This is a genomic window from Hymenobacter mellowenesis (assembly GCF_030581005.1).
Lineage (GTDB): Bacteria > Bacteroidota > Bacteroidia > Cytophagales > Hymenobacteraceae > Hymenobacter > Hymenobacter mellowenesis.
The window spans coordinates 1-57,671 of record NZ_JAUQSX010000017.1 but is presented as its reverse complement, the minus strand read 5'-3'; the positions used below and the strand labels follow the sequence as shown (position 1 = coordinate 57,671).

At 63.8% G+C, this 57,671-nt stretch carries 45 protein-coding genes (1 of these 45 running past the window's edge); 31 read left to right on the top strand and 14 right to left on the bottom strand.

The window, feature by feature from the left end; translation table 11 throughout:
- A protein-coding gene (locus Q5H92_RS23980) for a hypothetical protein (RefSeq protein ID WP_305014112.1) crosses the window boundary here: on the bottom strand, positions 1–315 show its 5' portion. It extends 150 nt beyond the left edge of the window; 315 of the gene's 465 nt are visible here — the first part of the coding sequence; it begins with the start codon at positions 313–315; its stop codon lies beyond the left edge, outside the window.
- A gap of 307 nt (positions 316–622) precedes the next feature.
- On the opposite strand from Q5H92_RS23980, the gene Q5H92_RS23975 reads away from it, so the two are divergent.
- The 3 genes from Q5H92_RS23975 to Q5H92_RS23965 all read left to right on the top strand — a co-directional run bounded on the left by Q5H92_RS23975 (position 623) and on the right by Q5H92_RS23965 (position 3,661).
- Entirely contained in the window at positions 623–1,813 is a 1,191-nt protein-coding gene (locus tag Q5H92_RS23975; RefSeq protein WP_305014111.1) for an acetyltransferase domain-containing protein, read from the top strand.
- Between the two features lie 217 nt (positions 1,814–2,030).
- Positions 2,031–3,119: a WD40/YVTN/BNR-like repeat-containing protein gene (locus tag Q5H92_RS23970; protein ID WP_305014110.1), complete on the top strand. Its 1,089-nt coding sequence runs from the start codon at positions 2,031–2,033 to the stop codon at positions 3,117–3,119.
- 68 nt (positions 3,120–3,187) lie between these two features.
- Positions 3,188–3,661, top strand: a complete 474-nt coding sequence (locus tag Q5H92_RS23965; RefSeq protein WP_305014109.1) for a hypothetical protein — start codon at positions 3,188–3,190, stop codon at positions 3,659–3,661.
- A gap of 809 nt (positions 3,662–4,470) precedes the next feature.
- Here the strand turns inward: Q5H92_RS23965 and Q5H92_RS23960 are convergent.
- Positions 4,471–6,954, bottom strand: coding sequence for a glycoside hydrolase family 31 protein (locus Q5H92_RS23960; RefSeq protein ID WP_305014108.1), 2,484 nt, complete (start codon positions 6,952–6,954; stop codon positions 4,471–4,473).
- Positions 6,955–7,198: 244 nt separating this feature from the next.
- Here Q5H92_RS23960 and Q5H92_RS23955 point away from each other — a divergent pair, with 244 nt between their 5' ends.
- The 7 genes from Q5H92_RS23955 to Q5H92_RS23930 all read left to right on the top strand — a co-directional run bounded on the left by Q5H92_RS23955 (position 7,199) and on the right by Q5H92_RS23930 (position 16,522).
- Positions 7,199–8,668: a glycosyltransferase family 4 protein gene (locus tag Q5H92_RS23955; RefSeq protein WP_305014107.1), complete on the top strand. Its 1,470-nt coding sequence runs from the start codon at positions 7,199–7,201 to the stop codon at positions 8,666–8,668.
- Positions 8,669–9,373: 705 nt separating this feature from the next.
- Positions 9,374–9,694: a T9SS type A sorting domain-containing protein gene (locus tag Q5H92_RS26790; RefSeq protein WP_501991719.1), complete on the top strand. Its 321-nt coding sequence runs from the start codon at positions 9,374–9,376 to the stop codon at positions 9,692–9,694.
- Between the two features lie 14 nt (positions 9,695–9,708).
- Complete coding sequence (locus tag Q5H92_RS23950) at positions 9,709–12,339, top strand: T9SS type A sorting domain-containing protein (protein ID WP_305014106.1); 2,631 nt, start codon at positions 9,709–9,711, stop codon at positions 12,337–12,339.
- 115 nt (positions 12,340–12,454) lie between these two features.
- Positions 12,455–12,928: a YdeI/OmpD-associated family protein gene (locus Q5H92_RS23945; protein ID WP_305014105.1), complete on the top strand. Its 474-nt coding sequence runs from the start codon at positions 12,455–12,457 to the stop codon at positions 12,926–12,928.
- 187 nt (positions 12,929–13,115) lie between these two features.
- Positions 13,116–14,996, top strand: a complete 1,881-nt coding sequence (locus Q5H92_RS23940) for an alpha-amylase family glycosyl hydrolase (RefSeq protein ID WP_305014104.1) — start codon at positions 13,116–13,118, stop codon at positions 14,994–14,996.
- Between the two features lie 141 nt (positions 14,997–15,137).
- Complete coding sequence (locus tag Q5H92_RS23935; protein WP_305014103.1) at positions 15,138–15,512, top strand: hypothetical protein; 375 nt, start codon at positions 15,138–15,140, stop codon at positions 15,510–15,512.
- 83 nt (positions 15,513–15,595) lie between these two features.
- Positions 15,596–16,522, top strand: a complete 927-nt coding sequence (locus tag Q5H92_RS23930) for a hypothetical protein (protein WP_305014102.1) — start codon at positions 15,596–15,598, stop codon at positions 16,520–16,522.
- 185 nt (positions 16,523–16,707) lie between these two features.
- Here Q5H92_RS23930 and Q5H92_RS23925 read toward each other — a convergent pair whose 3' ends face one another.
- Positions 16,708–18,690: a sensor histidine kinase gene (locus tag Q5H92_RS23925; RefSeq protein ID WP_305014101.1), complete on the bottom strand. Its 1,983-nt coding sequence runs from the start codon at positions 18,688–18,690 to the stop codon at positions 16,708–16,710.
- A 454-nt stretch (positions 18,691–19,144) separates the two neighbouring features.
- Here Q5H92_RS23925 and Q5H92_RS23920 point away from each other — a divergent pair, with 454 nt between their 5' ends.
- Together Q5H92_RS23920 and Q5H92_RS23915 are read left to right on the top strand one after the other, a co-directional pair.
- Entirely contained in the window at positions 19,145–19,447 is a 303-nt protein-coding gene (locus Q5H92_RS23920) for a hypothetical protein (protein WP_305014100.1), read from the top strand.
- A 73-nt stretch (positions 19,448–19,520) separates the two neighbouring features.
- Positions 19,521–19,715: a hypothetical protein gene (locus Q5H92_RS23915; protein ID WP_305014099.1), complete on the top strand. Its 195-nt coding sequence runs from the start codon at positions 19,521–19,523 to the stop codon at positions 19,713–19,715.
- A 309-nt stretch (positions 19,716–20,024) separates the two neighbouring features.
- On the opposite strand, the gene Q5H92_RS23910 is transcribed toward Q5H92_RS23915, so the two are convergent.
- Entirely contained in the window at positions 20,025–22,073 is a 2,049-nt protein-coding gene (locus Q5H92_RS23910; protein ID WP_305014098.1) for an alpha amylase C-terminal domain-containing protein, read from the bottom strand.
- A 223-nt stretch (positions 22,074–22,296) separates the two neighbouring features.
- On the opposite strand from Q5H92_RS23910, the gene ggt reads away from it, so the two are divergent.
- Entirely contained in the window at positions 22,297–24,048 is a 1,752-nt protein-coding gene (gene ggt, locus Q5H92_RS23905; protein WP_305014097.1) for a gamma-glutamyltransferase, read from the top strand.
- A 158-nt stretch (positions 24,049–24,206) separates the two neighbouring features.
- Here ggt and Q5H92_RS23900 read toward each other — a convergent pair whose 3' ends face one another.
- Both Q5H92_RS23900 and Q5H92_RS23895 read right to left on the bottom strand, forming a co-directional pair.
- Positions 24,207–24,581 (bottom strand): hypothetical protein, encoded by a 375-nt coding sequence (locus Q5H92_RS23900; protein WP_305014096.1) that lies wholly within the window; start codon positions 24,579–24,581, stop codon positions 24,207–24,209.
- A gap of 126 nt (positions 24,582–24,707) precedes the next feature.
- Entirely contained in the window at positions 24,708–25,775 is a 1,068-nt protein-coding gene (locus Q5H92_RS23895) for an NYN domain-containing protein (RefSeq protein WP_305014095.1), read from the bottom strand.
- A 171-nt stretch (positions 25,776–25,946) separates the two neighbouring features.
- Here Q5H92_RS23895 and Q5H92_RS23890 point away from each other — a divergent pair, with 171 nt between their 5' ends.
- Genes Q5H92_RS23890 through Q5H92_RS23880 form a run of 3 tightly spaced genes read left to right on the top strand, consistent with a single transcriptional unit; the run spans position 25,947 to position 31,121 of the window.
- A complete protein-coding gene (locus Q5H92_RS23890; RefSeq protein ID WP_305014094.1) occupies positions 25,947–28,970 on the top strand; it encodes a TIM-barrel domain-containing protein in 3,024 nt (1,007 codons plus the stop codon).
- 21 nt (positions 28,971–28,991) lie between these two features.
- Positions 28,992–30,485, top strand: coding sequence for a TlpA family protein disulfide reductase (locus Q5H92_RS23885; RefSeq protein WP_305014093.1), 1,494 nt, complete (start codon positions 28,992–28,994; stop codon positions 30,483–30,485).
- 39 nt (positions 30,486–30,524) lie between these two features.
- The gene (locus Q5H92_RS23880; RefSeq protein ID WP_305014092.1) at positions 30,525–31,121 is read left to right on the top strand and encodes a GNAT family N-acetyltransferase; all 597 of its coding nucleotides are present in this window, start codon (positions 30,525–30,527) and stop codon (positions 31,119–31,121) included.
- Here the strand turns inward: Q5H92_RS23880 and Q5H92_RS23875 are convergent.
- Entirely contained in the window at positions 31,103–32,230 is a 1,128-nt protein-coding gene (locus Q5H92_RS23875) for a phosphatase PAP2 family protein (RefSeq protein WP_305014091.1), read from the bottom strand. The genes Q5H92_RS23880 and Q5H92_RS23875 overlap by 19 nt on opposite strands.
- A 191-nt stretch (positions 32,231–32,421) precedes the next feature.
- Here Q5H92_RS23875 and Q5H92_RS23870 point away from each other — a divergent pair, with 191 nt between their 5' ends.
- The 9 genes from Q5H92_RS23870 to Q5H92_RS23830 all read left to right on the top strand — a co-directional run bounded on the left by Q5H92_RS23870 (position 32,422) and on the right by Q5H92_RS23830 (position 40,867).
- A complete protein-coding gene (locus Q5H92_RS23870; RefSeq protein WP_305014090.1) occupies positions 32,422–32,889 on the top strand; it encodes a DUF4844 domain-containing protein in 468 nt (155 codons plus the stop codon).
- 61 nt (positions 32,890–32,950) lie between these two features.
- Positions 32,951–34,429 carry an alpha-amylase family glycosyl hydrolase gene (locus Q5H92_RS23865; protein ID WP_305014089.1) on the top strand — a complete coding sequence of 493 codons (1,479 nt, stop codon included), beginning with the start codon at positions 32,951–32,953 and terminating at the stop codon, positions 34,427–34,429.
- 34 nt (positions 34,430–34,463) lie between these two features.
- Positions 34,464–35,180, top strand: a complete 717-nt coding sequence (locus Q5H92_RS23860; RefSeq protein ID WP_305014088.1) for a DUF421 domain-containing protein — start codon at positions 34,464–34,466, stop codon at positions 35,178–35,180.
- 180 nt (positions 35,181–35,360) lie between these two features.
- A complete protein-coding gene (locus tag Q5H92_RS23855; protein ID WP_305014087.1) occupies positions 35,361–35,951 on the top strand; it encodes a nitroreductase family protein in 591 nt (196 codons plus the stop codon).
- 117 nt (positions 35,952–36,068) lie between these two features.
- Positions 36,069–37,214 carry a TlpA disulfide reductase family protein gene (locus Q5H92_RS23850; RefSeq protein WP_305014086.1) on the top strand — a complete coding sequence of 382 codons (1,146 nt, stop codon included), beginning with the start codon at positions 36,069–36,071 and terminating at the stop codon, positions 37,212–37,214.
- 211 nt (positions 37,215–37,425) lie between these two features.
- The gene (locus Q5H92_RS23845) at positions 37,426–37,905 is read left to right on the top strand and encodes a DinB family protein (RefSeq protein WP_305014085.1); all 480 of its coding nucleotides are present in this window, start codon (positions 37,426–37,428) and stop codon (positions 37,903–37,905) included.
- Positions 37,906–37,952: 47 nt separating this feature from the next.
- The gene (gloA2, locus tag Q5H92_RS23840) at positions 37,953–38,342 is read left to right on the top strand and encodes an SMU1112c/YaeR family gloxylase I-like metalloprotein (RefSeq protein ID WP_305014084.1); all 390 of its coding nucleotides are present in this window, start codon (positions 37,953–37,955) and stop codon (positions 38,340–38,342) included.
- Between the two features lie 167 nt (positions 38,343–38,509).
- Positions 38,510–39,850 (top strand): alpha-amylase family glycosyl hydrolase, encoded by a 1,341-nt coding sequence (locus Q5H92_RS23835; RefSeq protein ID WP_305014083.1) that lies wholly within the window; start codon positions 38,510–38,512, stop codon positions 39,848–39,850.
- A 54-nt stretch (positions 39,851–39,904) separates the two neighbouring features.
- Positions 39,905–40,867 (top strand): aldo/keto reductase, encoded by a 963-nt coding sequence (locus Q5H92_RS23830; protein ID WP_305014082.1) that lies wholly within the window; start codon positions 39,905–39,907, stop codon positions 40,865–40,867.
- A 125-nt stretch (positions 40,868–40,992) separates the two neighbouring features.
- Here the strand turns inward: Q5H92_RS23830 and Q5H92_RS23825 are convergent, their stop codons facing one another.
- On the bottom strand, positions 40,993–42,039 hold the full coding sequence (locus Q5H92_RS23825) for a transglutaminase-like domain-containing protein (protein ID WP_305014081.1): 1,047 nt from the start codon (positions 42,037–42,039) through the stop codon (positions 40,993–40,995).
- A gap of 215 nt (positions 42,040–42,254) precedes the next feature.
- Between Q5H92_RS23825 and Q5H92_RS23820 the strand changes: the two genes are divergently transcribed.
- On the top strand, positions 42,255–43,115 hold the full coding sequence (locus Q5H92_RS23820; RefSeq protein WP_305014080.1) for a helix-turn-helix domain-containing protein: 861 nt from the start codon (positions 42,255–42,257) through the stop codon (positions 43,113–43,115).
- Positions 43,116–43,283: 168 nt separating this feature from the next.
- Complete coding sequence (locus tag Q5H92_RS23815) at positions 43,284–43,694, top strand: DUF983 domain-containing protein (protein ID WP_305014079.1); 411 nt, start codon at positions 43,284–43,286, stop codon at positions 43,692–43,694.
- A gap of 198 nt (positions 43,695–43,892) precedes the next feature.
- Here Q5H92_RS23815 and Q5H92_RS23810 read toward each other — a convergent pair whose 3' ends face one another.
- The 4 genes from Q5H92_RS23810 to Q5H92_RS23795 all read right to left on the bottom strand — a co-directional run bounded on the left by Q5H92_RS23810 (position 43,893) and on the right by Q5H92_RS23795 (position 48,180).
- Positions 43,893–45,884, bottom strand: coding sequence for a M1 family metallopeptidase (locus tag Q5H92_RS23810; RefSeq protein ID WP_305014078.1), 1,992 nt, complete (start codon positions 45,882–45,884; stop codon positions 43,893–43,895).
- 77 nt (positions 45,885–45,961) lie between these two features.
- Positions 45,962–46,324: a hypothetical protein gene (locus tag Q5H92_RS23805; protein ID WP_305014077.1), complete on the bottom strand. Its 363-nt coding sequence runs from the start codon at positions 46,322–46,324 to the stop codon at positions 45,962–45,964.
- A gap of 36 nt (positions 46,325–46,360) precedes the next feature.
- Complete coding sequence (locus tag Q5H92_RS23800) at positions 46,361–47,530, bottom strand: serine hydrolase domain-containing protein (RefSeq protein ID WP_305014076.1); 1,170 nt, start codon at positions 47,528–47,530, stop codon at positions 46,361–46,363.
- Between the two features lie 8 nt (positions 47,531–47,538).
- Positions 47,539–48,180 carry a hypothetical protein gene (locus Q5H92_RS23795; protein WP_305014075.1) on the bottom strand — a complete coding sequence of 214 codons (642 nt, stop codon included), beginning with the start codon at positions 48,178–48,180 and terminating at the stop codon, positions 47,539–47,541.
- A 57-nt stretch (positions 48,181–48,237) separates the two neighbouring features.
- Here Q5H92_RS23795 and serA point away from each other — a divergent pair, with 57 nt between their 5' ends.
- The 3 genes from serA to Q5H92_RS23780 all read left to right on the top strand — a co-directional run bounded on the left by serA (position 48,238) and on the right by Q5H92_RS23780 (position 53,438).
- Positions 48,238–50,139 (top strand): phosphoglycerate dehydrogenase, encoded by a 1,902-nt coding sequence (gene serA, locus Q5H92_RS23790; protein WP_305014074.1) that lies wholly within the window; start codon positions 48,238–48,240, stop codon positions 50,137–50,139.
- Positions 50,140–50,306: 167 nt separating this feature from the next.
- Positions 50,307–52,214, top strand: coding sequence for a hypothetical protein (locus Q5H92_RS23785; RefSeq protein ID WP_305014073.1), 1,908 nt, complete (start codon positions 50,307–50,309; stop codon positions 52,212–52,214).
- A gap of 69 nt (positions 52,215–52,283) precedes the next feature.
- Positions 52,284–53,438 carry a TlpA disulfide reductase family protein gene (locus Q5H92_RS23780; protein WP_305014072.1) on the top strand — a complete coding sequence of 385 codons (1,155 nt, stop codon included), beginning with the start codon at positions 52,284–52,286 and terminating at the stop codon, positions 53,436–53,438.
- Positions 53,439–53,543: 105 nt separating this feature from the next.
- Here Q5H92_RS23780 and Q5H92_RS23775 read toward each other — a convergent pair whose 3' ends face one another.
- Positions 53,544–55,406: an FG-GAP-like repeat-containing protein gene (locus Q5H92_RS23775; RefSeq protein ID WP_305014071.1), complete on the bottom strand. Its 1,863-nt coding sequence runs from the start codon at positions 55,404–55,406 to the stop codon at positions 53,544–53,546.
- Positions 55,407–55,792: 386 nt separating this feature from the next.
- Between Q5H92_RS23775 and Q5H92_RS23770 the strand changes: the two genes are divergently transcribed.
- Positions 55,793–57,031, top strand: a complete 1,239-nt coding sequence (locus Q5H92_RS23770; RefSeq protein ID WP_305014070.1) for a T9SS type A sorting domain-containing protein — start codon at positions 55,793–55,795, stop codon at positions 57,029–57,031.
- Positions 57,032–57,045: 14 nt separating this feature from the next.
- On the opposite strand, the gene Q5H92_RS23765 is transcribed toward Q5H92_RS23770, so the two are convergent.
- A partial coding sequence (locus Q5H92_RS23765; RefSeq protein ID WP_305014069.1) for a D-alanyl-D-alanine carboxypeptidase occupies positions 57,046–57,671 on the bottom strand: 626 nt, incomplete at its 5' end.

Here is a 57,671-nt window from a genome sequence, read left to right as displayed (position 1 = left end):
GTAATGGCCCGCAACGCCTGATAGCAAGGCGGCATGCCCCATCACCGTCACCTCAAATGAAGCGTAGCAACTACACCCGTGCAGGGGTTGGGGCTCGGTTGTCAGCTGTAGGGTCGTTTCGTTGCGGGAGCCAAGTACGTAGCCCTGCACCTGCAACACGCGGGCCACACGCTCCAGCAGCACGGCGCCGCTGTCGGGCAGTAGCACGCCGATGACATTGACGCCCTCTTCGTGGGCCGGGGTTTTGTGCGGGGCAAGGTGCTGGGCCCGCGCAGGCAGATACAGGAGAAGCAGAATTACCAACAGCCGTTTCATAGCGGCTAAAGTACCTGCCGGCTGCCGTTTGCAATGCCGCCCGGCGGGGTCGGCAAGCAGCCGCTTTCCTTTGTGAGCAAAGCGGCTGCTGTATCAGCGGGCCAAATTAGTCGGGCAGTAGGCCTCTCGACTGCATTTTGAGCGGAGGTGGTTGCATTGGGTCGGTCCCGGCTTCGCAGTGTACAGGAGATTAATGGCGGACCAAATCAGGGCAACTATTTTCACGCTGAAGCAAACCCGCGCGCCCTTATTTTCGCAGTTGCCGCTGGCCCAACGCGCTCTATTCCACCCCTTCCCAATCCCGCCCATGAATCCTAATCTTACTCCTACGGCGCCGGCCCGGCTGCCCCGCGCCGCCACACCCCGCGTGCAGGCCCTCGATGTGGTGCGGGGCCTGGTGATGGTCATCATGGCCCTCGACCACACCCGCGACTTCTGGAGCCCCTTCCCGGTGCGGCCCGAAGACGTGGCCCACGCCCCGGCGCTGCTGTTTCTCACGCGCTGGGTCACGCACTTTTGCGCGCCCACGTTCGTGTTTTTGTCGGGCTGCAGCGTGTATCTGTACGAGCAGAAACGGCAGGACGGGGCGGCCGTCAGCCGGTTTCTGCTCACGCGGGGGCTGTGGCTCATTTTCATGGAAGTGGTGCTGCTGACTTTCGTGCTCAGCTGGAGCCACGACCTGATTTTGCTCCTAGTGATTTACGTCATCGGGGCGGGCATGGTGCTGCTGGCGGGGCTGCGCTGGCTACCACGCTGGGCGCTGGTGGGCCTCACAGTGGCCATTGTGTTCGGCCACAATCTGATACCCAACATCGCGCCCGTCACGCCGGCCAACGCCGGGTGGGCACTGCTCTGCAACGGGCCATTCGTGCTGCCGATGCTGGGCAAGCCGGCGCTGGTGGGCTATTCGCTGGGGCCGTGGCTGGGGGTGCTGCTGGCCGGCTACCTGCTGGGACCGTGGTTCCGGCTGCCGCTGGCCCAGCGCAACCGGCGCCTGCGCTGGGTCGGAGCCGGGCTGCTGGCCCTGTTCCTGGTGCTGCGGGCCACCAACTGGTACGGCGACCCGCAGCCCTGGAGCGCGCAGCCCCAAGGCCCGTTGCACACGGCGCTCTCGTTTCTCAACGTCACGAAGTCGCCCCCGTCGCTGCTGTTTGTGAGTCTCACGCTGGGCGTGGCGCTGCTGCTGCTCAGCTGGGCCGAAACCGCCACCGGCCGGCTGGTGCAAGTGCTGCGCACATTCGGGCAGGTGCCGTTTTTCTACTACATCGGGCACTTTGCGCTGCTCAGCTTCGCGGCCTGGGTGTGGACGACGGTGGCCTTCGGCCACGCCGTGAACCTGGCTTTTGCCGACGTGAAGGCCTGGCCCGCCGGCTACGTGCCCAGCCTGGGGCGCGCCTACCTGGTGTGGGCCGCCGTGGTGCTGCTGATGTACGGGCCGTGCCGCCGGTACCAGCGTTTCAAGCAAAACCACACGTATTGGTGGCTGTCGTATTTGTAGGCAAGGTGGCGTGGGCGACGGTTGCACGCTTTGGCAGCAACTACTGCAGCTGGCACAGGTTCCTCGCAACGAAACTCATGCCGGGAATGGGCTGCTAAGTAGGGGCTTTTGCAGTTGGTAGGCTACCCGGGCAGCGCACAAGCCTACGCCACGCAACGAACAGCGCCCGAGGCCGGTCAACGCCCTACCACGGCCGGCCGGCCATTTTCCCACTGCTATGCGCGCCTCCTTCTTATCCGTTTCGCTCCTGTTGCTGCTCGGCCTGGCCGCTGGCTGTGGCTCCGATGCCGACTCCGCTACCTCGGGGCTGCTGCTGCCCATCACGCGCTGGCAAACCCTGTCCTACAGTGCGCCGCAGCTCCAAGGCTTCGCCGATGTACGTTTCGCCTCGGCCCAGGTGGGCTGGGCGATTGGCGGCTACGCCTCGGACGCCGCCAGCGTGTACCAGCCCACCCTGCTCAGCACCCGCAACGGCGGCGACACCTGGCAGCAGCTGCCCCTGCGCCCCCTGAGCCCGAACGGCGTCCGGGCCATTTCGCCGGTCAGCGAGCAACTGGTGTATGCGGTGGGTTCCGACCCGGCGGCCTTGGCGGTGGGTGCCCCGCCCACCCCCTCCGGTGGGCAGGTGGTATTCAAGAGCACCAACGGCGGCGGCAGCTGGCAGCCCCTGCCCGGGGCGGGCTACGCGGGCAGTTTCCACCTGCATTTCAGCAGTGAGCAAACGGGCCTGTCCTTTAAAAACAACATCATCCAGCGCACCACCGACGGCGGGGCGTCGTGGACCACCGTGTCGGCCCCAGCCGTGGGCGACTGGCGGCTGGTGGAGTTTCCGGCGGCGGCCGTGGGCTACGTGGGCGGCGGCAGCCTGTCGAGCGGGGTGGCGGGCGGCATATTCAGCCGGGGCGCGCTGGCCAAAACCACCGACCAGGGCGCCAACTGGCAGGTGCTGCCCTGGCCGCATCAGTACATCCAGTCGCTCTCGTTTGTGAGTCCGGCGGTGGGCTTTGCGGCCACCGTCCCCGAGCGCCACCTCTACAAAACCCGGGACGGCGGCAGCACCTGGACCCTCATCAACGACCACCTGCCGGCGGCCAGCAACGGCCACTTCGTCGACGAGCAGCAGGCTTATTTCACCGAGGGCACTGCCATTTACTACACCCGCGACGGCGGCCTTACCTGGCAGCAGCAGTTTCGGGCCACGCCCAACTCGCAATTCCCGGCCACCATCAACAGCCTGGCGGTGCCGGCTGGCCCGGTGGGCTTTGCTGTCACTTCCGACGGGCAGGTTATCCGGGGCACGCGCTAAAGGGCCTCGCGCAGCGCACCCAAAACGCACGCCAGCCGAGGATGGGGCTGATTTCGTAGTTTCGGGGCATGAAAAACCAATTACTTCAGCAATGCATGCTGCTTTGTCTCGTATTAATAAGTCTGCTAGCGCCTGGTCGGAGCAGTGCGGCAGATGTTAAAGACGGTTTTCGGGATGCCCGGCTAGGCGCAAAGCTGACATCCTTCAAAGGAATGATTCTGACGTCGACCTCCGATGGCCAGCAGCTTTACGAACGGGCTTCTGATAACCTGACGATGGGAAAGGGAACGTTGAAAAGCATTATTTACTGCTTTGAGAAGGGCGTGTTGGTAGATATTCACCTGAAGGCGGCCGCCGGCGCGAACGGGAAGGCTATTTCGGAAGAAATAACTTCGGTGCAGGGCGCTCCAACGCAGCAAACTACCATCATGGGTTCCCCCGTGAGATATTGGCGCACGCCTGCCATGCTGCTCACGTATGTAGAAGGCCCACAAATACGCGTTTCTTACGCCCTTTTCTCCAGCCTGAAAAAAGGCAGCTAGCATAGGCCATTAAGAAGTTCAATCGGCTCTTTCTTGAGTGATTCATATTCCTTCCATAATCGCTGATTATTCACGGTCAACACCAGAAAAGGCGTTCATTGAACGCCTTTTCTGGTGTTGACCGTCAGGGGAATTCAACCAGTCCCCGCGCCAGCCCCGTTTCCGGCGTGGCTTTGGTTACTGGGGCGGCGGAGGGAATGCGACCCCAAGGGAGCACCAGCAGCGGCCAGCCCTGCTAGTCCGCAGCCTATGAGTGGTCAGACGCACCTGCCCTGCGCCGCCAAATGGCGCGGCTGGATGGCCGAGGATGAAACAAGGCACCTTATGGGATGACCTGTTATGGTTTTTAGGTGGCTGTATATAGAATGCTGGTTCCTATTTGTGTAGGGTTGCTACCGGAACGTTTGTAATTCTCCCGCCCTTACTGATGGCTTGTTTCTGATAGGTTTTGATAAATTCTTTTGCCTCTGGCATTGTGGTTGGGTAATTCATGTACTGGCCTCCCCACAAGTTTTCGTAAGTATGCTGGTAATAAAATCCATGGTCCACCAGATACTTCGCTACTTCCCACTTGGCGGTTTCACGTTTTTTTGGTGGTCGAAACCGATGTGCCATTATTACCATAGCTTCTCCACAGGAAGGACACTTTGTTGGGCCTATCGACCCATAAGGTGCATTAAAAGCTTGGCGACAGGCAAAGCAAACGTGTTTAGCGCCCATGCGAATCATACTTAAACGGTGACTCTAAATCGTGTTAAACGGGAAAGACATGCAAAAAAGATTGTTCCTGTTTAACGACTTTAAGAAAGTTAAGCAACTGGCGCAACCGCCACTCCTACCTTCTCCGCCACCGGCGGCACCACGCGCACCCGCACCTCACCGAAGCCCACTGGCACCACCAGACTCGGCAGCGTCAAACCAGTTTCCAAAGCAGCTTCCGACACTTCGGCGGTCTGGCCGTCGGTGGTGACTTCGATGGGGCCGGCCACGCCGTGCAGCACCACGCGGTAGGTGGCGTAGCTGGGCGCGTAGTCGCCTTCGATGGCCTGGGTGATGAGCAAATCCGTAGGTGAACCCGCTACGGTGAAGCGGCGCAGGGTGCGCTGGCCTTCCTGGTAGCCGTAGCCTTCGCCGCCGTCGTCGTAGAGCAGGCTTTCGAGGGTGCCGTTTTTGTAGTAGACGTGCAGGGTGAGTTCTTCAATCACCTTTTCGCCCACGTATTGCAGCACGGGCTGCATGGGTAGCACGGCGCCGGCCTTCACGAAGAGCGGGATGCGGGTGAGGTCGGCGGTGGCCCAGACTTCGGCGCCGCCGCTGGTGGGCGCGTCGGTCCAGTAGTAGAACCAGTCGCCGCGGGGCAGGTACATCCAGCGGCCGTCGGCGCCGGGCTGGGTGATGGGGCAGACCAGCAGGTTGTCACCGAGGCCGAATTCGGCCATGCGCAGGTAGGTTTCGGTGTCGTGCTGGTCGAGGAAGGTGAGTGGGCGCAGCATGGGCGTGCCCGCCGTGGCGTACTGCCAGAACGTGGTGTACATGTAGGGCAGCAGGCGGTAGCGCAGCTCGATGAAGTGTCGGGCCAAATCCGTCACCTCGTCGCCGAAGCTCCAGGGCTCCTGGTCGCCGTGGTCGCCGGAGCTGTGGGTGCGGAAGAACGGGTGGAAGGCGCCCAGCGCAATCCAGCGGGCGTAGAGCTCGCCGGTGGGCGAATCGATGAAGCCGCCGATGTCTGAGCCGATGAAGCTGAAGCCCGAGATGCTCAGGCGCTGGCACTGAATGTTGGCCAACCAGAGGTGCTCCCAGGAGGCGATGTTGTCGCCGGTCCAGCCCGAGGAGTAGCGCTGGCCGCCCGAGTAGGTGCTGCGCGTGATGGTGAAGGGCCGGTTGGGGTAGCAGAACTGCTTCACGCCGTCGTTGGTGGCGCGGGCCATCTGCATGCCGTAGATGTTGTGGGCCTTGGCGTGCGAGGCCGGGTGGCCGTCGTAGTCGAAGCGCACGTCGGGCGGAAAGGTGCCCTTCTCGAACACAGCCGGCTCGTTCATGTCGTTCCACACGCCCTTCACGCCGATGTCCTGAATCAATTCCTTGAACAGGCCGGCCCACCATTCCCGCACGCGCGGCGCGGTGAAATCGGGGAAGTTGCACAGGCCGGGCCAGACGGAGCCCTTCATCAGCGGGCCGTCGCCCCGGCGGCAGAAATAGTCGTTTTTGAGGCCTTCCTGGTACACCGGATAGTCCGGGTCAATCTTGATGCCGGGGTCGATGATGACCACCAGTTTGAAGCCGTCCTCGGCCAGCTCCTGCACCAGGCGCTTGGGCTCGGGGAAATGGGCTTTGCTCCAGGTGAAGCAGCGGTAGCCCTCCATGTAGTCGATATCCAGATAGATAGCATCACAGGGAATCTGGCGGTCGCGCAGGCCGCTCGTGATTTCCTTCACGTTGCTTTCCGGGAAGTAGCTCCACTTGCACTGGTGGTAGCCCAGCGTCCAGAGGGGCGGCAGCTCGGGCGGGCAGGTAAGCAGGGTGTACTCCTGGGTCACCTCCATCAGCGTGGGGCCGTAGATGAAGTAGTAGTTCAGCTCGCCGCCCTGGGCCCAGAAGCTGGTCACATCGGCGCGCTCGGCCGCGAAGTCAAAGCTGGCCCGGAAGGTGTTGTCGAAGAAGATGCCGTGCCCGATTTTCTGGTGCAGCACGTGGTAGAACGGGATGTTCTTGTACAGCGGGTCGGAGCCCTTGGTGTAGCCGTAGGTGTCGGAGCCCCAGTTGGTGAAGCGCTTGCCGCGCAGGTTCATGTTGTCGGGCTTATCGCCGAGGCCGTAGTAGTGCACGCCGGGCGGCACCTGCTTGCTCATCTTCACGATGTCGTTGCCCGAGTCGTAGTCGTACTCCCAGTGGAAGCCCTTTTCGTCATCTGAAAGGATGGTGCCGGAGCGGTCGAGCACGCGGGTTTTCAGCGTTTCCTTCTGAATAATGCAGATGAGGCGGGCCGTGGTGAGGCGGTAGTGGTCGGGCTTCTCGCGGAACTCGACGGTGGACGGAGCCAAGCGGCTGGTGGCGTCGGCCGGCACGGCGTAGGAGAAGTCGTTGTTCAGCGGCCCGTCGGTGAGGTAGCGGAAGCGCAGGATTTTGTCCGACAGCACGTGCAGCAGCAGGCGCACGCCGTTCTGGCAGGTGAAGAGGAAGCGGTTGTTATCGAGCTCGTCGGCGCGGAGCACGGCGCCGGGGTATTGCTCCTGGTGGCTTTTGGCCGCCAGGTCGTTCACCATGTAATTATTCTCCTGAATGGTCGTATCCATATACTTATTCTAAGCAAAAGCCAAAAGCCGCGGCCGGGCCGGGCAAAAAAAGACCGGCCCGGCCGGTCGCGCAAAGCGTTAAGCTCGCAAGATACTTTTTTCGGGCAAGCTGCCGCCGAAATTTTCGCCCAGCGCAGATTTTTCGCCGATATATGGGTTGGCGTGCGTAGCATTGGCAACTGATAGCGCGCCGCGCCGCCACCCCCATCCCCACCGGCCCGGTTTCGCCCCCCTCCCGCTGCCCATGACCCCGTCCGATTTTTCTGTTCTGCTGCTCGCTTGGGACGATGCCGACCCCGGCGTGGCCGTGTTCGGCGGGGCGGCCCTGCCCCCCACCCTGCCCCTGGTCTACCACCTGGCGGCTGAGCAGGCCGTGCTGGCCGTGTTTCCGCACCTGCCCGAGGAAACCGCCGCCAAACCAAGCCCCGAATTTGGCGCGGGCGCCACTTCGCCCGGCGTCTTTCCCCCAGCCAGCTTTCCGGCTGAACACGCCCCCGCGCGCCTTGAATCTGCTGTTGCGAACGACCCCGCAGCCCCGACAGAAACGGCCGCAACGGAAGAAACCGAAGCATCCGAAGAAGCCGCTGCCGAGTCAGCCCTCGCCCGCGATACCGTTGGTATCCGGCGCCTTACCGTGGCGGCCAGCGGCACCGCGCCGGCGTTCACCTCCCTGCTGATTGGGCTGGAAAACCGCACCGCCGCTGCCGGCCCGGCCGATGCACCGGCTGATATGAAAGCCGCCCTACCCGGCCTCAAAGCCCCGGCCGCGCCGGCCATTGCGCTGGCCCGCAGCCAGTGGCCCACCGGCGCCCATGCCCCCCGGAACCTGGGGTGGTCGGCCCCGGCCGCGCCCTACCTGGGGACCACTGCGCCGGGCGGTCCGCCGGTGGTGGTGCCCGTGCCGCCGCTCGTGCCCGCGCCCACCGTGCGCGAAGCCGCCGACCTGGCCCAAGCCGCCCTGAGCTGGCCCGCCGGTTTCAGCCCGCTGGCCGGGCCGGTAGCGGCGCAGCTACTGGCCGCATCCTCGGAGGCTGCGGAAGCTGCAAATGAACCTGAAGCGACCCATGATTCGGAGGCGACTGAAGCCGCTGATGCAACGGAGGGGCCAAATCAGGAACCATTTACGGGACCCCAGCCCGCTGTTTTTGAAGAAACGACGGAGGAAGTTGGCGCGGCCGAAGCCAATGACTTATCGGCTCCCGAAGACGATTTGACGCCGGACGCTCCGGCTGAGCCAGCCCCGGCCGCGGAGGCTCTGCCACTTGCCACAGCGGCCGCTTCGGCGCCAGAAGCAGCGCCGGAACCGGGACGCACGGCGCGCACTCCGTCTTTGGATGGCCTGAACTCGCGCATGATTCAGTACGCCCGGCAGGCGGCGCAGCTGGTGCAGGGCCGCTCCGATTTTGGGGTGATTTATGCGCCCAGCTGGCCGGCGTGGCTGGCCGCGCTCGAAATCCGCAACAGCTCGCGCCGGCCACTCGTGCTGTACGCCGCTAGCCTGGCCGCCGACTTTGCCCGCCCCGCCGAGCGCGGCTGGCTGCTGGAAGTGGAGCGCATGACGCTGCGCCGGGCCCACCTCATCCTGGTGCCCACCGAGCATCTGCGCCAGCGGGTGCGCGCCGCCTACGGCACCGATACCGGCGAAGTGCGCGTGGTGCCCGCCGATGACGAGGCGGCCCTGCGGGCCGTGCTACACGAGCTGGCCGCCGGCTGAGCCGGCAGGTAGAGCTGCTCGATGCTCTGGGCCGTGCGCAGGCGGAGCCCTGATACGGCGCGAGGTGCCGGAGTAGCGGCAAAATGTCAGGCAGGGTAGGCTGGTGTAGCGGGAAGTCGAATGAGACGGTTTTTCTCCGCACCAGCTAGCGCCTTTTGGCCTGTCACCAAAATTCCTATCTCCACCTGGTGCGTGGAATGTCGAAATGACGCGCTACCTATTCAGATAGCCTCCAAGTGCCTGCATATTGTTTACTCCGGGCTGCGCGCGAAAATATCCTTGTTATTGCTAGGTTGTTTTGTTTTGTTATGTTTCGTCTGGACTAATTCATTCATCCACACGAATGAAACACTTCTTCTCGTCTATTTTATTACTTTTTTGCGGGCTGTGCGGCTTGGCGGCCGGAGCGCAGTCGCCGGATGCTCCAGTAGCACCGTCCCACACCCAAAACCCTTGCGGTTCGGCGGAAAGCCTGCGCAACATGCTGGAACCAACAGCGGGACAGTCGCGGCTGGGTTTGCATCAACCGGCGCATTACGCTACGCCTGTCTCCCGATAATGTAAACGGTAGCCTGACTGCCATTTCGTGGAGCATTAGCGCGGGCACCCTCGTATCCGGCCAGGGCACTTCCGTTGCGGAGTTTTTGACGGTGCCGGTTGGCGGAGCCCAGACCGATATAACGGCTACGTTTCAGGACACGGGCTGTGGCGGCAGCGGCAGCACGTTGTATCGCGCCCGGACAGCCAACTCCGGCACCACTTACCTGGACAACAACTACAACTGCGGCACAGCTCCGCAGCGTCCTTTTCCTAATCCGGCGGATAAAGTGGTTTTTTTTACCCAATCTGCAGGGCAGCATTACCATCTACAACAGCCAGGGCCAGCCCGTGGCCCGCCACGCGGCGGCAACCAATGGGCTGGAAACCCTGATGGATATTCAATCCTTGCCGAATGGTTTTTACGCAGTAACGGGGCAAAACCTCGACGGACAGCCCCAACGCTACCTGATTCAAATCCAGCATTAATAGCGACTCCCTACATGAAAACTTACTCCGTAACACTCCTGCTGGCCACTTGCCTGCTAAGTGGGCATGCTGTTTTGGCACAGGGCCCCACCATTGACCCCACCTTTCATTCCGGCGAAATTTTCCAGCCCGGCACGGTGGTGCAGGCGGAGCGCTTGGCCGATGGCAGTACCCTGATGCTCGGCCCGTTCAAGCGCATAGCCCATCGCAGCACCAGCGCGTTGGCGCGGCTGCTGCCCGGCGGCATCCAGCCGGATTCGCTTTTCCAGAACAATGTGATGGGTTTGCAAGGGCCGGTTGACCGGTTCGTGTTGTTGTCCAACGGCAAAATATTACTACTCGATGATATTTATTATGGCTCCTCGTCGTCGTCCGCATCCATCACCGTGGGTGGCGTCACCCGGCAGGCCCTGCTCCAGCTCAACGCCGACGGCACCCCCGATGCCGCCTTCGATGCCCAGCTAAACCCGGCCGCCACCCTGATGCAGGCCCTCCCCCAGCCCGATGGCAAAATCCTGCTTCTGGGCTTTCTGCGGCCGGGCGCCGGGCAAAGCGGGCCGGTACTGGTGCGCCTCAACGCCGATGGCAGCCGCGATGCCAGCTTTCAGCCGCCCGCGTTTCTGAATGCGGCCAGCACGTCCAGCTACCCGACCTTCGGCGCCCTGCAGGCCGATGGCAGGATTTTGCTGACGGGACCTTTTGCGCTGGTCGGCGGGCAGCCGCACCAGGGCGTGGTGCGGCTTCTGCCCACCGGTGCCCTCGACGCTACTTTCCAGGGCCAACTGCCCGCCGATGTGACGGCCTACACCCTGGCCGTGCAGCCCGATGGCAAGGCCGTGCTCACCTGTGGCGGGGGCACCTCGGCTTCCCCGCCCCTGCGGCGCCTGCTGCCCGATGGGTCGGCCGATACCAGCTTCCATTACAGCGGGCCGTTGCTCGGATTCGCAGCTTCGTCGCGGGTTCCGCCCGTCGCTCAGCCCGACGGGAAGATATTGGTAGCCACCACCAGCGCCTTTTCCGGCACCACGGTTTACGGGCACGTACTGCGGTTTTTGCCGACGGGTGCCCTCGACTCCGGGTTCGATAATGCGGGGGCCGCCACCGGCCGGACCAACCAACAAATCGGCTACCCGGGCTCTGTGCAGCTGCTGGCCGGCGGCCAGGTGCTGATTACGGCCGGCCGGGCCGGCTATTCGCTGCTGCGCTATGCGCCGCTCGCCACCAGCCTGCCCGTTGGTATGGCTTTGCTGCAAGCCAATGGCAGCCGCGATGCCTCCTTTGCCCCGCTGGTGCAGGACCTAGGGTCGGTGTTCGATTTGGCGTTGCAGCCCGATGGCAAGCTGCTGGTGGGCGGCAGCTTCTCCGAAATCAACGGCGCAGCCGTGCGCAACGTGGCGCGGCTGGAGGCCAATGGCTTAGTTGATGCATCGTTCGGGGCCGCTGCCGATGATGCCGTGTATGCGCTGGCTTTGCAAACCGATGGCAAGGTGCTGCTCGGCGGCGACTTCGACTATCTGAATTCCGCCAGCCAGCCGGCGTTGGGCCGGGTGCTGAGCACCGGCGCGCGCGATGCCAACTTCAGCCCACCCATCCCGGCCCGCACGCTCGCGGCTAGTTCCTCGGTGCAATATCTAGCGCTGCGCACAACCGGAGAAATTATTGCTGCCGGCACCTTTCGCATTCAGCAAGCCGGCTCGTCGGCTTACCGGGTCATGGCCCAGTTTCTGGCGGCCGATGGGCAGGCAGATGGCAGTTTTCAGACGGCCACACCTGCCCCGAACTTTGTGCAGGGCCTGCTGCTGCAGCCGGGCGGCAAGCTGGTGGTGGTGGGCTCGCTGCCATCGGGCAGCAACGCCAGCATCCCGGTATGGCGGCTACTGCCCACGGGGGCACTCGACCCCAGCTTCACCACGCGCAGCTCGGTCACAGGCGATGCCGGCCTGGCCGTCGCCCAGGATGGCACGGGGCGTCTGTACGTCACCGGCACCTTTGATAACCTGGGAGCACCCGGCAACCACTACATGGCCCGTCTGCTGGCCGATGGCCAGCCCGACCCCAGCTTTCAGGTGACGCTGCCCGGCTTGGTGCCTTTGGCTAACACCATTGCTATTCAGCCCAACGGGCGCGTATTGCTGGGTGGGGAATTGTCTTCCACCGCCAGCGCAAATCCCAACCCCGAAGGCACTCTGCGCCTGCTGCCCACCGGCGCGCCCGATAACAGCTACAACCCAGCCGCCGGGCCCGTGGGCGCGGACGTCCGCACCGGCTACGTCCGCCGTCTCCTCATCCAACCCAACGGCGCTATCCTCGCAGCGGGAGGTTTCCCCCAAGTGGGCAGCCTGCCCTTCAACGGGCTGGTGCGCCTGCTCGACGCCAACATGCTGGCGGTGAACCCGGGCCGCGTGGCACCCGCCACCGCCGCCTGGCCCGTGCCGGCCCACGAGGTGCTGCACCTGGCCCTGGACGCGGCCAGCCGCCCCCGGCAGGTCGAGCTGCTCGACGCCCTGGGCCGCGTGGTGCTCAGCCAGGCCGTGGCCGCGCCGGAGCTGAGCTTGCCCACGGCCGGCCTGGCGCCGGGCGTGTACCTGCTGCGCGTGCGCTACGACGTGGGCGGGGCCGTGGGGCGCCGCGTGGTGCTGGAGTAGCGAGGCAAGGCCCGGCTTTAGGGGGTTGGGCTAACGCAGCGGGCCGTCGAATGCGACGGCCCGCTTTTCTTTGCACCAACCCAACCCATTTTGCCCTCCTAAGCCCCCACCCCGTATGCAGCCCGAACACGAATTTGAAGCCACTTTAGAAGCCGATGGCGACACGGGCGGCGTGTTCGTCGTCATCCCGTTTTCGGTGGCCGAGGTGTATGGCAAGCGCGGCCAACTGCCCGTGCACGTCACCTTCGACGGCTACCCCTACCAGGGGAGCGCCGTGCCCCTCGGCGACGGCCACCACCACGCCCTGCTGCTGCTCAAGCAAATCCGTAAGGCCATCGACAAAACCATCGGCGACACCGTGCGCGTGACCATGCGCCACGACACGGCCGTGCGCAAAATGGAAGCCCCCGCCGACCTGGCCGAGCAGCTCGCCGCCAACCCCAAAGCCGCCGCCTATTTCGACAAGCTGGCCTACACCCACCAGCGCGAGTTTGTGCGCTGGCTGGAAGGTGCCAAGCGCCCCGAAACCCGCGCCAAGCGCTTGGCCGATACGCTGGAGCTGCTGGGGCAGGGCCGCAAGCGCCCGTAGCGGGAAGTATTTACTTGTCCATTATATTGAGACGTCGTGTCGAGCGCAGCCGAGACATCTCGCGTGCAACGGTAATCCAATCGTCAGGATTTACTATTGCACGCGAGATGTCTCGGCTGTGCTCGACACGACGTCCTGTTTTTCAACCCAATCTTTCCCGTTGGTTTCCCACCCAACCTTCTCTCCCATGAAAAAACGCTACCTGCTGCCGCTCCTGTTGCTGCCGCTGCTGGCCAATGCCCAAACCGCCAGCATCGACCGCGTGAACCCCACCAACTGGTGGGTAGGCATGAAAAACCCCAACGTGCAGCTCATCGTGCACGGCCCGGGTGCGGGCACCCTGGCTTACACCGTGAATTACCCGGGCGTGAAGCTGGTGAAAACCAGCACCGTGGAGAATCCTAACTACGCCTTTCTCGACCTCACCATTGCCCCCACCGCCAAGCCCGGCCGGGTGCCGCTAGTGGGCAAAAAGGGCACCCAGACGGTGACACAAAGCTGGGAGATAAAGGCCCGCGACAACTCCCCCAAAGGCCAGGGCGTGACCGCCGCTGACTTCATCTACCTGGCCATGCCCGACCGGTTTGCCAACGGCGACCCGGCCAACGACAAGTTCGCCGATATGCGCGACCCGAACATGGACCGCGCCAACCCTTTCTTCCGCCACGGCGGCGACCTGGCCGGCGCGGCCCAGCGCATCCCCTACCTCAAAGACCTGGGCGTAACGGCCGTGTGGTTTACGCCGGTGCTCGAAAACAACCAGCCGCTCACCAACGAGGGCGGCACCATGCGCGCTTCCTACCACGGCTACGGCTTCACCGACCAGTACAACGTGGACAAGCGTTTCGGCGGCAACGCGGCCTATAAAAGCTACGTGCAGCAGGCCCACGCCGCCGGCCTGAAAGTAGTGCAGGACGCCGTGTACAACCACGTGGGCAACACCCACTGGTTCGTGCAGGACCTGCCCATGAAAAGCTGGCTGCACCAGTGGCCCAGCTACACCAACACCACCTACCGCTACAACCCCATCACCGACCCGCACGCGGCCCAGATAGACCGCAAAATCACGCTCGACGGCTGGTTCGTGCCCTTCCTCCCCGACCTCAACCAGCAAAACTCGTACGTAGCCAACTACCTGATTGAAAACGCCATCTGGTGCGTGGAGAACTTTGGCGTGGATGCCTGGCGCGTCGACACCTACCTGTATAACGACCAGCCGTTTATGAACCGCTGCAACGCGGCGCTGCTGGCCGAGTACCCGCGCATTCACCTCTTCGGCGAGTCGGCAGTGACCAACAGCATCGACCAGGCTTATTACACGCGCAGCAAGATTGATTTTCCCTTCAAATCGAACCAGCCCGGCGCGCTCGATTTCGTGCTCGAAGGCGCCATGTTGGCGGGTTTGAAGGACGTGGGCACGCCCGCCGTGGCTGGCTGGAATGGCGGTGCCCAGCACGTCTATCAGTCGCTGGCCCAGGACGTGGTGTACCAGGACCCAACCAAGCTCGTCACCTTCCTCGACAACCACGACCACAACCGCTTCCTGTCCGAAGTCGGCGACGACCTCGACAAGTACAAGATGGGCCTGACCTGGCTGCTCACCACCCGCGGCATTCCGAGCATGTACTACGGCACCGAAATTCTGATGAAGAACTTCAAGGACCCCACCGATGCCGAGGTGCGCAAGGATTTTCCCGGCGGCTGGGCCGGCGACAAGGAAAACAAGTTTGCCGCCGCCGGCCGCTCGGCCCGCGAAAACGAGGCCTTCGACTTCGTGAAGAAGCTGGCTACCTACCGCCGCGACCACAAGGTGCTGCACACCGGCAAGCTGATGCAGTACCTGCCCGAAAACGGCCTCTACGTGTACTTCCGCTACGATGCCACCGGCACCGTGCTGGTGGCCTCCAACACCACCGACAAAGCCGCCAGCCTGCCCACCGCCCGCTTTTCGGAGCGCATGGCGGGCTTCAACAAAGCCCGCAACGTGCTGACGGGCGAGAGCCTGAACAGCCTGGCCACCCTACAGTTGCCGGCCAAAACGGCCGTGGTGCTGGAGCTGCTCAAGTAGCCATTGTTTCCCGGCGCACCGGTGCTGATTTGACTGGCTTTGGGCGCGATGAGTCTTCTAATCCGACGATGCGATGCATGCTTTTTCGGAGCCAGCCGCTCTCACAGCTTTCTGGGAAAGGCCTGTGCCGCGCTACTTTTTATGACCACTGCCCTCAGCCGTACCCAGACGCGCATTTTTGGCGCCTTAGTTATCATGGCCGCAGTGTTTCTGCTGAAAGGCCGCATCTGCCAGTGGCTGCTGGGGCACGGACTCTATACCGCCTATGTGCTGCTGGGCGTCGAATACGGCGTCGACTATCCAGTGCGGGTGAGTAGTGCGGTAATGGACGGCTTGTTTCTATTTGAGCTGATTAATTTCTCGCTGGGCGTGGTGCTTATCAATTCGCTTGAGCAGGCCCAGGGGCCACTGCCCCGGGTGGTCGGGGTGCTCACCTATTTCATTGTGGCCATTTACGTGGTGGCGGTGGCCGTTTCTTTTTTGCCGGCCTTGCTGCCCGGGGGCATCATTGGATAGCCCTTCTCCAAGCAGCCCGCCACACATTTTTTCCTCTATCATTCATTCCCCTCATGTCATTAAAGGCAACTTCTGCTTGGAGCTTGATTTTCCTTATTGGCCCCGTGGCCCACGGCTATGCGCAGGAGGAATACCCCAGCGCAAAGTGCGCGGCGGCGCAACACGTGAAAGCCATTTTCCAGTACGATGTGGACGCCAACCCGGGCGTGGCGCGGCCCACCCGGCGGCTGATTGGGAGCGATTTTTATGACCGCGCCGGCCAACACACGCAGTGGCAACAATACGATGGCCCCGATTCGGCGCAGTATTCGACCCGCACGTTTACGTACGACAGCAAAGGGCACGTGATAAAAATGGTGGACTTATCGGCCGACAAGACCGATGGCACCATCGATTCGGTCAGGACCGATGCCAACGGGTTTGCGACGTATCGGCGCATGGCCCGTCCCTCGGGGCAGGTGCTGATGGAGGCTTTTCTCGCCACGGAGCTCAACCAGCGCCAGCAGCCCGTTAAGTCAACGGTATTCAACAAGCAGAAGCAATTGCAGGGCTACACGCTCTACACCTACAACACCGCCAACCAGCCCGTGCGGGAAGCGAGCTACTCTGCCCAAAACGAGCTGGCGCAGCAGCACACGTCCAGCTACTACCCCACGGGCACACTCAAGACCACAGCCGATATCAGAGGCACCCAGGACACGCTGCTCATCAACCGCTTCACGCCCAATGGCTTGCTAGCGGAAGAAATCCATTTCAGCCAGGAAGCAAAACGCGGCACCGTTGACCACAAAATTGTGCGGAAATACGATGCGCAGCAGCGGGAAATCGAAGAGCTTACGTACTCCGACGCTTTCCTGCCCAACAGCGCGCTGGCGGTGTCGCGCCGCGAGGTGAGCGAGTACGGGACCTCCTGCCTGAAAACCAAGACGCTGATTTACACCACCGCCCCGTTTTCCAAGCAGGAAAAATTGCAGGTGGTTTTTGTCTACCGATACACCTATTATCAGTAGCCCTTGCCACACGCCCGCTGCCCAAGCCGCTGTGGTGCCAGGGCAGCTGCGGCAGCCAAGTTTGCAATGGCCATAGCGCCGTCCCCAACGCCGGCCGCTGTCTCAACGAAGCGACGACTGCGGCCGGCGGCAACTAGTTTAAGTAGGTCGATAAGCGGCAACGGCCTCACAGTTTCCGCTGCCGCCTACGGCCGGCCCAGGCGTACGCGGAACGTGGCGCCCTGGCCGGGCTGGCTAGCCACGCTGATGCTGCCGCCGTGGGCCTGCACAATGCGGTTGACGAGGTAGAGGCCCACGCCCGAGCCCGACGTGTGGGTGTGCAGCCGCCGGAACAAGTGAAACAGCTCGTCGCCGTGCTTCTCCGCATCGAAACCCAGCCCGTTGTCCTGCACCACCAGCACGGGCTGCCCCTCCTCAACCCACACCGAAACGTGAATGCGGGCCGGCCTGGCCGGGTCGGCGTACTTGAGCGAATTGCTGAGCAGGTTGAGCAGGATGGTGCGCAGGTTGGCCCGAGCGAAAGCCACCGTGGGCCGGGCCGCAAAATCGACCGTGATGCGGGCCCGAGCGGCCCGTACCTGGGGTTCGAGCGTGTTCACCACTTCCTCCATGAGGTCGACCAGCGGCACTTCTTCCGATAGCGAGGCTTCGCTGATTTGCTGGGCCTGCCCGAGGGCGGCCAGGTCGTCGATGGTGAGACCGAGCTGCTGCAGGGCGTCCTGAATCAGGGGCACGAGCAGTTCCTGCTCGGCCGGGTCGAGGAAGGTGACGCTGCGGCGCAACTCCTCAAACAGGCCCGCGAGGTTGTTGACGGGCTGCTTGAGGTCGTGGCTGGCGGCGTACACGAAGTTGTCAAGGTCCTGGTTGGTGCGCGTCAGGCGCTCGTTGGCTTGCTTCAGCTCGGTGATGTCGATGGCCGAGCCCACGTAGCCGTACAGGTCGCCGTTGGGGTAGAAGCTGGGCGCGCCCTGGGCCAGCAGCCAGCGGTACTGGCCGTCGTGGCGGCGCATGCGGTGCTCCAGCACGTAAGGGGCGCGGGTTCGGATGGCGGCTTCCAGCGTAGTCTGGGCCCGTTGCCATTCTTCCGGGGTCATGTACGCCGCCCAGCCCGTGGTCACGTACTGCTCCAGGCTCACGCCCACAAAGTCCAGAAAGGCTTGGTTGGCGTAGCGAATGGTGCCGTCCGGATTCACGGCCCACACCTGGTTGGGCGCAACATCGGCCAGAATACGGAAGCGAGCTTCGCTTTCCTGCAGGGCGGCCGTGCGCTCCTGCACCCGGGTTTCCAGCTCCTGGTTCAGCCGCTCCACTTGCTGGCGGGCCCGCACCGCGTCGGTCACGTCGTAGGAGAAATCGAGCACGCCGGTTACCTGCCCCTGGGCGTCGTGCAGGGCCAGAAAAAAGCAGTCGTAGTAGGCCTGTTCCAGCTGGCCGGTGCGCTGAAAATCGACCTGCAGCGGAAACCCGGTGGCCTTGAAGGACTCGCCGGTGCGGTACACCCGTTCGAGAATGTCGAGCACGCCGTGCTCGGCCAGCTCGGGCCACACCGCCCGCATGGGCTGGCCCAGCAGCTCGCGCCCGTTGGCCGCGCGCCGGTAGCTGGGGTTGACGAACGCAACCACTTGGTCGGGGCCCTCGTGCACGGCCACCTGGGCGGGCAGTTGCATCAGCATTTCGTAAAACCGCTGGCGCTGAATTTCGGCCTCGGCGCGGGCGGCTTTTTCGGCGGCCTGGGCTTCGCGCAGGGCCACTTCCACGGGCGAGCGGGGCTGGTCGGCGGTGTCGGTGAAGCTCACCCACAGGCCGTCGCCGGCGCGGCGGGCGGCCAGGCGGTAGTAGTTGTCGTAGCCGTCGAGCTGGTAGTTGATGTTGTATTCGCGCGGCTCGCCGCTCACGTAGGCATCCACGTGGAAGCCGAACGTGCCCTGCTGGCGGCTGTGGGGCCACTGTTGGTTGTGCGTCAGGGTGGGCACCTCGGGCATGCGCATCATGCGCTGGGCCGCCGGGTTGAGGTAGACGAAGGTGAAATCGACAATCTCGCCCGAGCCGGCCGGGTCATAAATCGGCTTATAGTAGATGATGCCCGTCATCGAAACGGCTAGCAGGTCGCCCAGCACGTTTTCGGCATCAAGAGCTCGGAGAGGCGGCGGAACCGGCGTGGGGGGCATAGAACGAAGCAGGCGCGGGGGAAAAAGGGCGTGCCGCCGGTGCACGAAAAAGCGTTGTAGCGCGAAGTTAGGCTTTACAGAACGCTCTTGGCCGCGCTTTTCCAGATAATGAGCAATAGCTGATTATTCCTCCGCTTTGCCCCCGACCAGTGGCACGCAGCACCCACCAAAAGTAGCTCGTCGGGGAAGACATCTGACCTTTTCCACGCTTCGTCAACTTTGGTTAGCAAACCAGTTTGTTGAACTCCATGCGAAATATGAAAGATACCCAGGTACGCCAGCTCATACGGGGAGCCGTTCAAGTAAAGGGTTTCGCTGCATCGATGCTGATGGCTAGTTTCACGGCATGAAACGGCCGGTTGTTTGCGTTGTCGTCAGTCTTTGCCTAGCCAGCTGCGCGCCTGCGGTCCCGTCGCAGACGCCTGCCCTGACGGGCCGGTGGGAGCAAATGGGCGTGCGCACCGTCACTTACGACCCGGCCGGGCGCCTGTTAGCAGACCGGTACGAGGAGAACGTACCAGGCAGCGTTTGGCTGGAGTTGACCGCTGCCGGCACTGTCTACCTCTGGGACCAGGGCTTGGCCAAGCCCACTGCCACCGCGTACACCTACCGGGCCGATACGCTGCACTTCCACGACCAAACCCGAGGCGAAACCCGCCACCCGGTGCTTGTCTTGGGCCCTCACCGCCTGGTCTACCAAACGCATGAGGAAACGGATTCCGGCACGGAAGACCGCACCTTCACGTACCGCCGATAACCGGCTGTGCCTCGCCGCAGGTGCTGTGCAACCAAACAGCCAAACCAGCCAGTTGACGGCTACTTTAGGGACTATGAATTTATTCTTTCCGTTGATTGCAGTGGCGGCACTCCTTGGCGCGGGCCTGCGGTGGCGAACCGGGGCCGCGCGCCACGTCCTGATTGGCGCGTATTCCTATGACATTGCCCTCAAAACGGAGCGTTATCCCGGCGATAGACCCGACGATACGTATTTCGTCGTCACGGGCATCCGCTCCCACCGGGCGTAGTGCGCCGGAATGCGGCTCTTGGTCACCCACCAAGGGGTGGTGCTGAGCAAGAGAAAATACGCCGTTGACGGGTCGCATTTGCTGTTGATGGAACGGCTCCATAATCCCCGAGGGATTCAAGGCGAAGGAGTTCCCGATTCGGTGGTGCGCACCTTCTCCCCAGACCGCACCGGTAAGCTGCAACTCATAGCCTATTGGGTGTACCGGGCAGGCAAGGGTGAAAAAATGCGGCTACTGGACAACCACTGATATTTCCCCAAGCGGTTTACCTAAGGAATTGAGGCACCCTTTTCAAGCTTCCCCACTCCCCTAGCCTCGCGCCAGCACCAGCGCCACCCGGCTCGGCAGGTACAGGCTAAGCTGGTGCTCGTAGGTCTCGTACTCAAACGCCTCGTCGGGCCGGTCGAAACCGCCGAAACGGCCGTTGTCTGATGACAAAACCACGCGGTATTTCCCTTCCTCCGTCACCCAGAAGCGGTAGTCGGTCAGGCTCTTTTCCACATTTAAATTCACGATGAACACCAGGCCGCCGCGCTCGAAGGCCAGCACCTGGTTTTCCTCGTCGTGCTTGAGCAGCGTGGCCGGGCCAGCGGCCAGCAGATGGCGCGCTTTGGCCAGGTGAATCATCGCCTTGTCGAACTCGCCCATTTGGTAGAATTTCAGGTCGGGGTTGTCGCCCAGGCTCCACTGGCGGCGGGCAAACTGGTAGCTCCAGCCGTTGCCCTCGCGGGGGAAATCCACCCATTCGGGGTGGCCGAACTCGTTGCCGATGAAATTGAGGTAGCCCTCACCGCCGGCCGCCAGCGTGAGCAGCCGAATGATTTTGTGCAGCGCCAAGGCCCGCGCCGCGCCGGGGTCACCGTCCGTAACATGCATGTGGGCGTAGATTCCGGCATCGAAGAGCCAGTGCGACAAGGTTTTGTCGCCTACCAACGCCTGGTCGTGGCTTTCGGCGTAGGCAATGGTTTTCTCGCCGGCTCGGCGGTTGGTGAGGGTGTACCACAGCTCGCCGAGGGGCCAATGCTCGTCGGGCGTGTGCTTGAGCAGCTTAATCCAATAGTCCGGAATGCCCATGGCCAGGCGGTAATCGAAGCCCACGCCGCCTTCTTTGATGGGGCGGCACAGGCCCGGCAGGCCGCTCATGTCCTCGGCCACCAGCAAAGCGCCCTTTTTGAACTCGTGGGCCAGCGTGGTGGCCAGTTGCAGGTAAAGAATGGCGTCCTCATCGACGGCCGGGCCGAAGTAATTGTCGTAGCCCACGAAGGCCACGCCCTCGCCGTGGTGGTGGTAGAGCATGCTCGTCACACCGTCGAAGCGGAAGCCGTCGAAGTGAAACTCCTCCAACCAGTAGCGCACGTTGCTCAGCAGAAACTGCTGCACCTCGGGCCGGCCGTAGTCGAACAGCTTGCTGTCCCAGCCGGGGTGGTTGCCGCGCTCGCCTTTGTGGAAGTAGAGGTTGCCCGAGCCGTCAAAATCGGCCAGGCCCTCGGCCTCGTTTTTCACGGCATGCGAATGCACCACATCCAGCAGCACTGCGATGCCGCGCCGGTGGGCCTCATTGATGAGAAACTTCAAATCCTCGGGCGTGCCGAAGCGGGAGCTGGCGGCAAACAAATTGGCCACGTGGTAGCCAAATGAGCCGTAGTACGGGTGCTCCTGCACGGCCATCAGTTGGATAGTGTCGTAGCCGTCGGCCTCGATGCGGGGCAGGATGTTTTCAGCAAACTCGCGGTAGGTGCCCACGCGGCCTTCTTCGGTGGCCATGCCCACGTGCGCCTCGTAAATGAGCGGCTCCTTTACGGCCGTGGCGGGCTTGAACTTCTGGTCGGTCCAGGCAAAGGGCGTTTCGGGGCGCCAGATTTGGCCGGCGAAATCCTTGGTTTCTTCGTCCTGCACGGCGCGGCGCAGGGTGGCGGGCAGGCGGTCTTTGCCCTGGCCATTGGCTGCCACGTGCACCTTGAAGCGGCTGCCGTGGGCAAGGCGCTGGTCGTACTCAGCATCGGGTAAAAACACCTCCCAAACCCCAAAATCCAGCTTTTGCAGCGGGTTGGCGCCCCGGTCCCAACCGTTAAAATCGCCCACCAGCGACAAATAATCGGCCCCCGGCGCCCACTCGCGGTATACCCAGCCGCCGCGGCCGGCATCGTGGTTGAGGCCCAGCTGCTGGTGGGCGGTGGCGTAGTTCAGCAGCGAGCCGTGGTACTGCTCGATTTCCGCCAGGCGGGCCTGCAGTCGGGCCTGCCGTTGACGCAGCACGGGTTCGAACGGGGCCAGCCAGGCGTCGTTTTTAACGAGGGCCAGCGGGGCGGGCTTGCGGACTTTAACGGCGGCGGGAGCGGTGGTTTTCGACTTGGCCATGGAGCAAAAGGTTTAGGTCAAATGTAAGGCGATGAGCCGTTGAATCAGAAATAAGCATCTGATATGGCTTTCATCCGACAACGACTAGCATCCTTCGCGCTGCGCAGGATGACATATAGGAAACAAAGTCCTTCGCGGCGCGCCAGCCAATGGCCGTCGCCAATTGCCCAGCCTTCATCGTCTGCGGCATTGCCTGCTGGCATTAATGCCGTTATTTTGCTCCATGTTGAAACGTTTACTCGCTATTCCGTTGGCGCTGCTGTTGGCTTGTTCGGCCGAGCGGCCCGTCACGTCCACGTCGCGCGCGTTTGAGGGCTCGCTGGGCACGCCCATCCCCAAGGCGGCGGCGCCCAAGCTGGCGCGGTACGCCATGGTGGTGTCGGCGCATCCTGAGGCGTCGCGCATTGGCACTCAGATTCTGCAGCGCGGCGGCAATGCTTACGATGCGGCCGTGGCCGTGCAGTTTGCCTTGGCGGTGGTGCTGCCCGTGGCCGGCAACATTGGCGGCGGCGGCTTCCTGCTTTACCGCGACCGTAACGGCTCGGCCGGCTCGCTCGACTTCCGCGAAACGGCCCCCCAGGCCGCCTCCCGCGACATGTACCTCGACAAAGCCGGCAACGTGGTGCCCGGCCTGAGCACCGCCGGCCCGCTAGCCGTGGGCACGCCCGGCACCGTGGCCGGCATGGCCACGCTGCACAAGCAGCTCGGCAAGCTCTCGTGGCCCACGCTGCTGCAGCCGGCCATTATGTTGGCTACCAAAGGTTTTGCCCTCACCACCAAAGAAGCCGCCGCCCTGAACCGCACGCGCGCTGATTTTGAGAAGTACAACCCCGGCAACCCGCCTGCCTACGTGCGCCCCGGCGGCGGCGAGTGGCAGCCCGGCGACACCCTGCGCCTACCCGAGCTGGCCCGCACCCTCACCCGCATCCGCGACCAAGGCCGCGCCGGCTTCTACCGCGGCGAAACCGCCCGCCTGCTGCTGGCCGAAATGAAGCGCAGCGGCGGCCTCGTGAGCCAAGCCGACCTCGACGGTTACCGCGCCAAGTGGCGCGAGCCCCTGCGCGGCCGCTACCGCGACTACGACGTGATTACGATGCCGCCGCCCAGCTCCGGCGGCGTGGCCTTGCTGCAAATGTTGCAAATGCTGGAGCCCGTCGACCTGGCCCAGGCCGGCTACCACACGCCCCTGGCCGTGCACTACCTCACCGAGGCCGAGCGCCGCGCCTACGCCGACCGCGCCACTTACCTCGGCGACCCGGACTTCGGTTTCGTGCCCACCCAGAAGCTGCTCGACGTGGACTATAACAAGCAGCGGGCCGGCTCCATGCGCCCCAAAGGCCGGGCCTCGGCCAGTTCTGAAGTGACGGCCGGTGCCAGCCTGCCCGGCTACGAAAGCGACCAAACCACTCACTACAGCATCGTCGATGCCCTCGGCAACGCCGTGAGCTGCACCACGACGCTGAATGGCGCCTACGGCAGCAAAGTGGTGGTGCCCGGCGCCGGCTTCATCCTGAATAACGAGATGGACGACTTCTCGGCCAAGGCCGGCGTGCCCAACGCCTACGGCCTGGTGGGCGGCACCGCCAACGCCATCGCGCCCGGCAAGCGCATGCTCAGCAGCATGACGCCCACCATCCTCACCCGCAACGGCCGCGTGGCCCTCGTGACCGGCACACCCGGCGGCAGCACCATCATTACCAGCGTATTGCAAAGCATCATCGGCATTGTAGACTACGGCCTGAACGCCCAGCAGGTCGTCACGGCGCCGCGCCTGCACCACCAGTGGTTGCCCGACGTGCTCGACGTGGAGGCCGGCGCCCTGCTGCCCGCCGCCCAGGACACCCTGCGCGCCCGCGGCTACCATCCCAACCCTCACCTGCCCTGGGGCCGCCTCGACATCATCCACATCCTGCCCGACGGCACCCTGGAAGGCGGCGCCGACCCGCGCGGCGACGACACAGCCCTGGGGTATTAGGAAAGAAAACGAACAAAAAAGAACGTCATGCTGAGCGAAGTCGAAGCATCTCTACCGCGCAACTAATCAATTTTAGTATTGCGGTAGAGATGCTTCGACTTCGCTCAGCATGACGTTCTGGGTCTTAGTTAAGCCCATTCGGCTCAACCAACACGCTACTAGTGAGCAGCCGTAACCGGCACGCGGGCGATGTGGCGCAGGTTGCCGGCGGCGGAAATCAGTTTCTGGCTGATTTCGCGGGCTTTGTCGCCTTCGCCGCTGAAGTTGTGGGTGGTGAGGGCCGACTGCGCGGTGAGCTCGCCGAGGGTCTGGAAGGCTTCGGCCATGCCGGCGGCGTTGTTGCCTTCGATGTGGCGGCGCAGGGTTTGCAGCTCGGCCACGATGGGGCGCAGCACCGGCTGGTCGATGGCGCTCAGGTGATTAATCCAGTTGTCAATCTGGTTGAAGCCCGCGCCCGGGTCGTTCTGAAAACCGTTGCCAATGGCGGCAAACAGGGTTTGGATGCTGGATTCTACTTCGGAAATGAAGCTCATGGAAACGAGAATTGGGGAATGAGAGAATGAACCGGAACCGGCCGACGCGGCGCTGACGCCGCTGGCACGCCGAACTGGCCCGGCAAAAGGGCTTCGTTCGACGCCCAAAGATAACCGGGCGGGCGGCTAGTTTTCCTCGCCCGGATGCAAGGCCTGCACATCGGGATGGTTATAGTTAACCACAATGACGGAAAACGGGTGGGGCTCGCCCTCACGCTTTTCGATGCGGATGGTGCCGGCGTCGCGCAGGTGGTTGAGCAGGTCGCGGCGCTCGTAGTCAGGCAGTTCGGGCAGTTCGTCGGTGAGCAGGCGCATAAACGGGCCCAGCCATAGTTCCGGCACGCGGCGCTGCTGCTTGGCTTCGAGCTTCTGAAACTCGTTGAGAATAAAGGCCAGCGTGCGCCGCTCCACCTCGCGCGCCAACGGGCGAATGGGCGCAAAATCGGGCACTTCCTCGCTGAATCGGGCCGCTACCGGCCGGGCCACAGCGGGCACAATAGGCCTCGGGGCCCCGGCGGCCGGCACTGGCGCCACCTGCGGCCCCTTGAACGTTCCAGCCGCATCGCGGGCAGCAAGGGCAGCGGCCGAGGGCACGCCCACCGTGCCTTGCTCGCGCAGGCGGCGGCTTTCTTCCTGCAGGCGCAGGCGGTCGGCGCGGCGCTTTTCGAGCTGCTCCACACGCTCGGGGCCCAGCAGGTCGCGGGCGTCCATGAACTGAGCGGAGCCGATGTTCTGGAGCAAATCGCCGGATACCGACTCGCGGAAACCGGCCACCAGCACCTGCCGGGCCTGGCGGCGCAGGTGCTGCAGCACCGGGATGTAGTCCCGGTCGCCGGCCACGAGCACGAAGGTACCGATGTCGGGGCGGGTGTACATCACCTCCAGCGCGTCGATGCAAAGCTGCATGTCGGCGGCATTTTTATGGTCGGTGCCCAGCACGTTGCGGGTGCTCACGCCCATCAGGTAAAGGGCGCCCTGGGGGGCGGTGGCGAGGCGCTCGAAGTCGGCGTAGGCGTAGCTGATGAGGGAGTCGAGGCCTTTGCCGCTCAGCTCTTCCCGCAAGGAGCGGATGATGTCGAGGCAGATGTCGTTGAGGTCGGGCGGGTCATGAAAGTGATTCTTGAGAAAATAATAAACATTCTCAAAATCAATGAAAACGGCGGCGTACGGGGACGTGGGCGACTTTGGCGTCATATAGCAAAGGTAATATCTACCAGATTGGGAAAACGTCCCAGGCTGGGCTTTATGGTTCAGCTTACCTGAATATTCTGGCTACAACTGCTGCCTTTAGGAGGCCAGAATCAAGAGAATAGGCTTCGGCTGTAACTTGCCACCACGTGCCACCTCCCACCCGACTCGTCGTTGATGAAAGTTGTTCTACGCGCTTTTGGTTCTGTAGCCGCTCTGGTAGCGGTGTTTCTGGCTCCCGATGCCTACGCCCAGCGCGCCAACGACGGCCAGCCGGCACAGGACCCGTTTGGGCGGCGCGTGCTGCCGGCGCGGGCGGTGCCGGGCGGGCGGTACCGGTCGCATTCGTTCCGCAACGGCATGCTCGTCATCGATGCCACCGACGGCAGTACCATTCGGGTGCGGCCTTGGGACCGGCACGTGGTCAGGGTCGAGTATGCGGCTCCGGACCAGCGTAGCTACCCTGATTCGACGGCCGAACGGGCAGTAGCGGTGATGCAACGGCCCGACACCAGCGCAGTGCCGGGCGCCAACGCCGACAACCTGGACGGCAAAACGCTGGCCCGGCTGGTGCGCAACAGTCGCCAGGAGCTCGTTTTTGCGCTGCCGGGCGCACTTTCCTTCCGGGCCGTCGTGCATAAAAATCCCTTGCGCGTGAGCATTGTGGATGGCGCCGACACGCTGGTATCGGAAGTGAGGGGAGCTTTTCGCCGGATTACCGCCAGGGCTTCCGCCCCGGAAGCGCCCGGGCCGGAGCCCGGCGGTGTGGGCGTCCGCTTCCGCCTCGCGCCGGGCGAGCAGCTGTACGGCACCGGCTCGCGCGCCCTGCCCGTGGACCGGCGCGGCTACCGCCTGGAACTGTACAACCAGGCCCACTATGGCTCACAGAACAATGAGCCCAACCTGAACATCGCCCTGCCTACGGTGCTGAGCAGCCGGGGCTACATGCTGTTTTTCGACAACCACGCGCCCGGCTACCTCGACCTGGGCAAGACCGATAAAAACGTGCTGGAATATGGCGGCGAAGGGCTGACTTCGCTTTCCTATTTCGTGATAACGGGCCGGAACCAGGCCGAAATTCTGGGCCGCTACACCACCCTGACGGGCAGGCAGCCGCTGCCACCGCGCTGGGCGCTGGGCCTCATCCAAAGCCGCTTCGGCTACAAGAGCGACGGGGAGATGCAGAACGTGGCCGCCCGCATGCGCCGCGAAAACTTCCCGCTCGACGCGCTGGTGCTGGACTTGTACTGGTTTGGCGGCACCACGCGGCAGGGCGATTTGAGCTGGGACAAAACCCATTTTCCCGACCCAGCGGGCATGATGAGTAGCCTGAACAAGCAGGGCGTGAAGACGATACTAATCTCGGAACCTTACGTGATGCGGACCTCGCGCAACGACTCGACGGTGCGGACGCGCGGGCTGGTGGGCACCACGGCGGCGGGCCAGCCGTTCACTGTGGCGTCGTTTTGGGCGGGGCCGGCCAACATTCTGGACGTGTTCAGGCCCCGGACGCGCGACTGGCTGTGGGGCTATTACAAGAAGCTGCACGATGAGGGCGCGGCCGGCTGGTGGAGCGACCTCGGCGAGCCCGAAAACCACCCCGCCGCCATGCAGCACGCGCCCGGCCCGGCCCGCGCCGTGCACAACGCCTACGGCCAAAGCTGGGCGGGCATTTTGAGCGAAGGCTACGCCCGGGATTTCCCCGACGAGCGGGTGTTCAACCTGGCCCGCTCGGGCTGGGCAGGCATGCAGCGCAACGCGGTGTTTCCGTGGTCGGGCGACATCAACCGCTCCTGGAGCGGCTTCCAGGCCCAGGTGCCGGTGATGGTAGGCATGGGCCAGGGCGGCGTGGGCTACATGCACTCCGACGCGGGCGGCTTCTGCGTGGGCGGCATCGACCCAGAGCTGTACACGCGCTGGCTGCAGATGGCCAGCCTCTGCCCCATCCTGCGCCCCCACGGCGAGGGCGTGCCGCCGGAGCCTTATTACTACCCCGACCCATACAAAAGCAGCGTGCGCGACGCGGTCCACCTGCGCTACCAGCTGCTGCCGTACCTCTACACGCTGGCCTGGCAGAACACGGCGCGCGGCCTGCCGCTGGTGCGGGCCACCGATTTCAACAGTGGCTATGGGAGAACCCCGCCGCCGCCGCCGTCCAAAGCCGAATACCAGGCGGAAATAAGTACCGACGACGGCTGGGGTCCGCCGAAGGATAGAGAGCGTTTCTATCGGGATGTCGTCACCAGTTCCCCATCCGATTCTCCGCTCAAAACGCTGCCGCCGCCCAACGACCAGTACCTGCTCGGCCCCAACCTGCTGGTGGCGCCCGTGCTTCACCCCAGCCAACGGCGGCGCAACGTGTTGCTGCCCAGCGGCAACTGGATTGACTTTTACACCAACCAGACCTACGCCGGCAACCGCGTGGTGGGCGTGCCCGCGCCGCTGGCCCACACGCCGCTGCTGGTGCGGGGCGGCGCCTTCCTGCCGATGACGGCCTACCGGCCCAGCACCGCGCTCTACCGCCCCGACACCCTGCTACTGCGCTACTACCCCGACCCCAGCATGGAGGAATCGGAATTCACGATGTATGACGACGAAGGGCACTCAGCCCAGGCCCTGACCCGGCGGCAGTACGAAACGCTGACCATGCGTGGCTTCTGCACGCCGGAGCAGACCGACGTGATACTGAGCAGCAACGGCGAATACCCGGGCCAGCCGGTGTTCCGCTACGTGCGGCTGCTGGTGCAGCGCGTAGCCGCGCCGCCCACGGCTATTTATTTCGACGAAAAGCCCGTACCCGCCGAAGGGTTTTCTTACGACCCGGTGAAGCACGAGCTGGAAGTGCATTTCCTGATGAACGCCGGCGTGGACGTGAGCCTGCGCGGCCTGAAAATCCTCCCCGCCACTGCCGCTGATGCGGCCCCCGAAACGCTGACGCTGGAAGGCCCGGACAGCCGCAGCTTCGGGCCCGGCGGCACCACCTTGCGCTACTCCCGGCTGGCCAGCCGCGCGGCCGGGCCCGGCCAGCTGCGCATCCGTAACGCGCAGGGCGCCGTGGTGCGGACGCTGCCGCTGGACGCCGCGCCCGGCCCCCACGCCCTGCCCTGGGACGCCCGCGACGACGCCCTCCGACCCCTGCCGCCCGGCGTGTACGTGGCCGAGGCCGCCGGCCAGCACCAGCGCCTGATTGTGACGCGCTAATTGGTAAATTCGCTTTCGCCCATGGGCTTTCCTAAAAAGCTGCTTTGGTGCCTCTTGTTACTTAGCTACGGCCGGGTAGCGGCCCAGCCCACGGCGCCAGCGGTGGTGCGGGGCCGCGTGCTGCACGCCCGCGACTCCGTGGTGTTTCTGACCCGGCCGCGCAATCTGCTCGACCCTTCGCCTGCGCTGAAACAGGTTCGCCTCAGCCCGCAGGGCGAGTTTCAGTTCGTGCTCGACAGCCTGCCCCGGCCCGTAGCCGCGCAGTGGGGCCTGGGCCGCCCGGAAAAGGTGCGGCACTACACCGACCTGTGGCTGAGCCCCGGCGATACCCTCACGCTAACGGCCGATGCCCGGCATTTCAAAAAAAGCCTGCACTTCACCGGCCGCGGGGCCGCCGTCAACTATTACCGCGCCGCCCAGCGCCGGGCCCGCACCAACAATTTTTACAATGCCCCCGAAGGCCGCCCCGAGCCTCAAAACCCCGCCCGCATGCGCGACCTGGCCGACCGCTACCGCCAGCGCGCCGGGGCCGTGCTGCGCACCGCCGACCTTGCTCACCCACTGCCCCCGGCGCTCCGGCGCCAGGAAGCAGCGGCCATCCGCTACGACTGGGGCCACGCGCTGCTGGCCGCTACCACGGCTTATGAGTACGACAACTGGCCGCAGGGCAGCGTGGTGCGGCGCATGCCCGCCGCCTACTACGGCTTCCTGGCGGAGCTGCCGCTGCCGCAGGATTCGCTGCTGGCGCACCGGGCTTACCGGGAATTTGCGCGCAGCTACGCCACCTATCTGCTGCGTGAGCGGCGGCAGGCGCTGCCGTTTGCCGCCTTCCTGCCCCAGCAGTTTCCGTGGGCTTATGATACTGTGCGGCAGGTACTACCCGCTGGCCCCACTCGCAACTACGTGCTGGCCCAGGTGCTGGACGAGCTGCTGAGGGCCGGCAAACAGAGCGACTTTGGCGCCCGAATGGCCGACTTTCGGGCCTTGGGTGCCCAAGACGACCTATTGTCGGCGCTGAACTGGCGCGCCGCCCGGCTGGCAGAATATCGAGCCGGCCAGCCCGCGCCAGCCTTCGCGATGACCGACCTGAACGGCCGCCCCGTCCGCTGGACCGACCTGCAAGGCAAGCTGGTGTACCTGGACGTGTGGGCGAGCTGGTGCCACCCGTGCCGGGCCGAGGCGCCCGCCCTGCAGGCCTTGCAGGCCCGGTTTGCGGGGCGCGCCGGCCAAGTGGTGTTCCTGAGCTATTCCATTGATGCCAGTGCCGCCGCCTGGCGCCGGGCCGTAGCCGCCGACCACTTGGCCGACGCGTCCAATCAAGTACAGGTGCTGGGCCAGCTGGCCGACCCGGCCCTCCGCCGGCTGTGGGGGCAGCGGGGCGTGCCCCAATATTGGCTAATCGGCCCCGATGGCCTGGTTATCGATTCCAACGCCCCGCGCCCCAGCAACCCGGCCGCCATTGCCACGCTGGAAGCGGCGCTGAAGGAGTTAGCGGCAAAGAAACCGGCGCCTTAGAAGCATTGGCCGTTGGCGAAATTTTCAGTTATTTCCTCTATGCTCCACCCCTCCGCCACACAGCCTTTCAATTCTGCCCGCCTGCATTTCCGCCCTCTCACGGCCGATGACGCGCCAGGCATGTTTGCCCTCGACTCCGACCCGGCCGTGCACCGCTATCTGGGCGGCGTGGGCGGGCAGATGGTAACCAAACTGGCCCAAAGTGCGGCCACCATTGCCTTCATTCGGGCGCAATACGCGGCGGCTGGCATTGGGCGCTGGGCCGTGCTGCTACGCGAAAACGGCGAGTTTATGGGCTGGGCCGGGCTGAAGCTCGTGGCTGGGCCCGTGAACGGCCAGCACGATTTCTACGACCTCGGCTACCGGTTCCGGCCGCCGTTCTGGGGGCAGGGATACGGTTTTGAAGCAGCCCAAGCGTGGCTTGATTATGGATTTCAAACCCTGAAATTGCTCCGTATCTGCGCCTACGCGGATGCCGAAAACATGGGCTCGCGGCGTATTCTGACGAAAATCAGGCTCCGCGAGGGCAATGAGTTTACCGAGGGTAGCACCCGCTGCTTTTGGTACGAGGCGCACAACCCGATAATGGCGGGCATCTCGGGAATGGACGGCTTGGGCTACAGCGGCACGCGCTGAAACGCCAGCCGCACCCGGGGCCCGCCCACCACCATAGGCCCGGCAAATGTGCCGCTGCAAAGGGCGGGCGTTACGCTGTCCACCGTGAGGGTACCCGTGGAGGAGCCGCCGAAAAACGGCCCGCCGTTGGCATTTCCCCCGATGGGGTAGTTGGCCGACTGCACGAACTCATCGAGCTGCACCGGCCCGGTGGAAGTGGGAAAAGTGCTGCCCACGTAGTAGTAGAGCAGTTCCAGCGTGGTGCCATCGGGCAAATTGGACTTCAGCACCAGAATGCGCCGCGCCTGCCCCGAGGTCGAAGGCGGCGGGGTGCTGAGCGAGGCCTGGAAGGTGGACAGCGTGGTGGTCTTGCCTGCTCCGTCGGTATACACTACAGAAGTGGCCGGAACCGGCGGCGCTTCCGGGGCATCTTTAGAACACGCGGCCAGGGCAACGAGCAGCGTCAGAGCAGCAAAGGATTTCATACGCCCAATATACGTCATACGTCCCCGCCGCCCGGCCACCAGCTGCACCAGCAGCACCCAGCCCACGGCAGCGGCCCAGCCGGCCAGCACATCGGAGGGGTTATGCACGCCCAGGTACATGCGCGCCCAACCCACGGCCAGCGCAAACAGCGGCCCCAACACCACGGCCCATGCCCGAAAACGGCTGTGCCAGAGCAGGAAAATAAGCGCCGTGGCAATGGCTGCCGTGTCCATGGCGTGGCCGCTGGGGAAGCTGAGCGTGGTTTCGGGCCGCAGGCTGAGCCAGAGCGTGGGCCGGGGCCGCGCCACCAGCGCCTTGATAACCTGCGTGAGCAGCATGGAGCCGCCGACCGAGAGCGTCCAGACCACCGCCGAATGCCACGCCCGGCGCCGCAGCAGCGCCAGCAGTACCAGCACGCCCAGGCCCACCATGGGCCCGGTATTGCCCACAATAGTGAAGAAAACCGCCAGCGCATCGAGCGCCGGCGTGGCGTGGCGGTGCCAGAACAGTAAAATTGGGGCATCCCAACTGGGCCCACCGGTGCGCACTACGGCCCAGGCCAAGCCGCCGAATAGCGCCCACGCCAGCCCCAGCAGCGCCCGCAGTGTGGGCTTTCGGATGGTGGGCGGCGAAGGTGAAATCATACGTTGTACTGAGTGAACCGAAAAAGACTGGCGACTACTGCGTTGCTCAGCAGCCGTTGCCTGAGCTGTAACGGGCGGGCCCACCGTTTGGATTGGCTTCAATCCCAAGCGAAAGACGTTGGTGCCCGGCCAGACTTCTTCCCGCCCGGTTGCTCACACTGCTTCGGTGCACATCCTGTAGCTTTGGAGCCATGTCCTTTTCATTCTATCGGTTGCTTTTTGCGGTGCTGTCTGCGCTGTTGCTGCCTGCCTGTTCTTCCCAAACCCAGCACCCCATGCACGTTCCCGCTACTGCCGTATCGCAGCTCCAAGCCTTTAAGACCCAGGCCAAATTTGATGCGGATTCCATGTACACCGGGGCCTGGCCGGCGGAAATCCGGCCCGTGCTCAATGCGGTGCTCAACCAGTCGGCCGATGCCTTTATTCGCATCACTGCCGCGCAGCCCACCCAGGAGCAGTACTTGCAGGCCCTGGCGGCCGGCCTGGCTCAAATCGATGCCGACGAACTGGATACCGAAGACCGGGAACGGGTAGCTACCAAATACCAGGAGCTAATGGATATCGTGGGCTTGCCGAGCTCGGAAGGGCAGCTGAACAAGTTTGTTTATGGCGATTTTCTGGGTGGTCTGGTTTCAGAATCTAACTTGCCAAAACAATAGCTGATGACGCAGCCGTAGCCGGACATAGCAGACTGCCTGTCAGCGGCCCAATTATTTTTCCATGATGCTTCACGCCATCTCCTCCCCGTTGCGGGTGCTGCTCCTGCCGCTGCTGCTGCTGAGCGCCTGCCAGTCGGGCACCAAACCCACCGCCGAAACCGGCAAAACGGCCCAGGCGCCGGCCGCAGCGCCCGACTCGTCGGCCTTCACCGTGCGGCATCCGGCCTGGGCCGGCAATGCCACCATCTACCAGGTAAATGTGCGGCAGTACACGCCGGCCGGCACCTTCCGGGCCGCTGAAAAAGACCTGCCGCGCCTGCAGAAAATGGGCGTCGGCATCCTGTGGCTCATGCCCATCAACCCCATCGGCCGCAGCCACCGCAAGGGCACGCTGGGCAGCGCCTACTCCGTGCGCGACTACCGCGCCGTGAACCCCGACCTGGGCACGCTGGCCGACCTGCAGCACTACGTGAGCACGGCCCACGGCCTGGGCATGCACGTCATTCTGGACTGGGTGGCCAACCACACGGCCTGGGACAGCAACCTCACCACCGAGCACCCCGACTGGTACACCCGCGACGCCAAGGGCCAGTTCCGCCCGCCCGTGGCCGACTGGCAGGACGTCATCGACCTCGACTACTCCAAGCCCGCCCTGCGCCAGTACATGACCGAAAGCATGGTGTATTGGGTGAAAACCGCCGGCCTCGACGGATTCCGTTGCGACGTGGCCGGGCTGGTGCCCACCGATTTCTGGAACGACACGCGGGCAGAATTAGAAAAGGTGAAGCCCGTGTTTATGCTGGCCGAATGGGACGAGTTGTTTCCGCCCACCTTCATTTCCCGCAAGGAATTTGACCCCAACACCCGCCTGCTCGAAAAGGCCTTCGACGCCACCTACGCCCTGAGTTTGCACGGCCTGCTCGACAGCATCGGGCGCGGCCAGAAACCCACCGCCGAGCTGGCCCGCTACCTCGCGGCCGAGCGCCGCATGTACCCGCCCGGCGTGAACCTGATGACCTTCACCAGCACCCACGACATCAACGCCTGGGACGGCAGCGAGTACGAGCGCCTCGGCGCCAACGCCCTGCCCGAAGCCGTGCTCACCACCCTCTGGCCCGGCATCCCGATGCTGTATAACGGCCAGGAAGCGGCCATGAAACGCCGCCTGCGCTTCTTCGACAAAGACACCATTCCGTGGAATGGCTACCCGCTGCAGGGTTTCTACACCACGCTGCTGGAGTTGAAGAAGCGGCACCCGGCGCTGCGGAATTTCGACGCGACTTCCACGTTCAAGCTGCTGCCCAGCCCGGCCCGAACAGTAGCGTTTGAGCGCCAGAAAGGCGGGGCCGCCGTGGTGGTGGCCGTGAACCTGAGCGACCAGCCGCAGCAGGTGCAGTTGCCCGCTCCGCCCCTGCCCGACCAGCTTTATCAACGGCTTTTTGCCACCGTCGGCCAGGAAAAGGGTGGTTCTAGCCCTGCCTCGTCCGTGACGCTGTGGCCGCACGGCTACCAGGTGTGGGAACGAAACAGCGGAAAATGAGTAAGTAACGCTGACACCAACCGTTCAGCTGCCCATGCCCCTGCTCGCCGAAACCATTGTTCCCTTTGACTGGCAGCGCCTGCTCTGGACGGCCGATGCCCCGCCCGCTTTCCTGTTTGAAGTCGCCTTTCGCTGCGTGGCGGTGTATTTGCTCACGCTGGCGGCGCTGCGCGTCACGGGCCGGCGCGGGGTGCGGCAGCTTTCGCTGTTCGAGCTGAGCATCATTCTGGCGCTGGGTTCGGCCGCGGGCGACGCCATGTTTTACCAGGATGCCGCCCTCACGCATATCGTGCTGGTGTTTGGGGTGGTGATGCTGCTTTACGTGGTGCTCAACCGCCTCACCGAGCGGTTCCCGCGCTTCAGCGACTGGCTGGAAGGCACGCCGGTAAAGCTCGTGGCCGACGGCGCCATCGTCGACGCCGCCCTGCGCAAGCAGAACCTCACGCACAAGGAGCTGTTCGGCGAGCTGCGGCAGCTGCAGGTCGAGCACCTGGGCCAGGTGCGCCTGGCCTACATCGAAGCCACGGGCCAGGTCAGCGCCTTTTTCTACGAAGACGACGAGGTGCGCCCCGGCCTGTCCATTCTGCCCGAAGACCGGGAAAAAGCCATCAGCCTCATCGAGAAAGAGGGCGCCTACGCCTGCACCGAGTGCGGCAAAGTCGAAACCCTGACGCCCCGGCCCGCCCACGCCTGCCCGGTGTGCCGCTGCAACAAGTGGCTGCCCGCCCGCACGGCCCGCCGCGTGGCGTAGGGCAGTTGCCCGGTTTTCGAACGACGTAGGGGCGGGGCTTGCCCCCGCCCGCCATCCGCGCCGCGTCCACGATTTCGTTCAACGGCGGGCGGGGCAAGCCTCGCCCCTACAGCGTTCGGGCCTGATTTAACTTTTCGGTGCGGCAGCGGGTTGAACTCATTCATCTTTTCCGACTTCTGCATGTCCGAACTCTTCGATACCGAGCAAATCAATCACCTCATCCGCACGCGGCGCAGCACATTCATTCCGCAGTTTGCGCCCGGCCGCGTCATCCCCGATTCGACCGTATGGCAGCTGCTCGAAAACGCCAACTGGGCCCCCAGCCACAAGCAAACCGAGCCCTGGCGCTTCGTGGTTTTCACTGGCGCGGGGCTGCAAAAACTTGCTGATTTCCAGGCCGATTTGTACGAGCGCACCGCCGGCCCGGCCTACAAAGCAGCCAAGCACGCCAACCTGCGCAACAATCCGCCGCAGTGCTCGCACGTCATCGCCATTGCCATGAAGCGCACCGAGCGCCGCTTGCCCGAAATCGAGGAAATTGAAGCCGTGGCCTGCGCCGTGCAAAACCTGCACCTCTCGGCCCACGCCTACGGCCTGGGCGGCTACTGGAGCAGCGGCGGCATCACCTACACCGAGGAGGCCAAGGCCTTTTTCGGACTTGAAACTGACGACCGGCTGCTGGGCTTTTTCCAGCTGGGCTACATCGACGTACCCTCGGCGCCCGGCCAGCGCGGCCCGGTGCAGGCCAAAACCCGCTGGGTGAGCGAGTAGCGTCAAAGTCCGGCCACCTATATTTAGGACCCGGAACCGGCGCCGATGGGCGGTTTGCGCCGTGCAACCGCCGCTGGCTTTCCGGCATCCTATTGCCAACTTATTTTCTGCATCTTAATGAAAAAACTCCTCTACGGCGCGCTGGCGCTGCTGCCCGCCCTGGCCCAGGCGCAGGCCCCGGCCGAAAACTTTGTGGTGAAAGGCACCGTGGGCGCCAAAGCCGGCGTGGCAAAAGCCTATCTGCGCTACGTGAATGCGCAGAAGTGGATGGTCGATTCGGCGGCCGTGAAAAACGGGCATTTCGAGTTCAAAGGCGCGGTGCCCGAGCCGGGACGCGCCTCGCTCATCCTTAGCCACAACGGCACTTCGCTGGCCAAATCGAAGGACGCCACCAAGGATTTTTTCTTTGTGGAGCAAGGCACCATCACCGTCAGCACCCCCGATTCGGCTACGAAAGCCGTGGTGCGCGGCACGCCGCTCAACGACGAAAAAACCAAGCTAACGGCCTCCATGAAGTCGCTGGACGACCGCTACGAGGCCTACATCAAGGAGTACCGCGCCCAGCCCGAGGCCACGCGCAAGGACCCGGCTTACATCAAGCAGCTCGAAGCCAAGCTCGACCCCATCGAGGCCGAGCAGAAGAAGATGCAAACCGCCTACATCAAGGCCCACCCCGACACGCGCTACAGCTTATTTGTGCTGCAGGATGCGAGCGGCTCCGTGCCGGAAGTGGCGTCTTATGCGGCCCTCTACCAGGGCCTGAGCGCCAACCTGCGCAACTCGCCGCGCGGCCAGCGCATCGATGAGCAAATCAAGCGTTTGCAGAAAGTGGCCATCGGCGCCACCGCCCCCGATTTCACCCAGAACACCCCCGACAACGTGCCCGTGAAGCTGAGCAGCCTGCGCGGCAAGTACGTGCTGATTGACTTCTGGGCCAGCTGGTGCGGCCCCTGCCGCCAGGAAAACCCCAACGTGGTGAAGGCCTACAACGCCTTCAAAGACAAAGGCTTCACCATCCTCGGCGTGTCGCTCGACCGCGAGGGCGCCCGCGATGCCTGGATGCGCGCCATCGAGAAAGACGGCCTGGCCTGGACGCAGGTGTCGGACCTGAAATTCTGGAACAACGCCGTGGCCCAGGAATACGGCGTGCAGTCCATCCCGCAGAACTTCCTGCTCGACCCGCAGGGCAAAATCGTGGCCGCCAACCTGCGCGGCGAGGAGCTGCAAAGCACCCTCGGCAAGCTGCTGAACAAGGTGAACTAGCTTTTTGCTTCGCTACTACGTACGCCGCAAATAAGGGCTTTTTCTTTCGGGAAGCAGCGCTGGTTTGCGGCGTTTTTTTGGATGTCATGCAGAGCGCAGCGAAGCATCTCGCTCGGGGCAGTAATCAGTTGCTTAGCTGCGGCACGCGAGATGCTTCGCTACGCTCTGCATGACGTTTTGCGTATTCTACATCCTTATATTCAACGCTCCCATGGACCCCGCTTTCTCCCAGCAGTATGACCTGATTCGCGGGGCGCGCGCGGCACTGCTGCGGTATTGCGCCACGCTCAGCCCGGCGCATTTTGTGGCGCCGGTGGCCGCCTTCAACCATAGCAGCATCCGCGATTTACTGGTGCACGTGGCGGACTGCTACCAAGGTTGGCTGGGCGAGGTGGGGCTGGGCCGGCCGCTGGTGCGCCCGCTGCCGGCCCAGGTGCCGGACGTGGCGGCCGTGCGGGCCTTGTTTGCAAGCGTGGATGCGCTGGTGAGGGAATTCGGGCAGCACTTTGCCGGCCAGTGGCTCATCACGCAGCATTTTGTGTCTGCGCGGCACCCAGCGCCCTTGCGGCTGTCGCCACTGCATTTGTTCACCCACGTCATCACCCACGAGTTTCACCACAAAGGCCAGGCCCTGAGCATGAGCCGGCAGTTGGGCTACGTGCCGGTGGATACCGACGTGATTCGGACGTAGCGCGTTGCTCGGCCTTTGTCTCTCCTTATCCCCAACCTGCTTTCCGTATGCTGCCTCTCCTCGGCCTGCACCACGTGGCCCTCATTTGTGCCGATTACGCGGCGTCGAAACGCTTTTACACCGAGATTCTTGGGCTGGAAATTCTGGACGAAACCTATCGCGCCGCCCGCAATTCGCACAAGCTGGATTTGGCCGTAAACGGGCAGTACGTGTTGGAGTTGTTTTCCTTCCCCCAGCCGCCGCCGCGCCCCAGTTACCCCGAAGCGGCCGGCCTGCGCCACCTGGCCTTCAGCGTGGCCGATGTAGCCGCCGCCATCCGACATATGGAAGCCCACGGCGTGACCTGCGAGCCTGTGCGGGTAGATGAGCTGACGGGCCGCCGCTTCACCTTTTTCGCCGACCCCGACGGGCTGCCGCTGGAATTCTATGAGGTGTAGAGACGTAATAGTTGGAGTCTCGTCGTTGAACGACTTGCGTTGAATTCCCCCACGCGGCGCAGACGACGAGACTCCAACTATTGCGTCTCTGCATCGTTCAACCATCACCAGACGATAACCGCCGGCACCAGGGCCGCGTAGCGAGAAGCTCCACCACGCCCCTCCCGATGCCCGACCACCCGCTTGCCACCCGATTCACCGTGCCCCACCCCGAGTGGGCCGCCCACGCCACCATCTACGAAGTCAACGTTCGGAATTTCACACAAGAGGGCACGTTTCGGGCTTTCGAGGCGCACCTGCCGCGCCTGGCGGCTATGGGCGTGGGCATTGTGTGGCTGATGCCGGTGCATCCCATTGGCGAGGCGGAGCGCAAAGGCACGCTGGGCTCGCCCTATGCCGTGCGCGACTATTTCGGCGTGAACCCGGAATTCGGCACACTGGACGACCTATGCCATCTGGTGAAAACGGCGCATGGACTGGGAATGAAGGTGATACTGGATTGGGTGGCCAACCACACCAGCCGCGACAACGCCCTCATCGCCGAGCATCCCGACTGGTACCAGCACGACGATGCCGGCCAGCTGGTGCCGCCCGTGCCCGACTGGACCGACGTGGTGGCCCTCGACTACACCAACCGCGCCATGCGCCATTACATGACCGGGGCGCTGGCCTGGTGGCTGCGTGAAGCCGACATCGACGGCTACCGCTGCGACGTGGCCGGCCTGGTGCCCACCGATTTCTGGGACGAGGCCCGGCCGGTGCTCGACGCCATCAAGCCAGTATTCATGCTGGCCGAGTGGGACGAGCTCTACCCCTCGGGCGGGCTGACCTGGGAGGAATTCAACTCCGATACCAAGCTACTGGAAAAGGCTTTCAACATGACCTTCGGCCTGCGCCTGCACTACCTGCTCGACCGCATTGCCGAAGGCCACGCCCCGCTGGCCGACATCGACGTGTACCTGGCCGCCGAGCGCGCGAAATACCCGCCCAGCGTGTACCTGATGCACTTCACCAGCAACCACGACGTAAACAGCTGGGACGGCACCGAGTACGAGCGCCTGGGCCCGCTGGCCCTGCCCTTCGCCGTGCTCACGGCCCTGCTGCCGGGCATGCCCATGCTCTACTCGGGCCAGGAAGCGGGCCTGAACCGCCGGCTGGCCTTCTTTGACCGCGACCCGATTGAGTGGAACAACTACCCGCTGCAGGACTTCTATACCCACCTTTTTCAACTCAAAAAAGCGCACCCGGCCCTGCGCAACGGCGACCCGACCAGCCAGTTCCAGCGCTTGCCGGGCCCGCTGGACGTGTATGTTTTCACCCGCAGCAAAGGCGGCGCGGCGGTGCTTTGCGCCGTGAACGTGGCGGCCGAGACGCGCACGCTGTCCGCCGTGGCCGGCCGGTGGCGCGACTTGTTCAGCGGCGAAACGCTGATGCTGAGCGACGGCCAGCCCCTGGAAATCCCGGCCCACGGCTGGCGTGTGCTGGTGGCTGAAACGGCGGTCGGCTAACCTTCGGGGCCACTTTCCGGTTAGCCAAGCTCATTCTTTGAATCTTCTTTCGCTATGCAAACCCGTGAACTGGGCCGCTCCGGCCTGCACATTTCGCCCCTGATGCTGGGCGGCAACGTCTTTGGCTGGACCATCGACGAGGCTACTTCCTTCGCCGTACTCGATGCCTTCGTGGCCAACGGCGGCAACGCCATCGATACCGCCGATGGCTACTCGGTGTGGGTACCGGGCCACGTGGGCGGCGAGTCGGAAACCATCATCGGCAAGTGGCTGCAGCGGCGCGGCCGGCGCGACGACGTCGTCATCGCTACCAAAGTGGGCTGGGAAGTGAATCCCGAGAATAAAGGCCTGAAAAAGGACTACATCCTGCGCGCCGTGGAAGGCTCCCTCAAGCGCCTGCAAACCGATTACATCGACCTCTACCAGTCGCACAAAGACGACGAAACCACCCCAGTGGAGGAAACGCTTGAAGCCTATGCCCAACTGGTGAAAGAAGGCAAAGTGCGCGCCGTTGGGGCTTCCAACTTCACGGCGGCGCGCCTGCAGGAGTCGCTGGCCGCCAGCAAGCAGCACGGTTTTCCGCGCTACGAAACGCTGCAAAACCTTTACAACCTCTACGACCGTGAAGATTTTGAGCAGAACCTTGCGCCGCTGCTGCTCGAAGAAAACATCAGCGCCATTCCGTACTACGGCCTCGCGGCTGGTTTCCTCACCGGCAAGTACCGCGACCAGAACGACCTGCAGAAAAGTCCGCGCGGCGCCGGTGTGGGCCAGAAATACCTGAACGAAAAGGGCCTGGCCCTGCTCACCGCCCTCGACGCCGTGGCCGACCACCAGCAGGCCACGCCCGCCCAGGTGGCCCTGGCCTGGCTGATGCAGGCCCCCGCCGTGACGGCCCCCATCGCCAGCGCCACCAGCGTGGGCCAGGTCACGGAGTTGCTCGAAGCCACCGAGCTGCGTCTGACGGCCGATGACGTGCAGACCCTGCAAGAGACGCAGCCGGTGAAGGCGGAATAGCGTAGGGTTGGTAAAGAAAGAACGTCATGCAGAGCGCAGCGAAGCATCTTTACCGCCACCAGTAATTATTTACTGCCGCGGTAAGGATGCTTCGCTGCGCTCTGCATGACGTTCAAACTTCGCTGCTACTTCCCCACCACATCCACAAATTCGTACTTCCGGACCACTTCCAGCGGCTGGCCGTTGGCTTCGGCGTAGGGGTACACGAAGTAGTTGAGCGGCGGGCCGGCCTGTTTGGGGGCCAGCTCCACGTCGCGGCCGCGGGTGAATTCGACGCGGTTTTCGTCGTGGGCGCCGAAGAAGTAGTTGCGCTTGTCGGGGTTCTTGGCGGCTTCGGAGGCATCGACGGGCACCCAGCCGGTTTCCTTGGTGTAGAACTCGGCCCAGCAGTGGTAGCCTTTAATTTCGCCCTGGCCGCGGTCGGCGGGCAGGGGCAGGCCGATGCTGAAGCGCGCCGGGATGCCCAGGCTGCGGCAATAGCCGATGACGATGGCGTGGAAATCGGTGCAGTTGCCGCGGCGGGCGTCGCAGGCGTAGTAGATGTCGCCGCGGCCCCAGCCCTGGCCGGTTTTGTCGTAGGTGACGGTGCTCACCACGTGCTCGTAGATGGCGCGGGCTTTCTCCAAATCGGTTTTGGCGCCGGCTTTGGCCACCACTTCCTGGGCTTGCTGCTTGATTTTGGCATCAAGCGGCACGAGGCGGTCGGGGGCCAGCCAGCGAGCCAGGTCAGGGTCGGGTTTTTCTCTGGCGACGTAGGCGGTGGGCGTGTTGGCGCGCAGGTTGAGGTGCTCGCGGCGCGTGATTTGGCCCCGCATGGTAACGACCATCGGCGCGGTGGGCATCGTGGTGAGGTGCAGGTAGTACATCTGGTTGCCATAGGCCCCCTTCTCAATCTTGGAATGCGCCTTGCTGTCGAAGGAATGGTTGACGGCCACGGTTAGATTGCCCACCTTCTGCGACCCGTCGGAGTGCGGCATGGGCAGCCACACATCCAGGGTTTTGGTGCCGGGCGGGGGCACGGGCACGGTGGCCGTGACGGTGAGCGCGAAGGTGCGGCTGCGCGGAACAGGCACGGCCGACGCGCCTTCGGAAGCAGCAAAGCCGGACAGCACGGCAGACGTGCCCAGCAGCCCGGTCCAAACGGTCGAGCGGTTCAACAAGGAAAGATTCACAGAAACGGGGCAACAAGTCGCTGCTGGCGGGCGTCAATCGAGCTGGGTAGAAGCCGGAAATTGCTCCTACTCAACGGCCAAGGCCATTAGCCAATGCCCGTTGACGCGGCACTCCGAAAAGCGTCCGCCAGTCGGGGCCAACCAGACCCCAGCAGTGCCCCGAAGGTACGACCCACGGCGCCGTGGCTACTTTCGCGGGCCCAACCCGCCGCTCAATGAAAACTACTGGCCTGCCCGTTCTGGCCCTGGCTTCGTTTCCGCAGGCCCACACGCCTGCGCCGTACTACTGCGAGCGGTTGGAAACGCACGTCGTCCGGTTTCCGCACGTGAATGTGCCGCACGCCCACGATTTCTACCTGCTGCTTTACGTCACGGAGGGCGCGGGCACGCACACCGTCGATTTGGTGACGTATGAATTACGGCCGGGCAGCGTGTTTTTTCTGGCGCCGGGGCAGGTGCATCACTGGAAGCTGGGGCCCGATGCACGGGGGCTGCTGGTGTTTTTCAGCGCTGATTTTTACCTGTTTCGCTACCCCGGCAACGGCCTCTACACCTACCCGTTTTTCGACAGCACGCACCCACCGGTGTGCTACCTGGCGCCGGATGAAACCGAAATAAGAACCGTGTTCGAGCGCCTGCTGGCCGAGTACAATGCATCCCACACCAACCAGGCCGAGGTTTTCCGCAGCTATCTGCACCTGGCCTTGGAGCTGGCCACGCGCCACTACCCGGCCCAGCCGGCGGCCGAAACCAGCGCGGCGTTGCAGCAAATCCGGCAGTTTGGCGCGCTGCTCAACCAGCATTACCGCACCAAGCGCAGCGTGAGCAACTACGCCGAATTGCTGCACCTCTCGGCTAACCACCTCAACGCCCTGTGCCGCCGGGTGCTCAACAAAACGGCCAGCGCGCTCATCCACGAGCGGGTCATCACGGAGGCGCAGCGGCTGCTCAGCCACTCGGCGCTGGGCGTGGCGCAGGTGGCATACGAGTTGGGGTTTGAGGACGCCTCGTACTTCGTGCGCTACTTCCGCAAATACGCCGGCACCACACCGGAGGCGTTTCGGCAGCAGCGTTGATTTGTGCTGTAGGAAGCTGTAATCGGGCTGCAGAGGCGGGCGCGGGGGCCGGTAATTTTGGGGTATCAATGCGGCGGGTGCCGCGCCAGCTAGTCGCGCATGGGCGCGGGCCGCTTTCTCCCGTATAGCTTTTGTTGCCTCATGCATCCCTCCTCCCCCGCCCCGGTCATGACCGAACCCACTGAAACGCCCGAATTTGTCGATTCCACCGCGCTGGCGCTGGCCACGCTGCGCTGCCCACGCTGCCACCAGGGCCGGCTGTTCAGCACCTCGGCCCTGAACGTGACGAAATTTGCCCAAATGCCCGCGCAGTGCCCCGTGTGCGGCCAGAGCTTCGAGCCCGAGCCGGGCTTCTACTTCGGCTCGATGTACATCACCTTCGCCTTCAACGTGGCCACCTTCCTGGTGTTCGGTGTGCTCATTTACTACTTGATGGGCAACCCCGATACATGGGTGTACGTGGCCATCATCACTGGCGTCACGGTATTATTTACGCCGCTCATCCTGCGCTACTCGCGGGCGCTGATGCTGTATTTGTTTGGCGGCGTGCAGTATAACAAGAGTTGGGCGCGGCGGTAGAGACGCATAATTGCGTCTTGTCGTTGAACGACCAGAACCGCACTTGCCCGCTCCCGCCCCAATTAAACAATATTAGCAACGACAAGACGCAATTATGCGTCTCTACATCGTTCAAATAGCAAAAGCCCCGGCCGCTAGCAAAAGCCCCGGCCGCTTCAGTAGCAGCCGGGGCTTTTGATTTCTTAAGCGACACTTTCCCTACCGCAGCACCTGCGCCCGCCACACGTTGTTGCCCGGGTTCACATCGGGCAGCAGCTTGCTGGCGTTGAGGCGCACCAGCGTGAGCGGCGTGGTGGAGTTGTAGCGGAACGTCCAGGTGCCGCCGCGCTGCCAGATTTCGACGGGCAGCTTCACGCGGGTGGTTTTGCCGGAGGTTTCGGTCACGTCGGCCGTCACGGGCATGGCGGCCTGGCCGCGGTTTTCAATGGTAATGAGGGCGCCCTGGGCGGGGTCCTGGTTCACGTAGGTGACGGTGGTCACGGCCTGGTCCAGAATCCAGTTGTTGTACACCCACTCCTTCCAGAACCAGGTCAAATCCTCGCCGCTGGCCTCGTTCATCGTCCGGAAAAAGTCCTTGGGCTGTGGGTGTTTGAAAGCCCAGCGCCGGATGTAGGTGCGGAAAGCGTAGTCGAACCGCTCCGGGCCTAGAATTTCCGAGCGCAGCAAAAACAAGCCGTAGCCCATCTTGCTATACGCCGCGAAGCCCAGGTTCTGGGGCTGCGTCACGTCGGGCACGGTGTAGGGCGGGTCCATGGTGGGGCTGGCGATGGCACGCGCCAGGCCCTGCACCAGGCGGGTGGTGTCGTTCAGCTGCTTGGCGTACTCGCCGTTGTTAAAAGCCGCCGAGGACAGCATGTTGATGAAGGTGTTGAAGCCCTCGTCCATCCACGGGTACTTGCGCTCGTTCGAGCCCACAATCATCGGAAACCAGTTGTGACCGAACTCGTGGTCTGTCACGCTATAAAGGCTGGCTTTTTTGGCCCGCGAGCCGCAAAACACGATGCCCGGGTACTCCATGCCGCCCACCACGCCGGCCACGTTGGTGGCCACCGGGTAGGTGTACTCGTACCACTGCTTCGAGTTGTATTCGATGCTTTTCTTCACGTACTCCGTGCTGCGGCCCCAGGCCGAGTCCTGCGCCACCTCGGCCGGGTAGAGCGACATAGCCAGTGACTTGCGCCCGCTGGGCAGGTTCATCCTAGCCGCGTCCCACACGAAGGCCGCCGAAGCCGCCCAGGCCACGTCGCGCGCCCGCTGGCACTTGAAGTGCCAGGTCAGGCGGCCATTTTTGCCACCGGGGCGCGAGCCGGCCTGCGTCACCTCGTCCACCGAGCGCACGATGACCGTCTGGTCAGAGCCGGCGGCTTTGGCCAGGCGGCTCTGCTGGGCGCTGGTGAGCACCTCGGCGGGGTTTACCAGCTCGCCCGAGCCGCCCACGAGGTAGTTGGCCGGCACGTTCACGGTGTAGTCGAAGTTGCCGTATTCGAGGTAAAACTCGGCCACCATGTAGGGCAGCGTGTTCCAGCCTTCTACATCATCGTACACGGCCATGCGCGGGTACCACTGCGCTATTTCGAAGATTTCGCCGTTCTTGGTTTTCAGGCGGCCCAGGCGGTCGGAGCCGTATTCGGGCACATTAAAGCCGTAGGCGATGTCGATTTTCAGCTTGTCGCCCTGGGGCTTCAGCGCCTCGGGCAGCATGATTTGCACGCGCGTATCCTGCACGCGGTAATTGGCTTTCAGCTTCTTGCCGTGCAGCTCAATGTTCACCGTCTGCAACGAGTCGCCGCCCTGGAAGCCGCGGGCTGAGTTGCCGAAGCGCCCGCCGGCCGGGGCCGTGGCCGCCCCACCGCGCGAGTCGGCACGGTAGAGGTTCTGGTCGAGCTGCAGCCACACGAAGGCCAGCGCGTCGGGCGAGTTGTTGGTGTAGGTGATGCTGGCGGTGGCTGTCACGCGGGCCGCTTTCTCATCGAGACGGGCGTCGATTTTGTAGTCGGCCGCGTTTTGCCAGTACTGGGCGCCGGGCTGGCCACCGGCCGTGCGCGTGGGCGTGCTCAGCTGCTCAATAAAGGAAGGGTTGAACAGCGCGCGGGCATCAAAAGCCGGCCCCGTGGGCACCGGCGGCTGAAACTGCGCCGCCGCCGTGCCCGCCACCAACAGCGCCGCACCCAGCAGAAAAGGAAATTTCATGAAGAAAGGAATGAAATGATAGTAAAAAGCGCGAAAAACGTCTGTTTTCCTGCCAAAGGTAACGGCGCGGCTCCGCCCTACGCCAGCTTTTGACGTACCAGTTCCATCAATCCATTCAAATCGGCTGTCCGCATTTCTTCGGCCTTGATAAAAGGCTTTAGCGCGCCCGTTTCGTCCACGGCAAAAGCGGCCGGCAGCCGGTGTTTCGCCCACGCCGGATAGGCACGGATGAACTCGTCGCGGTGCAGAAAATCCACCGGCACGGGCAGGCTCCTGATGAACTCACGCCAATCCGGCCGCATGCTGGTGGCGCCGTAGGTGACGGCGCAGAGCGCGCAGGCGTAGGTGGCGGGCGAGAGGATTTTGTGGAACGTGTCCTTCAGGCCGGCCAGCAGGCCCGCGTCGGCGTTGTACACGAAAAGCAGGCGCTGGGGCAGCATCAAAGTCAGAAAAATGGCAGAATAAATCCGTGGCGGCTATTTCTCCGCCAGCTGATACGGCACGTAGTTTTCCCACTGCCAGGGCGTGGCCCGGTCGCCGAGCAGCCGTTCCAGCAGGGCTTTGAAGATTTTGTCGGCGTTGGAGCTATTGCCCATCAGCAGTAGGCCCACTTTGCGGTCGCCGAAGACGACGCTGTGGTTTTCCCAGCCATCGTCGTGCCCTTCCTTGAAATACGCCGGGCCATAAGGCGATTCGAACGTGCCCCATCCCAGCCCGTAGCCCAGCCGGATGGCGCGGTTGCTATCGGGCGCGGCCACCGCAGCCAGCGGCCCAAACTGCGCTTTGAACGGAATGCGCACCTGCCGCAGCGTCATCTCCCGCTTGGCGTCTGGGGTGAGGCCCTTGCCCTGCATCACGGCGGCTAGAAAGGCAGCGTAGTCGGCGGGCGTGGTTTCCAGCGAGCCGGCCGCGCCGGCTTTGGTGCGCTTGCGCTTTTCGAAGGGCTGGCCCTGCTCGTCGTAGCCCAGGGCGTAGTTCTGCTCGAAGGCTGGCTGCCACACGTAGCTGGTGCGGCTCATTTTCAGGGGTCCGAACACCCGCGCTTCGCTCAGCTGCACCAGCGTTTGCCCGGTGATGGTTTCGACCACCAGCTGCAGCAGCTGCAGGCCCTCGCCGGAGTAGCCGTAGCGGGCGCCGGGCTCAAATTGAAAGCGCAGCTTTTTATCGGGCGCTATCCAGCGCCAGTTGGGCAGGCCGGTGGTGTGCGTGAGGGCCATGCGGGCCGTGAGGCGCTGCCACCGGTCGTCGCCGGCCAGGTCGCGCCAGGCCTCGTAGTCGGGCAACGGCTTGGGCAGGTAGCCGGCCATTGGCTTGTCTAGGTCGAGGCGCTTTTCCTGCACCAGCTGCATCACGAGGTAAGCAAACACGGCCTTGCTGAGGGAAGCGCCGTACATGGCCGTCTGGGGCTCCAGGGGCGCTTTGGTGGCCAGGTTGCGGTAGCCGTAGGTGTGCAGGTAGCGCACCTTATTATTCTCCAGCAGGGCCACCGCCAGGCCCGGTACCAGAGCCGAATCCATGAGCTGCTGCACGGTCCGGTCGATGTCGGCCGGGCGCAGGGTGCGGCCGTCGAGGGTGTGGAAAGCGGGGGCTTGCTGGGCCAGGGCGGGCGCGGCGGCCAGCGTGAGGGCGAGCAGTGGCAGGCGCATTTTCATGGTTAGTGAATTTCGAGCTTGGCGTAGGCGAAGGTGTTGCCCGGTTTTTTGCCTGTCCACATGCGCTTTTTCAGCAGCAAGGTTGAGTTGGACAGCCAGTGGATTTCGGCCGGCTCCCAAGTGGCTGGGTCAATGGAAGGCTCTAATTTCCAGACCTGCCACCAGCGGCCTTTCTCAAACCGGAATAACTGAATGCTATTGTCGGAAGCCCAATACTCTATACCGGCTGCGACGGCCGCAAAATAGTTAAGGTCGGGCGAGAACACTGGCTCACCATCCAGTTCCAGCTTTTGTCCGCTTCTACCAACGAGTACATTTTTAGACCATTCGTAGTGGTTATGCCGCATCAGGTGAAATTGAAACTGCGGCCAGTACCCTTGATAAGTATATTCTTCCCAATCGGGGTCTTCTTCGTCAACGTCACTGTCCTTAAAAACCACGCTGCCTTTCGCCGCGGGAATTACAATGCGCCTCTTCTGCTTCCTCACCGGAAACGTCATTGTTGGCTTGGTATCAACCGCCGCTTTCAACGCCCCCAGATACGCCGCCCTCGTCAGTGGGCTGAGCGCGACGCGTACTTTCGGCGGGGCACCGGCGGGTAGCTTCAGGAGCAGCGCGAGGAGTACCAGCGGCAAGAGTTTCATAAAATACTTCGGCGGTGAATGCCGCGCCAAGGTAAGGCTGGGCGCATCTTTGCGTCCATGCCCAACGCTACCGCCCCACTCCCCTACCTCGTTTTCGATTTCGACAGCACCTTCACCCAGGTTGAGGGGCTCGATGAGCTGGCCGACATCGCCCTGGCCGGCCGCCCCGACGCGGCCGAGCGCGTGGCCCAAATCCGGGCCCTCACTGACCAGGGCATGGCTGGCGAAATCGGCTTCCAGGAGTCGCTGAGCCGGCGGCTGGCGCTGCTGGGGGCCAACGAGAAGCACCTGGCGCCCCTCATTGCTCGGCTCAAGACCAAGGTAAGCGAGAGTATCCGGCGCAACGGCAACTTCTTTCGGCAGTTTGCCGACCGCATTTACGTGGTGAGCAGCGGCTTCCGCGAGTTCATCGAGCCGGTGGTGGCCGAGTTCGGCATTGCGCCCGAGCATGTGTTGGCCAATACCTTCACCTTCGATGCGGAGGGCAACGTGACGGGCTGCGACCCAGCCAACGTGCTGAGCCGCGACGGCGGCAAAATTCGCCAATTGGTGCTGCTTGATTTGGACGGGCCGGTATACGTGCTCGGCGACGGTTATACCGACTACCAGATTCGCGAAGCCGGGCTGGCCCACCGTTTCTACGCTTACACTGAAAACGTTAGCCGGCCCACCGTGGTGGCGCAGGCCGACGAAGTGCTCCCGACTTTCGACGAGTTTTTGTACCAACTAAAACTTCCCATGACTTTATCATACCCCAAAAACCGCATCAAGGTGCTCCTGCTGGAAAACCCCGATGCCCGCGCCAAAGAGCTTTTCCTCGCCGAAGGCTACCAGGTGGACACCGTGCCCGGCGGCCTCGACGAAGACGAGTTGATTGCGCGCATTGAGGGCGTGAGCATCCTGGGCATCCGCTCGAAAACGCAGGTGACGCAACGCGTGCTCGATGCCGCCAACCGGCTGATTGCCATCGGCGCCTTCTGCATCGGCACCAACCAGATTAACCTGACCGGCGCCATGAAAAAAGGCGTGGCGGTGTTCAACGCGCCGTTCAGCAACACCCGCTCGGTGGTGGAGCTGGCGCTGGGCGAAATCATCGTGCTTGCCCGCCGCATTCCGGAAAAGAACCCCAAGATGCATGCCGGCGAGTGGGACAAGTCGGCCAGCGGCTCGTTCGAGATTCGCGGCAAGACGCTGGGCATCGTGGGCTACGGCAACATCGGTTCGCAGCTGAGCGTGGTGGCCGAGGCCGTGGGCATGAAGGTGGTGTACTTCGACGTGGCCGAAAAGCTGCAGCTCGGCAACGCCGTGAAGTGCCGCACGCTGGAAGAGCTGCTGGCGCAGTCCGACGTGGTGACGCTGCACATCGACGGCCGCGAGGACAACACCAACTACATCGGCGCGGCCGAATTTGCGCTCATGAAAAAGGGCGCCCTGTTCCTCAACAACGCCCGCGGCCACGTGGTGGAAGTGCCCGCCTTAGCCGCCGCCCTGCGCAGCGGCCACCTCGGCGGCGCGGCCGTCGACGTGTTCCCGTATGAGCCAAAGACGAACAACGAGAGCTTCGAAAACGAGCTCCGCGGCCTGCCCAACGTGCTGCTCACGCCCCACATCGGCGGCAGCACGGCCGAGGCCCAGCGCAACATCGCCGAGTTTGTGCCCGAGCGCATCATGCAGTACATCAACACCGGCAACACCCAGCAGTCGGTCAATTTTCCCAACATCCAGCTGCCCGTGCAGCAGGCGCACCGCCTCATCCACATCCACGCCAACGTGCCCGGCGTGCTGGCCAAAATCAACAACGTGCTGGCCGCCCACCACGTCAACATCCTGGGCCAGTACCTGAAAACCAACGAGCACATCGGCTACGTGATTACCGACATCGACCGGCAGTATGACCAGGAAGTAATTCAGGCCCTGCGCGCGGTGGAGCACACCATCAAGTTCCGGGTGCTGTATTAAGGGTGAAGTAAAGGAACGTCATGCTGAGCGCAGCCGAAGCATCTCTACCGCAGCAGTAATCAATTTTACTATTGTGCGGTAGAGATGCTTCGGCTGCGCTCAGCATGACGTTCCTTTGGTGCGGCTGCCGGCTTCATCCACACCTTCTAATTAAAGTATCTGTTTTGATGAAAGCACTGCTCATTCTGGGGTTGGCGCTGTTGCTGGCGGCCGGCGTGTGGTGGACGGGCAAGCGCGGAGCTGGCCCCGGCGCGGCCTTTGCCGAACGGCTCTACCAGAAAGGCGTGCTAAATGCGGCGGGCCGCGCCGAGTTGCTGAGCCGGATGCGCAAGGGCACGTTATCGGTTTGGGAAACAGACTCCACAGGCGAACAAACCGCCCAGGTTCCAACCAATGGCCCGCCCGGCATTCTTGCGTTTTGCGCGGAAGCTTTTCAGAATGAATTCCAGTACCGGACCTTCAATCAGGAGATGCTTTACGAACTGATGGAATTGGCCAACGACTCTGCCGACCAGGCGCCCGGGAAGTCGCGGGTGCGCGTGGTGAGCAAATACGCCGCCACGCTGAAGCGCTTCCACAACGACACCGTGGCTTTTACGCGCTGGTACCGGCAGCAGCTGCCGGCCCGCCTGCGCATCGAGGACGCTATTCGGGCCGAAGACTCGGTGGGTGAAATGGGCTGGACGATTTATCCGCCGCTGTCGGCCATATCGCCGCCGCTCACCCATTGGATTAGCGAGCAGCGCAGCGCGTTTGGCAAAACCCGCACCCGCACGGCGCGCGACTTGTTCGCGCTGGGCCTCATCGAGCAGCCCGTTTACGAGGAGCTGCAGCGCCAGCTGAGAATGGGGCAGCTACGCACAGAAGCCGAAGTGTGCCACACGGCGTCTGAGCTGACGCAGCACCGCGCCACCTACGCCCGTACCAAAGCCGAACAGCTGCGCTGGCTACGGCGCCTGCAGCGGGCCGGCGTGCTGTCGGAAGCCCAGCACCAGCGCCTGGTGCGGAATTATCAGCCCTTTCAACTGTATAAGCCGTTCGATTTGCTGGCGTATTGCGAGCGTGGCCGCATCGTGGACCTGCGGAAGCTGCCGCGCCAGCCGGAGGCGCTTTACCCGGCGCTTTTTGCGCAGCTGCCGGCGTTGCTGCCCGGCTTCCACTACACCAATTTGCGGGTGACGACGAGCATCAAGGACTTTGGGCCAACGTCGCTGGCCCAAAACGTCACGCTCAGTTTCCGCGCCGGTGGCCGGCGTTACGAGGACACGTTTTGGCAAGATTTCATCAACAAAGACGGCACCGACCCCAACCCGCCGCTGGGCGCCCAGGTAAGCGAATATTTCCAGCGCAGCCTCAACCAGTGGCTAGCCGACCAGAATTCGCCTCTGCGCCTCTATCGCGCTTCCACACCCGACGCCCGGTCGGTGTACGGCAACGAGCGGCTGGGCCTGATTGCCATGACCAAAGCGCAACGGGCCTTGTGGGGCCCGGCCTACTATTTTCTGTCCGATGAATCGCACGACAACCGATTCAATTCTACACATATTGAGCAGTTGATAGCCGATTACCGGCAGCTGGGCCTGTTTTCGCAGTTGTCGGCCGCGGAGTTGGTCAAAGGGCGCGAAGCTGCCTTGCGTGGCCACAAAACGAGCTATGCCGCCGTGCTGCTGTGCTTTCCGAATGTCATTCATCCCATCGATTGGGAATCGGCCATATCGCCCGCGCCGTACGCGGCGCGCACCCGGGCGCTGGCGGCCATTTCGCGCGGCGGCTTTGCGCCTACCCACATCCAGGATGGTTTCAACCCAGACTTGCCTGAGGACGCCACTTTTTCCTTCGGCTTCCGGCTGGGCGGGCAGGCGTATGGCATGCGGCTGAAAATCAACTCCGACTGGCTCGACACCGATTTTGTGGACCTCATCAAGCGCGCCCTACGGGAGCAGCACGCGCCCGGCCAGCTCTACGATTGCCTCGGCGGCGAGGGCTACATCTTCCTCACGCCCACGCAGCACGCGCAGCTGAGCGTCACCCAGCCAGAACTGTTCGAGGCGCCGGCCGACAACCTGGAGGAGTAGGCGCTGCTGTTTTCGGAGGTGCCGTCGTAGCTTGCGCTACTACTCATTTTCAGGAAACCGCATCTACCCATGCAGAAAGCGTTGATTCTGGCAGCCGCGCTGCTCGGCACTTGCCCGCTGGCCCAGGCCCAAACCCAGACGCCCGCCGCTTTTGTGCTGCGCGGCACGCTGCCCACCGTGCAGGGCCCGGCCAAAGTCTTCTTGGTGCGCGAAACGCTGGCGGGAAATGCCATCACCGATTCGGCGGCGGTGAAAAAGGGCGAGTTTGTGCTGCGCGGCAACGTGCAGGCGCCCGCCAAGGCCCGGCTGGTGCTGGTGCCGCGCGGTCACAAGCGCCGCCTCTACACCAGGCAGGCCGACAACGCGGTTTTCTACCTCGAAAAAGGCACCACGGTATTCACCTCGCCCGATTCGCTGGCACACGCCGAACTCAGCGGCTCCCTCCTTTCGTCGGAATACCGGGAGCTGACCCGGCCGCTCGACGTGGTGAAACGGCAGCAGGACTCGCTCTACGCGGCGTACCGCAACACCGCGCCCGCCACCCGCGCCACCGCCACCTTCAGCCGGCCCTACAACGCCCGCTACACCGCGCTGCAATCGCAGTCGACGCGCGTTCTGACTGATTTCATCAAGGCCCACCCCAACTCGCTTATCAGCCTGGGGGCGGTGAAAGAAGTGGCCGGTCCCATCCCGACTTACGCCACCGCAGCGCCGCTTTTCGCCCTGCTCGGGCCTGAGGTGCGGCAGCTGCCCGAGGCCGTGTTGTTTGGCCTGGCCCTGCAGCGCCTGCAGTACGTGGCCGTGGGCGCCCGGGCCCCCAATTTCGAGCAGCCCACTGCCGACGGCAAGCGCGTGGCGCTGGCCAGCTACCTCGGCAAGTACGTGCTGGTCGATTTCTGGGCCAGCTGGTGCGGCCCCTGCCGCCGCGAAAACCCCGAGGTGGTGAAGACGTACGAGCAGTTCAAAAACCGCAGCTTCGAGATTCTGGGCGTGAGCATCGACGTGGAAAACGACCGTGCCCAGTGGCTCAAAGCCATTGCCGACGACCACCTCGCCTGGACGCAGGTGTCGGACCTGCGCCGGGGCAACGCCGCCGCCACGCTCTACAGCGTGAACGCCGTGCCCCAGAACTTCCTCATCGACCCCAACGGCATCATCGTGGCTACCAACCTGCACGGCGAGGAGCTGCGCGCCACCCTGGCCCGCCTGCTGCCCCAGCCGTAAGCACGAGTGCCCCGAAGCGGGAGCTTCGGGGCACTCGTGCCAAAATGCCCAACGGCCCCGGCTTCCACATCTGGAAACCGGGGCCGTTGTTTTTAAAATCGGGCCTTATTGACGGGTCACTTTCTGGGTGATGGTGCCGGTGGCGGTGGTGAGGCGCAGCACATACACGCCGGCGGCCAGCTCGGGCAGGGCGCTGAGGGCCTGCGGGGCGGCACCCAGGATGAGCTTGGCAGCGTACACCGGGCGGCCGGTCAGGTTGCTCAGCGACACGGTTACGGCTTGGGGCTCAGCAGTGCCGGGCAGGGCCACGGTGAGGGTTTCGGCAAAGGGGTTGGGGTAGGCGTCCAGGACTTTGGGGGCCGGCGCGGCGGCCGTGCTGCGGGTCAGCGTCACCACCGGCGAGTAGGCCACGGTGCCGTCCAGGTCTACTTGGCGCAGGCGGTAGTAGCGGCGGCTGGCGCTCAGGGCCGGGGCCGAGGCATCGAGGTAGTCGTAGTTGCGAACGGTGGGGTTGTTGCCGGCGGCGGCCAGCTCGCCAATAGCGGCGAACGTACCGCCATCGGCCGAGGCTTCCACCACGAAGCGGGCGCTGTTTGTTTCCTGGGCGGTGCTCCACTTCAACTGATTGCCGGCGCTGGTGGCCTGGCCGGCGAAGGCCGTGAGCACCACCGGCAACGGGGCCGTGAGGGTGGGCAAGGTAGCCGACTGCGCTTGCTCGTAGCGATACACCGTGCCCACGCCGTTGCCCACGAAGAGGTCGAGCAGGCCGTCGCCGTCGTAGTCGGTCACGGCCGGGGCGGCGTAGCCGTCTTTGCTGCTGGGGTTGGTGCCCGAATTGCCCATGTTGATGACGGTGGCGGAAGTGCCATCGGTGCTCAGGTTGCGCACAAAGTTGAAGGTAAGGGCATTGGCAGCTGTTTGGGTGTAGAACTGCACGTTGCCGGTGTAGTTGCCCACCAGCATGTCGAGCTTGCCGTCGCCGTCGTAGTCGGTGATGAGCGGCTTGCTCACAGCGCCGGCATCGACGTCGGCGCCAGTACCCAGCTTCACCGTCGTGGCGGTGGTGAAGCCGGCCGTGGTGTTGCTGGTGCTGGCCAGTTGCTCATAGCGGTTCAGCAGGCCGTTGTTGGAGCCCACCACGATGTCAATCAGGCCGTCGCTGTCGAGGTCACCCACCGTAGGACGGGCGTAAGAGCCGGCATTAGCGGTAGGCGAAGTAGTGGCGCCGTAGGGGTTGTTAAATAAGGTGCTGACGGGGCCCACTTTGAAGGCGTTGGCGCCAGTGCTGGCGGCCTGCTCGTAGATGTACACCTTGCCGGTTTCTTCGCCCACAATGATTTCCTGCAGGCCGTCGCCGTCGAGGTCGCTCACCGTCGGCTTGGCGTAGAGGCCCACGTCCACGGTGCCGCCGGCGGCGAAGGTGATGAGCGTGCCCGTGGTGCTGAAAGGCTGGTTGGTGCCGGTCTGCTCGTAATCCATCATGGTGCCGTCGCCCTGGCCCACCAGCAGCTCCAGCAGGCCGTCTTTGTCGAGGTCGGCGGCCACGGGCGTCGAGTAGGCCCCGGCGGCGGTGGCGCTGGTGGCGTTGGCGCTCAGCTGCGTGTAGTTGCTGCTCGACGAAGCGCGGGTCACGCCCAGCTTGGCGGCGCTCAGGGCGGTACCGGCGGCCGTGGTCAGCCGCACCTTGCCCGTGCCGGCGGCGGCGGGCACGATGAACGTGGCCGTGGTGGCCGGCACCAGGCCCGGCGTGGCGCGCACGGCCAGGCCGTTGAGCAGCACCGAAGTGAAGCCCGTGAGGTTGGTACCGGTGATGGTGACGGTGGTGCCGGGGGCGGCCGTCGTGGGCGTCATGCTGCTGATGGTGGGGGCCTGGGCCAGGGCGGCCACGGGCAGCAGCAGGCCCAGGGTAGCCAGCATCGAGCGGCGGGTGGCAGTCAGGAAATCGGAAGCGAAAGTAAACGTGGACATGGCGTTGGGAGAGTTATTGTCGAGGTGGAGAGCGGTGGGTTTGTGCCGCTGTGGTGATACAAAATTGTTAGGCGTGCCGACCTCTTATTTCCCCTCATCGTTTGACCCGGGTCATTCCTCGTTAAAGCCGGGCAAATTCCCAGCGAATGAAAAAAGGGGCCCGTGAGCCTGATTTTGGCTGTTTTTGGGCTCCACCAGCCTGTTTGGAGCGCCTGCCGTGCCAGACGGACCGTTCACCGGGCGAAGCCGGCGATTGGCGGGTTGTTAAACCCGCTGGCGGGGCCAGGGTCTAGCTTCACGCGCCGCTGCCGGCCGGGCCCCGGGCGCATGCCCAACCGTTGCTGCCCGGGCGGCGGCTTTTCTGCCCTCCTTCCCACCCCCGTTTTATGCCCCGATACCGCTACGCCCTTCTCCTTTCGCTGCTGTTGGCCCTGCCGGGGCTGGCCCGGGCCCAGGTCACGCCCAACGTGAGCAGTTGGGTGGTAAACACTACCGGCGCCACTGGCTTTGGCGGCATCCCGAGCAACGTGCAGCGCGTGCAGTATTCGGCCGGCAATGTGTACGTCACCTGCACCGGCGTGCCGAGCTACACCATCGGCCCCTGGCCGGGCAACCCCAACACGACCACCAACCAGAATTTCGTGTTCAAAATCACGCGCACGCCCACGCCCAACACTGCCACGCCCACCGCCACGCCCCTGGGCCACACCGGCGTCTGGAGCAACGGCGTGAGCATTTTCAACGCCAAAGACGGCATGAGCTACAACAATGCCGGCGTGTGGAACCAGAACGCCATCGTGGTGGAAGGGCCCAGCTTCGATTCCTGTCTCGGCCACCCGGCCCCCAACGGCGAGTACCACCACCACCTCAACCCGCGCTGCCTCTACAACGACCGCGACAGCACGCGCCACTCCCCCATCATCGGCTTCGCCTTCGACGGCTACCCCATTTACGGCGCCTACGGCTACGCCAACACCAACGGCACCGGCGCCATCAAAAGCATGCGCACGTCGTTTCGGCTGCGCAACATCACCACCCGCACCACCCTGCCCGATGGCTCGGCCGCGCCCTCGGCCGGCCCGGCTATCAACGCGGCCAAGCCGCTGGGCTACTACATCGAAGACTTCGAATACGTGGCCGGCCGCGGCGACCTCGACAGCCACAACGGCCGCTTCTGCATCACGCCGGAGTACCCGGCCGGCACCTACGCCTACTTCGTCACCATCAACAGCCAGTATGCTGGCGGCTACCCCTACACGCCCGGCCCCACCTACTACGGCGTCATTCCGGCCGGCGCCACCGGCCCGCAGTCGGGCCACGCCGTGGTGAACGAGCCCGTGACAACCTACGTGGTGACGGCCAACTTCGTGGCCGCTAGCCTGCAGGTGAGCGTGTTTCCCAACCCCGTGAGCGACCGGCTGACCGTGGCGCCCGAAGGCGGCGTAGCCAACGACCTACGCGCCCGCCTATTCAACACGCTGGGCCAGCCCGTGGGCGCGGCGCTGGAGCTGCATCCGTCCGTACCCACCGAGTTTGAGGTGTCCGACCTAGCCGCCGGGGTGTACTTTCTGAAGGTGGAAGGTGCGGGCGTTTCAGCCACCCAAAAAGTGGTGGTGACGCATTAGTTCACAAGCCGCACCTACAGTCGCGCCCGCACCTGCGCCAGCACCCGCTCCACTTCGTTGCGCATGGCGCCGCTTTCGGCTACGTGGTTGTTGTTCATGAATGAGAAAGCCACCAGCCGGCCGCTTTTGGTGCGCAGGTAGCCGCACACATTCAGGTTGTTGCTGAGCGTGCCGGTTTTGCCCCACACCCAGGGGCCGGCGGCGTCGTGGTAGCGTTTGCGCAGGGTGCCCTGGCCGCCACCGGCCGCCAGCAGGCTGAGCAGACGGCGCTCGGGCAGCTCCTGGTGCAGCTTGAGCAACAGGCAGGTGAGGGTGCGGGGCGTGATGAGGTTGAGGCGCGACAGCCCCGAGCCGTCTACCCACACCACCGGGTCGGGCAGGGTGGTGAGCAGGTTTTTGCGGGCGTAACGGATGACGCGGCCGGTGCTGAGCGAGTCGCGCCGGCCGATTTTGGTGCTGCACATCAGCAGCAGCTGTTCAGCCAGGAAGTTGTCGCTCACGCGCAGCATGCGGCGGTAGAGCGAATCGACGCGCAGGCCGTAGAGCGTGCGGATGGAGTCGCCCTGCGCCGGGCGCGGGCGCCAGATGGCGTTGCTGGTGGCCCGGCGCAGGGTATCGCCCAGCAGCCGCAGCATGAGCC

Excerpts from the sequence above, each read along its gene's own strand:
- Q5H92_RS23975 (WP_305014111.1), top strand. The coding sequence starts at position 623 with ATGAATCCTAATCTTACTCCTACGGCGCCGGCCCGGCTGCCCCGCGCC.
- Q5H92_RS23970 (WP_305014110.1), top strand. The coding sequence starts at position 2,031 with ATGCGCGCCTCCTTCTTATCCGTTTCGCTCCTGTTGCTGCTCGGCCTG.
- Q5H92_RS23965 (WP_305014109.1), top strand. The coding sequence starts at position 3,188 with ATGAAAAACCAATTACTTCAGCAATGCATGCTGCTTTGTCTCGTATTA.
- Q5H92_RS23960 (WP_305014108.1), bottom strand. The coding sequence starts at position 6,954 with ATGGATACGACCATTCAGGAGAATAATTACATGGTGAACGACCTGGCG.
- Q5H92_RS23955 (WP_305014107.1), top strand. The coding sequence starts at position 7,199 with ATGACCCCGTCCGATTTTTCTGTTCTGCTGCTCGCTTGGGACGATGCC.
- Q5H92_RS23950 (WP_305014106.1), top strand. The coding sequence starts at position 9,709 with ATGAAAACTTACTCCGTAACACTCCTGCTGGCCACTTGCCTGCTAAGT.
- Q5H92_RS23945 (WP_305014105.1), top strand. The coding sequence starts at position 12,455 with ATGCAGCCCGAACACGAATTTGAAGCCACTTTAGAAGCCGATGGCGAC.
- Q5H92_RS23940 (WP_305014104.1), top strand. The coding sequence starts at position 13,116 with ATGAAAAAACGCTACCTGCTGCCGCTCCTGTTGCTGCCGCTGCTGGCC.
- Q5H92_RS23935 (WP_305014103.1), top strand. The coding sequence starts at position 15,138 with ATGACCACTGCCCTCAGCCGTACCCAGACGCGCATTTTTGGCGCCTTA.
- Q5H92_RS23925 (WP_305014101.1), bottom strand. The coding sequence starts at position 18,690 with ATGCCCCCCACGCCGGTTCCGCCGCCTCTCCGAGCTCTTGATGCCGAA.
- Q5H92_RS23915 (WP_305014099.1), top strand. The coding sequence starts at position 19,521 with ATGAATTTATTCTTTCCGTTGATTGCAGTGGCGGCACTCCTTGGCGCG.
- Q5H92_RS23910 (WP_305014098.1), bottom strand. The coding sequence starts at position 22,073 with ATGGCCAAGTCGAAAACCACCGCTCCCGCCGCCGTTAAAGTCCGCAAG.
- ggt (WP_305014097.1), top strand. The coding sequence starts at position 22,297 with ATGTTGAAACGTTTACTCGCTATTCCGTTGGCGCTGCTGTTGGCTTGT.
- Q5H92_RS23900 (WP_305014096.1), bottom strand. The coding sequence starts at position 24,581 with ATGAGCTTCATTTCCGAAGTAGAATCCAGCATCCAAACCCTGTTTGCC.
- Q5H92_RS23895 (WP_305014095.1), bottom strand. The coding sequence starts at position 25,775 with ATGACGCCAAAGTCGCCCACGTCCCCGTACGCCGCCGTTTTCATTGAT.
- Q5H92_RS23890 (WP_305014094.1), top strand. The coding sequence starts at position 25,947 with ATGAAAGTTGTTCTACGCGCTTTTGGTTCTGTAGCCGCTCTGGTAGCG.
- Q5H92_RS23885 (WP_305014093.1), top strand. The coding sequence starts at position 28,992 with ATGGGCTTTCCTAAAAAGCTGCTTTGGTGCCTCTTGTTACTTAGCTAC.
- Q5H92_RS23880 (WP_305014092.1), top strand. The coding sequence starts at position 30,525 with ATGCTCCACCCCTCCGCCACACAGCCTTTCAATTCTGCCCGCCTGCAT.
- Q5H92_RS23875 (WP_305014091.1), bottom strand. The coding sequence starts at position 32,230 with ATGATTTCACCTTCGCCGCCCACCATCCGAAAGCCCACACTGCGGGCG.
- Q5H92_RS23870 (WP_305014090.1), top strand. The coding sequence starts at position 32,422 with ATGTCCTTTTCATTCTATCGGTTGCTTTTTGCGGTGCTGTCTGCGCTG.
- Q5H92_RS23865 (WP_305014089.1), top strand. The coding sequence starts at position 32,951 with ATGATGCTTCACGCCATCTCCTCCCCGTTGCGGGTGCTGCTCCTGCCG.
- Q5H92_RS23860 (WP_305014088.1), top strand. The coding sequence starts at position 34,464 with ATGCCCCTGCTCGCCGAAACCATTGTTCCCTTTGACTGGCAGCGCCTG.
- Q5H92_RS23855 (WP_305014087.1), top strand. The coding sequence starts at position 35,361 with ATGTCCGAACTCTTCGATACCGAGCAAATCAATCACCTCATCCGCACG.
- Q5H92_RS23850 (WP_305014086.1), top strand. The coding sequence starts at position 36,069 with ATGAAAAAACTCCTCTACGGCGCGCTGGCGCTGCTGCCCGCCCTGGCC.
- Q5H92_RS23845 (WP_305014085.1), top strand. The coding sequence starts at position 37,426 with ATGGACCCCGCTTTCTCCCAGCAGTATGACCTGATTCGCGGGGCGCGC.
- gloA2 (WP_305014084.1), top strand. The coding sequence starts at position 37,953 with ATGCTGCCTCTCCTCGGCCTGCACCACGTGGCCCTCATTTGTGCCGAT.
- Q5H92_RS23835 (WP_305014083.1), top strand. The coding sequence starts at position 38,510 with ATGCCCGACCACCCGCTTGCCACCCGATTCACCGTGCCCCACCCCGAG.
- Q5H92_RS23830 (WP_305014082.1), top strand. The coding sequence starts at position 39,905 with ATGCAAACCCGTGAACTGGGCCGCTCCGGCCTGCACATTTCGCCCCTG.
- Q5H92_RS23820 (WP_305014080.1), top strand. The coding sequence starts at position 42,255 with ATGAAAACTACTGGCCTGCCCGTTCTGGCCCTGGCTTCGTTTCCGCAG.
- Q5H92_RS23815 (WP_305014079.1), top strand. The coding sequence starts at position 43,284 with ATGACCGAACCCACTGAAACGCCCGAATTTGTCGATTCCACCGCGCTG.
- Q5H92_RS23810 (WP_305014078.1), bottom strand. The coding sequence starts at position 45,884 with ATGAAATTTCCTTTTCTGCTGGGTGCGGCGCTGTTGGTGGCGGGCACG.
- Q5H92_RS23805 (WP_305014077.1), bottom strand. The coding sequence starts at position 46,324 with ATGCTGCCCCAGCGCCTGCTTTTCGTGTACAACGCCGACGCGGGCCTG.
- Q5H92_RS23800 (WP_305014076.1), bottom strand. The coding sequence starts at position 47,530 with ATGCGCCTGCCACTGCTCGCCCTCACGCTGGCCGCCGCGCCCGCCCTG.
- Q5H92_RS23795 (WP_305014075.1), bottom strand. The coding sequence starts at position 48,180 with ATGAAACTCTTGCCGCTGGTACTCCTCGCGCTGCTCCTGAAGCTACCC.
- serA (WP_305014074.1), top strand. The coding sequence starts at position 48,238 with ATGCCCAACGCTACCGCCCCACTCCCCTACCTCGTTTTCGATTTCGAC.
- Q5H92_RS23785 (WP_305014073.1), top strand. The coding sequence starts at position 50,307 with ATGAAAGCACTGCTCATTCTGGGGTTGGCGCTGTTGCTGGCGGCCGGC.
- Q5H92_RS23780 (WP_305014072.1), top strand. The coding sequence starts at position 52,284 with ATGCAGAAAGCGTTGATTCTGGCAGCCGCGCTGCTCGGCACTTGCCCG.
- Q5H92_RS23775 (WP_305014071.1), bottom strand. The coding sequence starts at position 55,406 with ATGTCCACGTTTACTTTCGCTTCCGATTTCCTGACTGCCACCCGCCGC.
- Q5H92_RS23770 (WP_305014070.1), top strand. The coding sequence starts at position 55,793 with ATGCCCCGATACCGCTACGCCCTTCTCCTTTCGCTGCTGTTGGCCCTG.